This window comes from Thioalkalivibrio sp. ALE25 (assembly GCF_000377285.1).
Classification (GTDB): Bacteria; Pseudomonadota; Gammaproteobacteria; order Ectothiorhodospirales; family Ectothiorhodospiraceae; genus Thioalkalivibrio.
Map to the genome: position 1 here is coordinate 136,070 of NZ_KB897926.1, position 56,597 is coordinate 192,666.

Sequence of the window (56,597 nt, forward strand, 5' to 3'; positions counted from 1 at the left end):
AATCTCGCGTCGGGACTCATCCTCCCCCAGCCACGCAGCCATCCGCGCGACCGCCTCCTCGGCATTCCTTGAACGCCATAGCAGATCCGCGGCCTCCATGCGTTCCACCAGAAGTTCAAAGTTGTCGACATGCGGCCCCATGACGACCGGACAATTCCAAAATGCGGCCTCCAGCGGGTTGTGGCCACCAACACCGACCAGTGACCCCCCAATAAAGGCGACATCGGCCAGGCCAAAGAAACGTTTCAACTCCCCCAGCGTGTCCAGCAGCCAGAAATGCGTGGCGGCATCCGGCACACCTTCGCTGCGGCGAATGAAGCTTTGCCCGGAACGTTCCAGCAGGTCTGCCACTTCGGGAAACCGCTGCGGATGGCGTGGTGCCACGATCACCAGAAGGCGTGGATACTCGGCGCGCAGTGCGTGCAGCCCCGGCAGCAATTGGGCCTCTTCGTCGGCATGGGTACTGGCGAGAATCACCACCGGGCGCCCCTCAACCACTGGACGCAGGGACCGGACCTCCTGGCGATCGTCCTCCTCGATGTGGATGTCGAACTTGATATCGCCATTGACCGTCACGCGATCGGGCACGGCCCCAAGGGCGACGAAGCGCTCCCGGTCCAGCGCATTGCGACAGGCAATCCAGTCAAATCCGCTCATGGCCGGCGCGATCAGCCGCGGGATCCGGGCATAGCGTCGGGCCGAACGTCCGGACATCCGGGCGTTCGCCAGCACGACCGGCACCGCGGCACGCCGCGCCTCCGCCAGCATGTTCGGCCAGATCTCGGTCTCCATGACCACGATGGCGCGCGGTCGCACGGCACGCAGGAATCGGCGCTGCAGCCAGGGCAGGTCCAGTGGCAGGAAACGATGCATGACCTGACCGCCGAGCCGCTCCGTCAGCATGGCGGCACCGGTCGGCGTCGTGGTCGTCACCAGAATGCGCCGCGGGCCGGCGTCCAGCAGCCGGCGAATCAGGGCTTCCGCCGCCAGCACCTCGCCGACCGATACCGCATGAATCCAGATCTCGGCCGGCTCCGGCGCGCGCGCCCAGCCCATGACCTCGCCCAGCCGGACACGCACCGAAGCCCGACGGCTGCGCAAGCCGTGGCGGATCAGCAACAAGGGGGTCAGCAACGCAAGCAGCGCCGTGTAGACTACGCGGGTCATTCGCAGGGAGACTCCGATCCGTGACGGCACGGCCCGAACCATCGAGCGCGACCGAACGCCCACCCCGCGGTCCCACCACCTGGCCCATGTGGGCGGTCATCGGCCTGGCACGGCTGGTCATCCAGCTGCCCATCCGCTGGCAGCAGGCACTCGGCCGCGGCATCGGGCGACTGTTCTACCGCTTCGGCCGCGAGCGTCGTGCGATCGCCCGCACCAACCTCGAACTGTGCTTTCCCGACCAGTCCACCGAGCAGCGCGAACAGTGGCTGCACGAGCACTTCGAGGCGGCCGGAATGGGGGTCCTCGAGATGGCCATGGCCTGGTGGGGACGCGACACGCAACTCAAGGGACATTACACAATCCACGGGCTGGAACATCTGGACAGGGCACTGGAGCAGGGCAAAGGGGCCCTGCTGGTCAGCGCCCATTTCACCACACTCGAGCTCTGCGGGCGCCTGCTGGGCCTGCACCGGGACTTTGCCGCGATGTACCGGCCCAGCGAGCGCCCGCTGATCAATTACCTGTTCAAGGTCAACCGCGACCGGCACACGGCGGGCGTGATCGCCCGCGACGACGTGAAGGGCCTGCTGCGCACCCTGCGCAACAACATGCCCGTGTGGTACGCGCCCGACCAGGCCACCAGCGGGCGCCAGACCGAACTGGTCCCGTTCTTCGGCGAACCCGCGAACACGCAAACGGCCACCCATCGCATCGCCCGGGTCAGCGGCGCCCCGGTCCTGCCCTTCTTCGGCTACCGCCGGGACGACGGCCACTACGTCGTGACCATCCACCCCCCGGTGGAAGACTTCCCTACCGAGGACGCCTACGCCGACACCCTGCGCATCAACCACATCATCGAAGAAGCCGTGATGGACGCCCCGGGCCAGTACTTCTGGACCCACAAGCGCTTCAAGAAGCGCGCGGGCATGCCCGATCCTTACGCGGGCTGAGGCTCGCGCGCGATCAGTCTTCCAGACCCAATTCGCGGCGGATATGCGCAGCCACCTTCGGCGTATCGTTGACCGGCGCGTAGGACCACTGATCGAGCGCCCCGCTAAACGGTCGGGTCACGCCTTCCGCCTCCAGGGCAGAGTGAAAGGCCTGCAGGCGACGGCCGAGCGGCCCCAGGGCCACCGTGTATACGGGGACACCGGTCGCCGCCGCCTCCGAGACCATGGACACGGAATCGGCACTGACCACGATATGGTCGGCTGTTGCCAGCATCGCCATAAAGGGGTTCTCGCCCTGCCCGTCCCAGACAAACCCGGGAACATCCGCCAGCCCCTCGACCAGTCGTCGCGTGCTGGCCGCGCCCGTCCGCCGCGAGGGCGTGACCAGCACACTTCCCCAGGAGGCTTCTGCGGCCGAACGCAGGTCACGGATCAGGGCATCTAGTCGTTCCTGCCCCAGATCACCGCGCTGGGTAGCACCCCCGATCAGCACCGCGACCCAGGGCCGGGGAAACGCCGCCCAGGCGTCCCCCAGATCCGCGCGCGCCGACTCCAGCCGCTCGGCGGTCACCCGGTGCAGGGCGCCACGCGTCGCAATCACGTTGGGGCCGGCCAGCCCATCGTGACGCGGCGGCACCACCCAGTCGAAATGGCGCGGAGAGATCTGCGGGTCCTGCACATGCACAGTCATGATGGCGCCACGACTGGCGCGCTTGAGGGCGACGGCAACCGTGGCGCTCCGCCGCCCGCAAGAGATCAGCAGGCGTGGCCAGGGTGGCTCCAGGGCATCACTGTCAGCGGTCAGTCCCCGCAGCACGCCCGGGGCAAAGGAGCCGGGCATCCAGCGCCAGGGGCGTCGCAGCCCCACCGTCTTGTGCTCGTAGGGCAGCCCGACGGCCTCGGCCAGGCCACGGACCTGACTGGTCATCCCGGCCTCGCCGGTGGTCAGGGTCCAGCACGAGATCTCGTTCACAGCCAAGCGGCCCGCGTCCGGCTTTCGCTCAAGCGGGCACACCCCTCTGCACAGGGGTATCCGGCGAGGCCAGTTCGTGGCGATTGCGCCACTCTTCGGTGACGTAGTTGATGATCAGGGACCGGCGTACACCTTCAAGCGGGCGCCGATGATAGCCGTGCCAAGTGTTGTCGGCCGGCACAAATACCAAGGCGCTGTTATACGTACCGGGGGCGGTCTCGTAGTGCGTCTCGGCGTCCACGTACACATCCGTGCCCCAGTTCTCGTAGCCCGGATCGGTGGACAGGTACAGCAGCATGGTGAATTTCTTCACACCCAGGTCCGTATGCGGTGCCAGCCAGAAACCCTCGGTATCCAGGCAGTGCTCGATACGCAAGTAATTGCCGCTCACGTCCACGCCGCACACCTCAAAGATCGCATCCAGCACCTGCGGACTCTCGAAGGCCGCCGCAACGCTCTCGCAGACCTCGAAGGCCTTCCGATTCTCGGCGTCGAAGAAGCGGCGGGAGCTGTTGTGCGTCTCGCGCTTGCCCTCGGTATCGCCGATCGCCGGCGCCTTGAACGGCAGTGCCTCAACTGCACGCGCTGCCGCCTCGGGCAGCACCGCGTGCGGATACCACCGCCGATATGGATATGCCTCCGATGACGCCCGCCGCAGCGACGCCTCCACCTGCTCTGCCACTTCAGCGGCTGTATCCATCATCGAACGCCTTGTTTATCGACAATCTTTATAATGAGCCACCATAACAGCCCCATCGTACTGAAAACCAATCGGGCACCTACCAAACCGTCCATCGCAAACAATGCCTCAAGGGAGGTAGGCCGGAAGCACGTGAACTTTCCATCGACTTACTAGCCAGGCGTGGACTCGCTTGCCCAAGGAATCGGTCAAACGATCCATTCCACGCATCAACCCGGCGACCCCCGGCGGCCCCGAAGTACGAGGTACACGACCATCCATCATCGACTCACCACCGTCCTCCCATGCCAACGCGGGAAAGACCTGAAGGATGCACAAACGCTTTTTCCAAGCCTGCGACAACAAGGTATCGTATGGCCTCGAAAAGGCAGCCTCCCAGGAGTCCAGAACCTTTCTGGCGCCAAGCCGCGAGTACACAAAGCCCGTCGCACCAAACCCTGGGCGCAGGGACACGAAGACATCCATACCTTCAACGTGCGCCACCACTGGCCCCTTCACAGTACCAGGGCGGTTCTCCAGCTTGATCAGATCCCAGCCACTGATCCCGCTTTCCAGCCTTCGAACCTGTTCGACGAAATTCGACGCTATCTCGGCGTCATCCTCCAGAATCACGCACGACTCTTCGCCCGTTTTCAGGAACAACCTCAGAGCCCGAAAATGGCTGAGGACGCAGCCGATTTCGGATGCCTGAAGCGGCTGACGGAATCGGCTCGCCCGGTAGCCCCGCTGGCGAGCCTCGAAGTCGGACAAGCATCGCCCGTCGACCGCAGGAACAAACTCCGGTTCGACACCGCAGCTTCGAAGCCTTCGCGTGACCGCTGCACGACGTTCAACGGCGCGATCCAGGCTAATTACGAAAACCCTCATGTCATCCTGACCCTGCGAACTCAGACTCTATTTCGGCCTAGCGAATCGTCTAGAATACACGAGCTTCAAATGCCGAGGCCGCTTTGTGCCCCTTCCACGATTTACTGAAACGCTCCGCCCCATAGCGGATTCGCTGAAAAATCACCCTCTTTACTTCGCGAACTCTTTGCTCGTGTTCGCCGTACTGACAGGGATCATCGCTTACGAACATGGCCCCTTTACGGCATCGCTTCTGCTCTTGGCACTGGCGACCCTATACCCCCTCGCCAAAGAGTTCCCCGAAGCCTTCAAGCTACACTGGCCCTGGATACTCGGCCTGATGGCATATGGGGGCTCCAGCATCGCCCTAGGGCTATTGCACGGCACACCGATTGACGAACTCGGCAAGCCTCTGCGATTCATTCTCGGGGTTCTCGTATTCCTCCACCTGGCCCGCACCGGGTTCAGTACCGCCGCATTCTGGTGGGGTGCCGGGCTAGGGGCCGCGCTCGCGGGCGCCCTGGCCATTCACGAGGTCGCCATAGAAGGCGCAAGACGGGCCGCACTCGGATTCAACCCGGTACCGTTCGGCATCCTCCTCGGCACGCTTGGCACCCTTGCACTTTATCGCGCCTCCACGCACCCCCGACTGCCGGGTGTCATGGTCTTTTTCATGTTTTCCGGCCTCGCCTTTGCCGGGACCATAGCGTCCGGTACTCGCGGAGCCTGGCTGATCTGGATTGTGGGCGCAACGCTGATCGCCCTGTTCCGGCTGCGCCGTTCGGCCATTCTCACTTCGCAAAAGTGGCTTCTACTTGCGGCCGTACTTCTCGGTGTCGCTGGGCTGACCTGGTCTGCAGGACATGACCGTATCGACCGCTCGCTGGAGGAAATCCGGCTAATTCAATCCGGAGAACTCCAATCCAGCCTTGGAACACGCGTGCAACAGTGGCACATCGGGGCTGAGCTGGGGATGCGCAATCCTCAAATAGGCCTTGGGTCGGACCGAACCGAAATCCACGACGCCGCAAAGGAAGCACTCGACGCGCACGGCTACGACTCCCGAGTCATCACTGAGTTTACTCACTTCCACAACCAGTACATCGAGAATTTCGTGACATTCGGCTTACCCGGCCTGATCGCATGGCTGGCCTTGCTAACCGCATTGGTCTACAAGACTTCTCCGTCCGCCCGAGAGCCAGCGATCCTCTTGCTCAGCGCATTCGCCATCGGCTCCCTCTTCGAATCGACAATGGAGGCTGGCCGACTGATCTTCATGATCATACTGGTGGGCAGTATGGTGCGCTTGCTGCACGACCCGCTACGCGAGAAAGAGTCGACACGTACCAACGGTCAACTCAGGCCCAAGGCATAGATGAGACGCGTACTGCAAATGGTCCCCGCGCTAGAATCAGGCGGCGTGGAGCGCGGCACCCTGGAGATCGGGCAATCCTTGGTTGCCGCCGGCCACCGCTCCTTGGTGATGTCTGCGGGCGGACGGATGGTGCCAGAGCTCGAGGCGCAGGGGAGCGAACACTTTTCCTGGCCCATTGGGAAGAAGTCCCCCTGGACGTTTCGCCTGGTTCGACCACTACGCCAGTTCCTCCACGAACAGCGTGTGGACGTCATAGACGTTCGGTCGCGCATGCCGGCCTGGATAGCGTGGAAGGCTTGGTCTGGCCTGCCTTCCAGCGAACGACCGCGACTGGTCACGTCGGTCCACGGCTTCAACTCGGTCAACCGTTACAGTGCGATCCTCACGCGTGGCGAGCGCGTGGTCACGGTATCCGAAAGCCTCCGCTCGTTCCTGCTGAACCATTACCCGCACCTTGACCCCGGCCGCATCGAGGTGATCCATCGCGGAATTGATACCGGCGAATACTACCCCGAGTTTCGGCCTTCACCGGGCTGGATGGCCCTGTGGGAGAAAACGTTCCCCCAGCTTCAGGGACGCTACACAATCGCACTGCCGGGACGCATCACTCGACTGAAAGGCCACCTCGACGCACTGGACATCCTGAAAGGGCTTCGGGACCGGAATATACCGGCCCACCTGCTCATCGTCGGCGGTACTGACCCGCGGAAGCAAAACTATCACCGAGAGCTGGTACGCCGGATCTCGGAAGATGAACTGGGTCCCCACGTGACTTTCACGGGTCAACGTAGCGACCTGCGCGAAATCCTGGCCATGTCGGACGCCGCCTTGTCCATATCCACACAACCGGAGTCCTTCGGCCGCACGACTCTTGAGGCCCTGAGCCTGGGACGCCCGGTTCTCGGATACAACCACGGCGGGGTGGGCGAACAGTTGGCAACTCTGTTCCCGGAAGGCCTCGTCCCTGTGGGCGATACGCAACTGGCCGCCCAACGGCTGGCTGAATGGGCGCAAGGAGACCACCCGCTCCCCCGGTGGCCTCACACGTGGGATCTAAACACCATGTGTCAGCGGACAATCAAATTATATGAATCACTTACCAACGGAACAGACACCCACCACCGAATTACATGAGCCTCGGAGTTCTACCCACAGCACTCCTGCCAATGTTGCGGCCCCACCCGAGAGCGACCACATCCAGCCTCGAGAACGTCCCGATCTGGTTCAAGGGGTAACCTCCCAAATTTTTGACACAGCTTGACCTGACAGTCGCCTGCAGTTCGGCGACAATCCTCTGTCTAGCTAAGGCGCAGTGAACACAGCCCTAGCTGGCCAGGCCAGGTACTCGCAACTCTTCAGCGCCATCGAACAAGGAATCACCAATGGAACAGAGCGAGCAAACGCCTGCCCACGAAGTCGGCAGCAAACAAGTCATCTGCATGAAATGGGGCTCGCTCTACGGTCCGGAATATGTCAACCGGCTGTACGCTGCCGTGCGACGTCAAACGACGGGACCGGTCCGGTTCGTGTGTCTTACCGATGACCCCAACGGCTTGCGCTCGGAAGTCGAGACGCACCCATGCCCCGAAATCGACATTCCCGAACCTTGGTGCAACACCGGGTGGCGCAAGTTGACGCTCTATCTAGATCCAGCCTCGCTCTCCGGTCTCGAGGGCGACTGGCTGTTCCTGGATCTGGACGTTGTAGTGACGGATTCCCTCGACCCTTTCTTCGAGCACGAACGCGACCACCCCTTCGTCGTGATGCAGAACTGGACCCAGCCCGGGTCTGGAATCGGCAACACATCCGTGTTCCGGTTTCGCATGGGGGTGCACGGCTACCTGCTGGAAAGGCTGCTCAGCAACTTCCATCATTTCCACAAGCGGTACCGCAACTCACAGACGTTCATAAGCCGCGAGATCGACTCCTTGCGATTCTGGCCGGATGCGTGGTGCGCGCTTTTCAAGGTCCATTGCGTACCGGCCTGGCCCGCCCGTCTCTGGCGCACACCGGCGATACCCGAGGGTGCCCGCGTAGTCGCTTTCCCGGGCTCGCCCAACCCGCCGGATGCCCTGGAAGGAAAATGGCCGGAAAAACGCTGGCGCAAAAGGCTGTACAAGCAGATCCGCCCAACTCCCTGGATCGATACCTATTGGGCGCGAGCCGAAGAGGCCTTGGCAGCGGAAATAGCGAACTCCCGGGACTGACCGAGGTAACTGACAGGGACCTGATCTGGCCCGCGCCCCCCCGGTCACGCGGAAATCAGTCGTCGTCTTTCAGGATGAACTGGGTGCCGCAGTAGGGGCACTGGAAGCGGCCGTCCGGGGTCTCGTCGATCGGGAGGAAGACGCGTGGGTGCGAGGCCCACAGGGCCATCTTCGGGGTGGGGCAGTGCAGCGGCAGGTCCTTGCGCGTGACCGTGATCTCGGTCTGCGCGTTCGGTGTCTGGTACTGGTCCTGATGGTGGGCGGTATCGGGATTCACCATGATTCTTCTCGCTTCCGGTTGACGGAAAATTCGGGCGCCTCAGACGAAGGTCAGCCAGCCCTCGTGGCGGCTGTCGCGCCCCTGCACCACGTCGAAGTAGCGTGACTGCAGGCGCTCGGTGATCGGGCCGCGGGTGCCGGTGCCGATCGGGCGATCGTCGACCTCGCGGATCGGGGTCACCTCGGCGGCGGTGCCAGTGAAAAAGGCCTCGTCGGCAATGTACACCTCGTCGCGGGTGATGCGCTTCTCAATGACCTCCAGCCCCTCCTCACGCGCCAGCTCGATCACCGTGCGGCGGGTGATGCCGTCCAGCGCGGAGGTCAGGTCCGGGGTAAACAGCACGCCGTCGTGCACGATGAAGATGTTCTCGCCACTGCCCTCGGCCACGAAGCCCTCGGTATCCAGCAGCATGGCCTCGTCGTAGCCGCAGCGGGTGGCCTCCTGCAGGGCCATCATGGAGTTCATGTAGTTGCCGTTGGCCTTGGCCTTGCACATGGTCACGTTCACGTGGTGGCGGCTGTAGGAAGAGGTGCGGATGCGGATTCCCTTCTCGATCCCCTCGTCGCCCAGGTAGCTGCCCCAGTGCCAGGCCGCGACCATCGCGTGCACCAGCAGGTTGTCGGCGCGCAGCCCCATGCCCTCGGAGCCGAGAAAACACATCGGCCGCAGGTAGGCGCTTTCCAGTCCGTTGTCGCGCACGGACGCGATCTGCGCCTCGTTCAGCGCCTCGGCGGTGTAGGGGATGGTCATCCCGACGATCTTGGCCGAGTTGAACAGCCGTCGGGTGTGATCCTGCAGGCGGAAGATCGCCGGGCCCCGCGCGGTCTTGTAGGCGCGCACGCCCTCGAACACCCCCATGCCGTAGTGCAGGGTGTGGGTCAGTACGTGGGTCTGCGCCTCGCGCCAGGGCACCATCTGCCCGTCCAGCCAGATCACCCCGTCGCGGTCGGCCATCGACATCGTCTTGTTCCTCTATGCGTTCTGGTTCGCGGCCGTTTGCGGCTCGCCGAACAGGTCATTCCAGGCTTCGATCACGCGATCGCGCACGGCGCAGAGCGCGTCGTCGGGCGCCTCGACTCGGGCATCCGACCCCGCCAGCGTGAGGCGGTGGATGCGATTGCGCAGATCCCGGTAGGCATCCGCCAGCGCCGCGCTCAGGCTCGCGTCGATCACACCCTCGCGCCCGAGCGCCTCCAGCGTGCGGATCTTGTCCGGCCAGTCGCAGACGGCGGGGTGCTCGTGCGCGGATACCAAAACCCAGTATTGAACCATGAATTCAATATCAGTGATACCGCCACGGTCGCGCTTGAGATGGAAGCCCTGGCCCTTCTTCGAGGCGTGTTCCGCCAGCATGCGATCGCGCATCTCGACGACCTCGGCCCGCAGCGCCCCGGCGTCGCGCTCGCGGGTCAGGACCTCGCGGCGCAGGGCGTGAAAGCGCTCGCCCAGCTCGGCATCCCCGGTCACGAAGCGGGCCCGCACCAGCGCCTGGTGTTCCCAGGTCCAGGCGGACTCGTCCTGGTAGCGCCGGAACGCCTGCAGGCCACTGACCAGCAACCCCGCCGTGCCACTGGGCCGCAGCCGGGTATCCACCTCGTACAGGCGGCCCGCCGGGGTAAAGGCCCCCAGCAGGTGCACCACCCGCTGGGCCACCCGCGCGAAGAACTCGGTGTTGTCGATCACCTTCGGGCCCGCCGTCTGGGCTTCATCGCCTTCACTGTCGTGCAGGAACACCACGTCCAGATCCGAACCATAGCCCAGCTCGAAGCCGCCCAGCTTGCCGTAGCCAATCACCGCGAAGCGCGCCACCCGCCGCGCGTCCGACGCCCCGCACTGCGGCTCGCCGTGGCGCTCGACCATCTTCTCCCACGCCAGTTGCAGCACCCGCTCCAGCAGGACCTCGGCAAGCCAGGTCAGGTGATCGGAGACCTTCATCAGCGGCAGGAAGCCCATGATGTCGGCGGCCGCCACGCGCAGCGTCTGCACCTGCTTGAACTGCCGCAGGCGGTCCAGCATCTGTTCGTGGTCCTGCTCGGGAAACTGCGCCAGTTCGGCCTCCAGCTCCTCGCGCAGCCCGTCGCGATCCGGCGGTGCGTAGAGCGCACGCGGATCCAGCAGCTCGTCCAGCAGCACCGGATGCCGGGTCAGCTGTTCGTTGATCCACGGGCTGGCGGCCACCAGCTTCACCAGCTGGGACAGCGCCAGCGGGTTTTCCACCAGCAGCGACAGGTAGACCGAACGCCGGGCGATGGTGCGCACCATCTGCAGGGCCCGGGGCAGCACCGCATCCGGGGCCTCCATCTCCGCGATGGCCCCGATCAGCAGCGGCATCAGGCGGTCCAGCCGCTGGCGCCCGGTCACGCTCATCGCACGCACGCCCGGGCTCTCGCGTAGATCGGCGATGCCGCGCAGGGCCTCGTCCGCATGCTGGAAGTCCATCGCCTCCAGTACCGCGCGGGCATCATCCTCCGGGAGCGCCCCCTGCCAGAGACGATTCAGCTGCTGCTCGCGATCCGCCTCCGGCGAGGCCTCCATGGCCGCCCCGTCCGCGCGCTGCGGGGCGCTGAAGACCTGCTCGAAGTGGGCATGCACCCGCCGCTGCTCGCGCAGCAGCGCCATCTCGAACGCGGCCTCGTCGTCGAAACCCAGCGACAGCGCCAGGCGGTGGCGATCATCCCCGTTGGAGGGCAGGCGGTGCGTCTGCTGATCATTCAGCATCTGCAGGCGATTCTCCACGCGGCGCAGGAAGCGATAGGAACGCTCCAGCTGCTCGACCGCGTAGGCCGGCAGGAGCTCGCGCTCGCGCAGCACCCCCATCACGCCCAGCAGGTCGCGACGCTGCAGCGCCTGGTCGCGTCCGCCCCGGATCAGCTGGAACGACTGCGCGATGAACTCGATCTCACGGATCCCGCCCTCGCCGTGCTTCACGTCCTCGAACCGGCCGCGCCGCGCCGACTCGTCGTTGATCATCTGCTTCAGCTCGCGCAGGTTGGCGAGGGTGCCGTAGTCCAGGTAGCGTCGATAGATGAACGGGCGCAGCCGCCGCATCAGCCGCGCGCCGGCCTCGGGGTCGCCCGCCAGCGGGCTCGCCTTGATCAGGGCATAGCGCTCCCACTCGCGTCCGTGCGCCTGGTAGTAGTCCTCCATGGCGTCGAAGTGCATCACCAGCGGGCCGGAATCGCCGAATGGGCGCAGGCGCATGTCCACGCGATAGCAGAAGCCATCCGCGGTCACATCCGACAGCACCGCGATCAACTGCCGCCCCAGGCGCTGGAAAAACGCCTGGTTCTCGATCACCCGTTCGCCATCGGTCTCGCCCGCCTCCTCGAAGGCGAAGATCAGATCGATGTCGGAGGAGAAATTGAGCTCGCCGCCCCCCAGCTTGCCCAGCCCCAGGACCACCATGGACTGGGCCTCGCCCGCCGGCCCGCGGGGCTGGCCGTAACGCTCCTGCAAGTGCCGGTCCAGCCACTGCAGCCCGCCCTCGATCAGGGATCGGGCCAGCCGGCTCAGGTCGTGCATCACCTCGTCGAGGTCTGCCTGGCCCGACAGATCGCGCCAGGCCACGCGGATCATCTCGCGATGCCGGGTCTCGCGCAGCACATGCCGCAGCGCGGCCTCGTCGGCGGCACCCTCCAGTCGCGCCTGGAGGGTGCGTTCGAAAGCGGCATCGTCACAGGCCGCCACCCGGCCCTCCGGGTCCAGGGCCTCGAGCAGGTATTCCGGGTGCTGGCGCACCGTCTGCGCCAGGTAATGGCTGAAGGCCAGCGCCACGGGCGTCGCCGCGAGGAAGGTATCCGGCCAGGCGCATTTCTCATCCAGCTCGGCCAGCAGGTCGCGAACCTCCTGCTGCAACGACACGGGCAGGGACGCGGGGGATTCGGGCAGAGGCTTGTCCATGTGCCAAGCCTATCAGCGTTGCACCCGATTGGGTGCCCGGCCCAGCGCGCCGCCGACCCAATGGGTATTGACACGGGATGAGAACACAAATAACAATCGTTCTCGTCTACTAGATACCAACACCTGACCATTCTTCAATGAGGAACCGCACCATGACGCTTCGTCCACTTGCCTGGCTGATCGGCACCGCCGCGGCCATCGCCGTCAGCATGCCGCTGGTCGGCTGCAGCCCCGCCGATCAGGACGAGGTCAACCTCTATTCGGCGCGCCAGGAAAACCTGATCAAGCCGCTGCTCGACGACTTCACCGATCAGACGGGCATTCAGGTCAACCTGGTGACCGGCGGTGCGGACAGCCTGCTGCAGCGCCTGCGCCACGAGGGCCGCAACTCCCCGGCCGATCTCTTCATCACCGTAGATGCGGCGCGCCTGCATCAGGCCCGCGAGGCCGGCGTGCTGCAGGGAATCGAGTCCGAGGTGCTGCACGAGAACATCCCCGAACGTTATCGCGACCCCGACGGGCTGTGGTTCGGCCTGTCCTCGCGGGCCCGCCCGATCCTTTATCACGAGGATCGCGTCGACCCGTCCGAGCTGTCGACCTACGAGGCCCTGACCGATAGCCAATGGGAAGGCCGCATCTGCATCCGCTCCTCCAGCAACGTCTACAACCAGTCGCTGGTGGCCGCGATGATCGCGACCGAGGGCACCGACGCCGCCCAGGAGTGGGCCAACGGAATCGTCGCCAACATGGCGCGCCAGCCGCAGGGCGGGGATCGCGACCAGATCCGCGCGGTGGCCGACGGGGTCTGCGACATCGCGATCGCCAACACCTACTACCTGGGCCTGATGCTGGACGGCGAAGGGCGTGATCGCGAAGTCGCCGAACAGATCGGCGTCTTCTGGCCCAACCAGGACGACCGCGGCACGCACGTCAACATCAGCGGCGCCGGTGTCACCGCGCACGCCCCGAACCGGGACAACGCGATCCGCCTGCTGGAGTTCCTCTCCGCCACCGAGGCCCAGGAGTGGTACGCCGAGGTCAACCAGGAGTACCCGATCCGCGACGACGTCCCGGCGAGCGAGATCCTTCAGGGATTCGGCGACTTCAAGGCCGACAACATCGAGCTCTACCGGCTGGGCAACCACAACGCCGAGGCCGTGCGCGTGATGGATCGGGCCCGCTGGCGCTGAGCCTGAACCATCACACCATGCACCCCACTCGCCCCCGGCCCTCCGGGGGCGTTTTGTTTGCACTCCGGAAGACATCGGAGACTCGGATGCAAAGAACCCGCCATCGCGCCGGCGTCAATCCGCCAGTCCTGAAGCGGCCATAGTGGTATTCGAAACAAGAACCTTTACTATTCGCACTCCATGAGCGCACAGACGACCAGTACGGCCGCCCCAGCGGCACCCCACGCGACCCGCCGGCGCCTGCCGTCGAGTCCGTGGACGGCGATTGCCCTCGTCGTGGCGCTGACCCTCGCCCTGCCGATCCTGGTCATCTTCGGGCACGTATTCATCCCCGCCGGGGAGGTCTGGACCCATCTGCGCGAGACTGTCCTCGCGGATTACGTGTTCAATTCCCTGGCGCTGCTGATCGGGGTCGGTATCGGGGTCCTGCTGATCGGGGTGCCGGTGGCCTGGCTGGTCAGCGTCTGCGACTTCCCCGGGCGCGGCATCTTCCAGTGGGCGCTGATGCTGCCGCTGGCCATGCCGGCCTACATCATTGCCTATACCTATACCGGCATGCTGGATTTCAGCGGCCCGGTCCAGGTGCTGATCCGTGACCTGACCGGCCTGGGCTACGGCGAATACTGGTTCCCCGAGATCCGCTCGCTCGGCGGCGCCATGGCCATGCTCACACTGGTGCTGTACCCCTATGTCTACCTGCTCAGCCGGGCCGCCTTCCTGGAACAGTCGGTGTGCGTTCTGGAGGTCTCCCGCACCCTGGGCGCCGGCCCGTTCGGCGGTTTTCGCCGGGTCGCCCTGCCGCTCGCGCGCCCGGCCATCATCGCCGGACTGACCCTCGCCCTGATGGAGGTCCTGGCCGACTACGGCACGGTCGCCTACTTCGGCGTCAGCACCTTCACCACCGGGATCTTCCGCACCTGGTACGGCCTGGGCGACCCGGCCGCCGCCGCCCAGCTGTCGGCCGTGCTGCTGACCTTCGTCTTCGTCCTGATCGTACTGGAACGCTGGTCCCGGGCCCGGGCACGCTTCCATCACACCAGCCGCCGCTACTCCACCCTTCCGCGCTATCAACTGCGCGGCTGGAAGGGGGCCGCGGCCTTCGTCGGCTGCCTGCTGCCAGTGCTGCTGGGCTTCCTGCTGCCGGCCCTCCAGCTCGGCCTGTGGACCATGCAGACCACCGACCACTGGATGAACCCGGCCTTCGGGCGCCTGGTCTTCAACAGCTTCTGGCTGGCGATCGCGGCTGCCGTGATCGCCGTCGCCCTGGCCCTGCTCCTTGCCTATGCCCGGCGCATGGAAGGCGGTCGTTTCACGAACGCCGCTGTACGCGTCGCCGGGATGGGCTATGCGGTGCCCGGCATCGTGATCGCGATCGGGGTGATGATCCCGTTCGCCGCGTTCGACAACGCCCTGGACGGCTTCATGCGCGACACCTTCGGGCTGTCCACCGGATTGCTGCTGTCGGGTACCGTCTTCGCCCTGCTGTTCGCCTACACCGTGCGCTTCCTGGCGGTCTCGCTGCAGACGGTCGAGGCGGGGCTGGGCAAGATCCAGCCGAGCATGGATGACGCCGCCCGCTCGCTCGGGATGCGCCCCCTGCAGACCCTGACGCGGGTGCACCTGCCGATCATGCGCGGCACCCTGCTGACCGCGCTGCTGCTAGTGTTCGTCGACGTACTCAAGGAGCTGCCCGCCACGCTGATCCTGCGCCCGTTCGACTTCAACACCCTCGCGGTGCGCGCCTTCGAGCTGGCCGGCGACGAACGCCTGGCCGAATCCTCCTCCGCCGCACTGGCGATCGTGCTGGTGGGCCTGGTTCCCGTTATCCTGCTGTCCGTGACCATCGGCCGCTCGCGCCCCGGCCAGCAGGGCCCGACCCGCGCGGCGGACGAACAGCCGCCGCAGAAACCCCTCGCCATGCCCGCAGGCACGACGAATTCCCCATGACCCAGCCCGCCATGACCCAGCCCATCGACACCAGCCTGCAGGTGCCTCACACGCCGCTGATCGCCCTCGATCAGGTCGACATCGGCTACGACGGCACCGCCGTGGTCCACCAGGTATCGCTGGCCCTGTCCAAGGGCCAGATCGGCTGCCTGCTGGGCCCCTCCGGCTGCGGCAAGACCACGCTGCTGCGCGCCATCGCCGGGTTCGAGCCGCTGATGGCCGGCAGCATCCAGCTGGACGGACGCAGCGTCAGCGACGCCCGGGGCACGGTGCCGCCGGAGAAGCGCGGGGTCGGCATGGTGTTCCAGGACTTCGCCCTGTTCCCGCACTTGAGCGTGGCCGACAACATCGCCTTCGGCATTCGCCACTGGGGCCGCGAGGATCGCGACGAGCGCATCCGCTCGCTGCTCAAGCTGGTGGGCCTGTCGGGCTATGGCGAGTCCTTCCCGCATGCCCTGTCCGGCGGCCAGCAGCAGCGCATCGCGCTGGCCCGGGCCCTGGCCCCGCGGCCCAAACTGCTGTTGCTGGACGAGCCCTTCTCCAGCATGGACGTGGAGCTGCGCAGCGAGCTCGCGCGCGAAGTGCGGCGTATCCTGCGCGCGGAGAACACCACCGCCATCCTGGTCACCCATGACCAGCACGAGGCCTTCGCCTTCGCCGACCGCATCGCGGTCATCCACCAGGGCCGCGTGGCCCAGTGGGATACCGCCTACAACCTCTACCACCGCCCGGCGGATCGCTTCGTCGCCGACTTCGTCGGCGAGGGCACGCTGATCCCCGGCATGGTCTGCGCCGAGCATGTGGTGGATACCGCCTTCGGCGAGATCGAGGGCACTCTGTCGGAGCAGCTGCCGCCCGGCACGGCCGTGGATGTCCTGGTCCGCCCGGACGACATCGCGATCGACAACGAGGCCGGCACCATCCGCACCGAGATCCTCGACAAGGCCTTCCGCGGAGCGGACTTCCTCTACACCCTGCGTCTGCCGGACGGGCTCAGCGTGCTGTGCATGGCCCCGTCCCACGACAACTTCGTGATCGGCGAACACGTACGCCTGCGTCTCGATTTCACCCACCTGGTGGTGTTCTCGCGGGGCAGCGGGGTGGACTGCCCGGCGACCTGATCCGCCGCCGGCGTAACGCAACGGCCGGTCGGGCGGGAACTCGCGTGAGTTGGCGCGTTCCGATCCTCACACGCGCCCCGCTTCGCAACCGCTATCATCGTTCCATGACCCGTCTCCGCGCCCTGTTCATTCGCCGGTTAGCCCTGTCGCGCGTCGGCGGGGTCGCACTGGTAATGCTGGCGCTCGCGGGCCTGGCAAGCCCGGCCGCCGCCGAGAATGGCGCCACCCCGGGTCTGCAGATCGAGGGCGGAACCGACGCCCAGCGCGAGAACATCCGCAACAGCATCAACCTGGCGCGGCACCCCTGCGACCTGCCGGGGTTTCGCGAACGCCGGGTCCTGCGCGACACCGAGGAACGCGCCCGCAACGCCCTGCGCGCCATCGGCTTCTACGACGCCGAGCTGGAGCTGGACTTCGAGCGCGGCGAGGACTGCTGGGACGTCCGTATCACCCTGGACCCCGGGCCACCCACCACGGTCGAGCGGATCGATATCCAGATCACTGGCGAGGGGGCCGACGACCTGGGCTTCGAGGCCGTGCGCAGCCAGACCGAGATCCGCGTGGGTGACACCCTGCGCCACGACCGCTACGAGGCCCTGCGTAACCGCATGACGCGGATCGCCGCCGATCGCGGCTACTTCGACGCCGATCTCCACACCCGGCGCCTCGAGGTAGACCGCGACGCGCGCGCCGCCACCATCCGCCTGCACATGGAGACCGGGGATCGCTACCGCATGGGCCAGGTCCGTATCGACCAGGACATCCTCGCCGACGACTTCGTCCAGCGCATGGTGCCCTTCGAGGCCGGCGACCCGTACAGCTCGGCGCAGATCATCGCACTGCAACGCAACCTGAACGACAGCGGCTACTTCGGCGGCGTCCGCGTGCGCCCGCAGCGCGATGCGGCGGACGGGCTGGAAGTCCCGATCCTCGCGGAGCTGGAACCACGCAAACGCCACAGCTACGAGGCCGGCATCGGCTACTCCACCGATATCGGACCGCGCATCCGCCTGCGCTACGAACATCGCTACGCCAACACCCGGGGCCACCGCTACCAGGCCGAGATCGAGGCGTCCCCGGTGCGATCCGGCATCGGCTACAACTACGAGATCCCGCTGCGCGACCCGCTGCGTGAACGCCTGAACCTGTTCACCACCTACCGCACGGAAAAGACGGACACCCAGGAATCCGACCGCTTCCAGATCGGGGCCAACCGTATCCTGCAGCGCCGCAGTGGCTGGCAGACCACCGAGGGGCTGCGCTACGAATACGAGGACTACACCGCCGGCGAGGACGACAGCGGCCGCAGCCAGCTGCTGATCCCGTCCTACCGCATCAGCCGCATGGATGCGGACGATCCGATGACCCCGCGGCGCGGCTACCGCTTCGAGGCCACCGTGCAGGGCGCGCGCGAGGAGATCCTGTCCAGTACCTCGTTTGCGCAGGTACTGGCCAGCGGCAAGATCGTGCGCGGCCTCGGCCCCGGACGGGTACTGGCGCGCGCGGACGCCGGTTTCACCGAGGTCGACGCGGTGCAGGAGCTCCCCAGCTCCCTGCGCTTCTACGCCGGCGGTGACGCCAGTATCCGCGGCTACGGCTATCAGCGGGTCGGCCCGCGCAACGAGGACGGCGATGTGATCGGCGGGCGCCACAAGGTGGTTGGAAGCCTGGAGTACGACTACCCGGTCGTCGGCAACTGGAGCGCCGCGGCCTTCGTGGACGCCGGCAACGTGGTCAACGAGTGGGACGAATTCGACCCGGTCTACGGGGTCGGGATCGGCGTGCGCTGGCGCTCCCCGGTCGGTCCCATCCGCGTGGACCTGGCCCACGGCCCGGATTCGGAAGACGACTTCCGCATCCACTTCTCCATGGGGCCGGACCTGTGAAGTCCGTTTTGCGCGCCAGCCTGTGGGGGCTGTCCACGCTCCTGACCCTGGTGATCGTCCTGCTGGGGACCCTCGGCGCCCTGCTCGCCACCGAGTCCGGTACCCGCTGGCTGGCCGCCCAGGGCGAGCGCCTGGCCCCGGTCGAGTTGCGCATCGACCGGGTCGAGGGAACGCTGTTTACCGAACTGCGGCTGCACGGCCTGTACCTGGCGCTCCCCGACGGGCCGGAGATCGATCTGCCCGCGGGCCGCATCGGCGTCAGTGCCCGCAGCCTGCTGCGCGGGGAACTGAACATCCGGCTGCTGGCCGCCACGGGCATGCGCGTCGATCTACCGTCGCCCGACCCGGAGGCGGCCTCCGACGATGAACCCTTCGCACTGCCCGAATCCATCCAGCTACCGCTGGCAGTGCGCCTGGGCCAGCTACTCGTCGAGGATCTGGAGATCCTTCAGACCGGCGAGCCACTGGCTACCATCACCCGCCTGACGGCCGGCGCCCGGGCGCGCGGTTCGCGGGTCGAGCTGCAGGCGCTGGAACTGGATATGCCGGAGATCCGCGCCCGACTGACCGGGGAGATCGAGACCGACGGGGACTATCCGCTCGAGCTGCGCGGCCAGTGGCAGGCCCCCCTGCCCGAGACGGCTGCCGAGGGCCTGGGAACCGACGAGGCAGACGGCGAGCTGCGGGTCACCGGGGCCCTGCGGGAACGCGTACAGGTGGACCATGACCTGCGCGCCGGCATCGAGCTGAGCCTGCATGCCAGCGCCCGCGAACTGTTCGCCACGCCAGAGCTGGAACTGACCGCGCAGTGGCAGCCCTTCGCCTACCACCTCGATCCGGAACAGCACGTCGACATAGAGGCCGGGCGCCTTGAGGTGCACGGCACACCGGAGGCCTGGGCCCTGGAGATCGACACGGCCGCCACCCTCGCACCCTGGCCGCGCATCGCCGTGAGCACCCGTGCACGGGGAGACCTCGAATCGCTGCAGCTTGAAGGCCTCGAGATCGCTTCCGAAGCCGGTCGGATCGCCCTGTCCGGCCCGGTCCGCTTCGACGACGCCCTGGACTGGGACCTGGCCCTGGAGGCCCATCAGCTGACGCCGACGCCGCTGGGTCTGGACGTGGATGCCGGGATCGAGCATCTCAAGGCGGAGCTGCAGGGTCACCTGCCGCTGGGGACCGACGCCCCGCCCCTGGCCGCCCTGGAGGCACGCGCGAGCGTCACCGAACTGGAAGGACATTTCGAGGATCAGCCGCTCAGCGGGCGCCTGAACGCGTGGGTGGCCGATGGCGAGGCCGGCATCGAGGACACCCGCCTGGCCATCCGCGACCTCGCGCGGCTGGATCTGGCGGGTGCGGCCACGGGCCTGGCCGGCGACCTGACCGATCCCGATCACCGCATCGCCTTCGACCTCGGGCTGGACCTCGCGGCCCCGGAACTGGCACGCCTGCACCCAGAGCTGGACGGCCACATCGAACAACTGCGCGTGGCACTGGACGGCGACTACGCACCCGCCAGCGGTGGCCTCGCCGCGCAGCTCAAGCTGGCCCCGCTGCAGGCCCGCCTGCGCGGGATCGACATCACGGGTGACGCCCGGGTCGCGCTGAGCGAGACCGGTGGCCAGATCGAACGGCTGCAGCTCGCTACCGACACGGGTGCCCGGCTGGCCCTGAGCGGCGACCTCGACTGGACCGAAGGCCTGGCGTGGGATCTCGCGCTGGACGGCGAGAGGCTGGACCCGTCACTGGTGGCCGCCGAGCTCCCCGGCCAGCTCGCGCTGGCCCTGACCAGCGAGGGACACCTGGACGCCGACGGCCGCCCGCGCCTCCAGGCCCGACTACAGCGCCTGGAGGGCCGCCTGCGCGAACAGCCCGTTTCCGCTCAGGCGGAACTCGCGCTGGAGGGCGAACACCTGCGCGTGGACCGCCTGGACCTGGCGCTGGGTCGGAACACGCTGAGCGCCCGCGGCGAGTGGACCAACGCCCTCGACTTCGAACTGCAACTGGATGCACCGGAGCTGGACCGGGCCTGGCCCGACCTTGGCGGCCGACTGGAACTGGATGCGCGTATCGCGGGGGACCCCGAGCGTCCGCGCGTCGCGGCGCGCGGCAGCGGCGCCGGCCTGCGACTGGCGGACATCACCCTGGAACGGCTGGAATTGCAGGCTGATGCGGGCCTCGAGGTGGCCGCACCCGCCGAGATCGAGCTGCGCCTGACCGGGCTCGAACCGGGCGACGGTACGCGGGTGGAGTCTTTGCGGCTGGACGCCTCTGGCCGCGTGGATGAACACCGCGCCACCCTCGCCGCAGATGCGACAGACCTGGGTTCACTGGAACTGGCGCTGCGCGGCGGCCTGGACCCCGAGACCCTGCACTGGCGCGGACAGCTCGAACGACTGGACCTGGACCAGCCCGCCGCCGGGGCCTGGAGCCTGGCCGAGCCGGTCGCGCTGGAGGGCGGGCCCGAGCAGGCGCGGCTGGAGCGCCTGTGCCTGGCGCGGGACGACGCACGCCTGTGTACCGAGGCCCGCTGGAGCGCCACCGCAGGGGCGGAATTCGATGCCGACATCCGGGCCCTGGACCTGGCGTGGCTGGAACCCTTCCTGCCGCCGGAACTGGCCATCGCCGGCGAGCTGAACGCCGACGCCAGCGGCCGCCTCGACCCCGACGGCACCCTGGCGGCCGACCTGGCCGTGACGCCGACCGACGGCCACCTGATCGTGCGGGACGAGGACGGGGATCTCGAGGAAGTCCCCTACCGCGACGTACGCCTGAGCGCCCGGGTACGCGACCGCGACGTGGACGCCGCCCTGCGCCTCGACTTCCTGGAGGGCGGAACCGCCCGCAGCGACATCCGCCTGCGCCCGGACGGCGAGGACCTGCGCCTGGACGGTGACTTTGTCGCGCGCCTCGAGGACCTGGCGTGGCTGGCCGCCCTGAGCCCCGAGATCCAGCACCTGAGAGGGTCGCTGGACGCCCGCCTGGACTTTGGTGGCCGCCTCGACGCACCGCTGGTGGAGGGTGAGGTGGCCTTCCGCGACGGGGGCGTGCTGATCCCGGAGGCGGGTATCGACGTGGTGATCCCCGAGATCACGGCCCGCGTTGTGTCGGCCGAGGAGCTGACGCTCGCCGGGCGGCTGGAGTCCGGCGATGGCGGCATCGACCTCGACGGCCGGGTCGATCTCGGGGGCGACGGCCCGCGCGCCGAACTGAATCTGGCCGGCACGGACTTCCTGGTGGTCAATCGGGTGGACGCGGAGGCCCGCATCACACCGGACCTGCAGCTGGTCTTCACCCCCGCCGACGGCATTCGCGTGCGCGGCGAGGTATTCCTGCCCTGGGCGCGCATCCGCCCGCCGGACCTGCCGCCGGGCGCGATCCGGGTCTCCGGCGACGAGATCATCCTCGGCGAGGAGATCCAGGAGGCCCAGGGGCTGAAGACCGACATCCGGATCCGGATCCGGCTGGGCGACGACGTGCGCTTCGACGGCTTCGGCCTGACCGCGCGCTTCGCCGGCGAGGTGGATGTCGAGGAGATCACCGGGCAGCCTACCCAGCTCTTTGGCGAGATCACCATCCCCGAGGGGCAGTACAGCGACTACGGCCAGGATCTGCGGGTGGAACGCGGCAGCCTCGTCTTCCAGGGGCCGGCGGAAACCCCGGAACTGGACCTGCGCGCGGTGCGCACCGTGCGCGAATACAACGTGACAGTCGGGCTGGAGATCCGCGGCACGCCGGACAACCTGCGCTCGCGGGTGATCTCGGACCCGCCGATGGACGAGACCGAGGCAATGTCGTTCCTGCTGACCGGTCGCCCCCTGTCGGGCGCGTCACAATCGGACGGCAACATGATCGCCGCCGCCGCGGCGGCCTACGGCCTGGAACAGGGTGCGGTCATCACCGAGCGCATCGGCCGCGAACTGGGCCTGGACGAGGTGGAACTGGATACCGAGGGCGGGCTGGACGAGAGCGCGCTGACGCTGGGTCTGTACCTCTCGCCAAGGCTCCTGCTGCGCTACTCCATCGGGTTGTTCGACAACACCTCGAAGGTTTTGCTGCGCTATGAGCTGACCCGCAACCTGAGCGTGGAAACCGCCTCCGGCACCACGGAACAGTCCGTCGACCTGATCTACCGCATCGAACGCTAGGGCACTGTGGATTGGGAACCCGAGGTGTTGTTCACCACGAAGCACACGAAGGCACGAAGAAAAAGCGGTTCGGATGCAGGCATTAGTACACCAAGCTCACCGAAACACCGCGCTTTCTCGCAACGGCTGACCGACACTCGAATCACGACTACTCCCCGAGAATCTTCTCGAGGCCGGCGCTGACCGCCGGTCATCGCGAGGAGCGAAGCGACGTGGCGATCGGTGAGGCATCCACTCCAACGCGCCCACGTCACGACGCCGAACCGACACGGTGGGCGTCCAGAGTTCTCTGTTAGCCCGAGGCGTCGCGGGCCCCGTTGCGCGCCGCCTCGATGCGGGTGCGGATCTGGCTACGGTAGAGCTGCTCGTTGGGGATGCCCACCAGCGGCGTGCCGGCCGGACGACCCTCGGCATCGAAGGCCATGATGGTCGGCACGACGCGCACCCCGTAGTTCCGGCCGAGGCGATTCCCGGGCAGCGTCTCGCCATCAAAGTCGCGGACCTCGTCCCGGTCCAGCATCACCTTACGGATATGCACTCCGGCAAAGGCCGGATCCTCGGCCATCGGGCCCAGGTGCTGTTGTTCCGCCCGGTCACAGTAGGGGCAGCTACTGGAGGCGAACATGATCACGGTCGGCCGACCATCACCGTTACCGGCCAGGGCCCGCAGATCGGTCGCGCGCTCCACGCCGCCGGCGGCCGCGGGGGTCGTCAGCAGCAAGCCCGCCATCAGGGTAACGCCCCCCAGCAGGGCCGCGAACGGATTGCGTCTCGGGATTCGATGGATCGTCATGATGATCGGCCTCTCCAGATATCTGGACCCAGTCTAGGGGCACAAGATTAACGCAGACTGAAGGGCGTTTCGCGCCAACCCGGTCAACCCGGGAGCGGAGAGGGATTCATCGGCGACCTGGCGGGGGAACACGCACAAAAAAGCCCCGCCGAAGCGGGGCCTTGCACCGGCTCGCCGGCGAACCGGCGGCCGGGGTATTGCGAGCGACCTTAGTTTGCGCGCTGGCGCACGTCGGAGGTCACTTCCACGCGGCGGTTGGCCTCGCGGCCGGCCTGGGTGGAGTTGTCGGCGGTCGGGCGGTCTTCGCCGTAGCCGACGGTGCGGATGTCGCTTTCACGCACGCCTTCGCTGGCCAGGAAGTCGGCGACGGCCTGGGCACGACGCTCGGACAGACCCTGGTTGTAGTCGGCCGGGCCGATGGTGCAGGTGTGACCTTCGACCAGCACCGAGCTGTACTCGGCGTCGTCGGCGGTCAGGCTGCGGGCCAGGTCACGCAGGGCGGAACGGCCTTCGGAGCGCAGCTCGGCGCTGTCGAAGTCGAACAGCGCCTGGGCGCTCAGCGTGGTAGTGGTGAATTCCGGCTCCGGCTCCGGCTGCGGGGCAGCAGCGGGCTCGGGCTCGGGGGCTTCGGCGGTTTCCTGGATGTAGCCCGCGCACTGTTCGAACTTCACGTTTTCCGGGGCCCAGGAACGCGTGCGCACGCACTCGCCAGAGCGATCGACCACGACCTTGCCGCTGCGGTCGGTGACGTTCGCGGCCGGCGGTTCCTGCGCAACGACCTGCCCGGCGGCGCCCAGCACCAGCGAAGCCACGGACGCGGCCAGAAGATTCTTAACGAGCTTATGATTCATTGCATAGCCTCCTTGTAAAAACAATCGACGTCGGACCCCGTTTGCGGTCGTACGGAAATCAGTAGTCGCACGCGCATCCGCAATCCAAAGCAGCGAGCTCCTTGCGCCAAGCCCTCTACAGTACCCTGATACTGGCACACAAGTTCTGGTTTTGCACGCAACGAGACGCAATTTTTGTGTCGGCATCACAACGCCGTCACATTCCGCAAACTGGCCGGGATCCAGCCACTTTCGGCAGGACTGTCACGTCATTGCAACAGCCCCTGCGGGGATCCCGCGTATCTCAAGGGACACACAGTCGCATTAAGGGTTCCCTGACGCGGCGCCGACCCACGAGACCACACTGGGGCCGATCGTCTCGCCAGACAAAAAGACCCCGCCGAAGCGGGGTCCCGGGTACATCGGCGATGTACGGAGAAGGCGCGGCTTACATCATGCCGCCCATGCCTCCCATACCGCCCATGCCTCCCATACCGCCCATGTCGTCGCCACCGGCGCCGCCACCGTCATCCTTCTTCGGGATGTCGGCGATCATGGCCTCGGTGGTGATCAGCAGGGCTGCCACGGACGCGGCGTTCTGCAGTGCGGAACGGGTCACCTTGGTCGGATCCAGGATGCCCATGTCGATCATGTCGCCGAACTCGCCAGTGGCGGCGTTGTAGCCGTAGTTGCCCTTGCCTTCCAGGACCTGGTTCAGGACCACGGACGGCTCGTCACCGGAGTTGTAGACGATCTGGCGCAGCGGCTCTTCCATCGCACGGCGGCAGATATTGATACCCGCGGTCTGCTCTTCGTTGTCGCCCTTGAGCTTGGTGATCGCGGCGCAGGCACGCAGCAGGGCCACGCCACCGCCGGGGACCACGCCTTCTTCCACCGCCGCACGCGTGGCGTGCAGGGCGTCCTCGACGCGGGCCTTCTTCTCTTTCATCTCGACCTCGGTGGCGGCACCGACCTTGATCACCGCAACACCGCCGGCCAGCTTGGCCACGCGTTCCTGCAGCTTCTCCTTGTCGTAGTCGGAGGTCGCTTCCTCGATCTGCGCACGGATCTGGTCAACACGGCCCTTGATGTCCTTGTTGGTGCCCATGCCGTCGATGATCGTGGTGTTTTCCTTGGTCACCTGCACCTTCTTGGCGCGGCCCAGGTCTTCCACCGTGGTCTTCTCCAGCGACAGGCCGACCTCTTCCGAGATCACCTGGCCACCGGTCAGCACGGCGATGTCCTGCAGCATGGCCTTGCGGCGATCGCCGAAGCCCGGGGCCTTCACGGCGGCGACCTTCACGATGCCGCGCATGGAGTTCACCACCAGCGTGGCCAGGGCCTCGCCCTCGATGTCCTCGGCGATGATCAGCAGCGGCTTGTTGGCCTTGGCGACGCCTTCCAGGATCGGCAGCAGATCACGGATGTTCGAGATCTTCTTGTCGAACAGCAGGATGTAGGCATCCTCCAGCTCGGCGCTCATGTTCTGCTGGTTGTTGATGAAGTAGGGCGACAGGTAGCCGCGATCGAACTGCATGCCTTCCACGACATCCAGCTCGTTTTCCAGCGAGGAACCTTCCTCGACGGTGATCACGCCTTCCTTGCCGACCTTGTCCATCGCATCGGCAATGATCTCGCCGATGGCGGTATCGGAGTTCGCGGAGATCGAACCGACCTGCGCGATCGCCTTGTGCTCGGTGCACGGCTTGGACAGCTTCTTCAGCTCTTCGGTCGCGGACTTGACGGCCTTGTCGATACCGCGCTTGAGGTCCATCGGGTTCATGCCGGCGGTGACCGCCTTCATGCCTTCGCGGACGATGGACTGGGCCAGCACGGTCGCGGTGGTGGTGCCGTCACCGGCGGCGTCGGAGGTCTGCGAGGAGACTTCCTTGACCAGCTGCGCGCCCATGTTCTCGAACTTGTCTTCCAGTTCGATCTCCTTGGCCACGGACACACCGTCCTTGGTCACGGTCGGGGCGCCGAAGGCCTTGTCCAGTACCACGTTGCGGCCCTTGGGACCGAGGGTGACCTTCACGGCGTTGGCCAGGGTGTTCACGCCCTTGGCCATGCGGGTACGGGCGTCGGTACCAAAGCGTACTTCTTTAGCGCTCATGATTCGTTCTACTCCTGAAAATTCGTGTTAGACGGACGCGGGACGGGGCCTCAGCCCTCGATGACGGCCATGATGTCGTCTTCGCGCATCACCAGGACGTCTTCGCCCTCGACCTTGACCTCGGTGCCGGAGTACTTGCCGAACAGGACCTTGTCACCGGCCTTCACGTCCAGCGGACGGGACTCGCCGTTATCCAGGATCTTGCCGTTGCCCACCGCCAGGACCTCGCCGCGGATCGGCTTTTCGGCCGCGGAATCCGGGATCACGATGCCGCCGGGGGTGGTGCGCTCTTCTTCCATACGCTTCACGATGACTCGATCGTGCAAAGGCCGCAGGTTCATGGTGCGAACTCCTTATAAAGTGTCTGCAACAGGAAAGTTGGGGTGTCGGACGGGCACCCTGTTAGCACCCGCCCCTGACGAGTGCTAATAATAGGGGCACACAAAGGCGAGTCAAGGGCGCGCGTTACAAATCCGGAGACCGCGGGGAGATCAGCGACGGTCGTCGTGATCGAGCCGGTCGTCAGGCGGCTCGCCACCGTCCTCGTGACGGCGGAACTCGCCCTCGATGGTGTCGCTGCCCTGTGCGCCGCCAGGGCCAGCCCCACGTGCGCGGACCATGCCGCGACGCAGGATGCCGTCCGCCGCCCAGCGCCGCAGCGGCGGGATCAACAGCACGAAGCCGGCGGCATCGGTGAAAAAACCCGGCAGCAACAGCAACACGGCGGCGCTCATCAGCAGCCAGCCTTCGACCAGACCCCGCGCCGGCACCTCCCCGCGCGCCAGGCTCTGCTGCAGACGGCGCCAGTGGTAGAAACCCTGCAACCGGAACAGCAGCAGCCCGGCCGCGGCCGTGATAATCACCAGCGCCACCGTCATCAGGGCGCCCACGGCGTCGCCCACCCAGGCAAAGCCGAAGATCTCGAGCAGTACCAGACCGAGAAAGACGAACAGGGGAAAGAGGGGGTTGCGCATCGAGGGGGTTCCGCAGATCAGGCCCGATTATTGGAACATGCCCCCCGGGTGCTGTCGATTGGAACCCCGGTGCGACGCGGATACTCCAAAAACCATTGACACCGGGACGCGCTGGCCGCGACCCGTTTTGTCCTTGCAAGGGGAAGGGAATTAAGCCAGTCTTCCGCACGTCTTTGGTGCATACGCCTGACGAGATATTCCGGAGAGCAAACGAACCATGCTGCGCACACCGATCCTGATGCTGGCCCTGCTGGCCTTCCTAGTCCCGGCCCTGACGACCGCCGCCGTGGAAGACCCGCGCGATCCGGAACACCACTTCTTCGACCCGACCTTCGGCGAGTTCCCCGAGGAGCTGGAGGAGGCGCGCGCGGCCGGCAAGAAGGGCATCCTGATCTTCTTCGAGATGGCCGACTGCCCGTTCTGCCACCGCATGAAGAACCAGGTGCTGAACCAGCCCGAGGTTCAGGAATACTTCAGCGAGCACTTTCTCGTATTCAGCGTCGACGTCGAGGGCGCCATCGAGATCGTCACCTTCGAGGGCGAGACCAAGACCCAAATGGACTGGGCCACCCGTGACTACCGGGTGCGCGCCACGCCCGTGTTCCAGTTCTTCAACCTCGAGGGCGAACCCATCGCCCGGTTCACCGGGGCCACGCGCGACGTCCGCGAGTTCCTCCAGCTGGGCGAGTTCGTAGCCGAGGGGCATTACAAGGACCAGAACTTCACGCGCTTCAAGCGCGAACAAGACGGCCGCTGAGCCCCATCCGCTCAACCCGCGAGGATCGACGCCTGATGTCGCCGATGCACCCCCGCTCGTCCGGCCCCCACCACCGGCGCCGACTGGCCCGCCTGCTGCTGGCCGGCCTGCTCCTGTGGCCGCTGGCCGGAGCGGTAATGGCACAGGACAGCGTCGGCGCGGCCGATGCCGGGCCCTTGCCCAACCCCATGCGGGTCGGTGACGCACTGGAACGCGTCGACGCCCTGCACCCACGGGTGCGCGCAGCACGCGCCGAACGCGAGCAGGCCCGCGCGGAGCTGGAAGCGACCCGTGCCGAACGCGACGTCAGCGTAAACGCCCGGCTCGAGGCCCGCTGGATCGAACCCAACGACCAGATCGAGGACCGCAGCCGCAACGACTCACGCGCCGCCATCGTGGCGCGCAAGCTGCTGAGCGACTTCGGCCAGTCCCACGCGCGCGAATCGGCCAGCGAGCAGCGTCTGGTTGCCGCCCGCCAGCACGAGGAACTGGCCCACGCCCGCCACCGCATCCACGTCCTCGAGCGCTACTTCGATGTGCTGCTGGCCGATCTGGCCTTTGCCCGCGACACCGAGGCAATGGCCGCGGCCTACGTCTCCAAGGAACGCGCCGAGGAGCGCAACCAGCGCGGTCAGGTGTCGGATATCGAGGTCTTTCGCCTTGAATCCGAATATCAGACCCTGCGCGTTCAGCGCACCCGCGCCCTGCAGAACCAGGCCCGCACCCGCGCCGCCCTGGCCGAGGCCCTGAACCGCCCGGACCGGCGTGTGCGCACCGTGCTCGCTCCCATGCTGCCGCTGGACCTGCCGGAACTGCCGGATCTGGACACCCTGCTGGCCGAGCTCGACAACACCAGCCCGCGCCTGCTGGCCGAACGCCGCCAGGTCGAGGCCGCCAGCCGCGAGGTGGCCGCCTCGCGCGCCCAGCGCCGTCCGCGCCTATATGCGGAGGCCGAATCCGGCTGGTGGAACCGCGACCTCGGCGGCGGAGACCGCAACCCGTTCGCCGCCGGCCTGGTGCTGGAGATCCCGCTGTACGAAGGCCGTCGCCACGACAGCCGCGTCGGCCAGGCCGTCGCCGCCCGTCACCGCGCCGAGGCCGAACTGGGCCAGGCACGCATCGAGGCCCGCAACCGCCTGCGCGAACTGCACGACGAGATCCGCGCCCTGCGCACCCAGCGCGACGAGGCCGCCTGGCGCATGGACTACCGCGAGCTCTACATCGACCGCGCGCGCTACCTCTACGACATCGAGGACCAGGCCGATCTGGGCGACTCGATGGTGCAGCAAAGCGCCGCGGCGCATTTCAATGCCAGCACCGAATACCAACTGGCCCTGGCCTACGAGCGCCTGGCCCTGCTAAGCGGCCGTGACGAGTTGAGCCCGTTCCGCGCCACCCAGGAAACCCCTTGAGCCGCCGGCCCACTGGCGACCGGACGGGAGAACTGCCCATGTCCCGCGTATTCACGAGCCCATCCCTGCTGACCACGGCCAGCCTGCTGGCCCTGCTCGCCGTCACCCCTGCGCCCTTGCTGGCCGAGGACGGCTTCGCGGCCCAGCTCGACTGGGGCGAGCGCTACCGCATCACCGCCCCGGTTGCCGGCCGCATCGAGTCGATCGAGGCCCGCGCCGGCGATCAGGTCGAAGCCGATGCCGTGCTGTTCCGCCTGGACACTCGACGCACCGATGCCGACCTGCGGGCCGCCCGGGCCACGCTGGAGCGCCTGCAGATGGAACTGGACGAGGCCGAACGCGAACGCGACAAGGCCGAGGACCTCTACGACCAGACCCTGATCGCCGCGCGCGAGCTGGAACTGGCCCGCATCGACTACGCGACGGTCGCCGCGCGCCTGGCCGAGGCCCGCGCCCAGCGTGACCGCATCCGCGCCGATCTTGACGACGCCACCATCCGCGCCCCGGCCAGCGGGCGCCTGGTGCGCGTCGAGGCCAACCCCGGCCAGTACGTGAACCCGGCCCTGCTGCCGCCGGTGCTCGCGATCCTCGGCACCACCGACCCGATGCGTGCCACGGCGACCGTCCCGGCCGACACGGCCACAACCCTGGAACCCGGGACCGAGGTTACGGTCGTAGTCGGCGACCAGCGCCTGCCCGGCACCATCGCGCGTGTGGGCTGGGAGCCGACCGGCGAGGAGCCCGAACGCGGCTACCGCGTCGAGGTCGAGTTCTCCCCGGCGGACGGTGTGCCGCTGCGGCCGGGCCAGACGGCGCGCATCGAACGGGATTCCTGAACCATGAGTACCACCCGGCAAGCCACCGAAGCCCGCGCCTGGCTGGTGATCACCACCCTGGATGACACGGCCGCGGCCGAGACCCTGGCCGGCACCCTGGTGGAACAGGGCCTGGCGGCCTGCGTGCACATCCTGCCGCCCGGACGCTCGGTCTACCTGTGGAAAGGGAATATCGAGAGCGATGCGGAAGTCACTCTACTGATCAAGACCTCGCCCGCACGTCTGGACGAACTCCAGACGCGCCTGGCGGACCAACACCCCTACGAGACACCCGAGATCATCGCCCTGCCGATCGAACACGGGCTGCCCGATTACCTGGACTGGATTACACAATGCACCTCCTGAACCCGCGCACCTGGCTGGCGAGCCTGCTCCTCGCCCTGACGCTGCTGCCCGCCCTGGCCCAGGCCGTCTTCGAGGACGACCTGCTGGACCCGGACGACGCCTTTGCCCTCAGTGCCGAGGCGATCGACGCCGACACTGTGCGCCTCACCTGGGACATCGCGGACGAGTACTACATGTACCGCGAGCAATTCGAGTTCACGCCGGAGAGCGACGGACTCGAACTGGGCGAAGCCCGGATCCCGGACGGCGAGGTCAAGGAAGACGAGTTCTTCGGCCGGGTCGAGACCTATCGTGGCCAGGTGCAGGTCGAGCTGCCGATCGTGGCGGCCGAGAGCACAACCATCGAACTGACCGCGCGCTCGCAGGGCTGCGCGGATCTCGGCGTGTGCTATCCGCCGCATTTCCAGACCGTCTCCATCGAGCTGCCCGGCCTGCCGGGCGGGAACGGCGAGGCCGACGCGGACGAAGAACCCCGCGACGAGCCCGCGGAGGAACGCAGCGCGCTGGGCGACCTTGGCGAACTGTCCGGTGATCTGGGCGCCGCCGATGACCTGCTGGAACCGGAAAAGGCCTTCGCCGCATCGCTGGAGGCCATCAGCCAGAACGCGGTGATCCTGCGCTTCGATATCGCCGAGGGCTACTACCTCTACCGCGAACAGCTGGATGTGCGCATCGCCGAGGGCGACGGCATCGAACTGGGCCCGGTCAACCCGCCGGACGGCGAGCTGCAGGAAGACGAATTCTTCGGCGAGAGCCAGGTGTTTCGCGACCAGGTCGAGATCCTCGTCCCGGTGCTGCGTGACGCGGACGACGTCGCCGACATCACCCTGGCGATCGATTACCAGGGCTGCGCCGACGCCGGCGTGTGCTACCCGCCGCTGACCCAGGAGGTGTCGGTCACCTTCGCCTCCGACCTGGCCGCCGAGGCCGACACCGATGCCCTGCCGGAGACCGGCGACGAGCCGCGCGAGGACGACGAGGCCGCCGCGCCCGTCACCCAGCAGGACCGCATCGCGGCCCAGCTGGCCGACGGCCAGATCTGGCTGGTGGCGCTGGCGTTCTTCGGCTTCGGGCTGCTGCTGACGTTCACGCCCTGCGTGTTCCCGATGATCCCGATCCTGTCGAACATCATCATCGGGCAGAAGAACCTGACCACGCGCAAGGCGTTCCTGATCTCGCTGGTGTTCGTGCTGGCGATGGCGGTGACCTACACCGTGGCCGGGGTGTTCGCGGGCCTGGCGGGTGCCAACCTGCAGGCCGCGTTCCAGAACCCCTGGATCATCGGCACCTTCGTCGCCATCTTCATCGCGCTGGCGATGTCGATGTTCGGCTTCTACGACCTGCAGATGCCGGCCGGGGTACAGAGCAAGCTGTCGCAGATCAGCAACAAGCAGGAAGGCGGCACCTACGTCGGCGCCGGGATCATGGGCTTCCTCTCCGCCCTGATCGTCGGCCCCTGCGTGACCGCGCCGCTGATCGGTGCCCTGCTCTACATCAGCCACACCGGCGACGCGCTGCTGGGCGGTATCGCCCTGTTCTCGCTGAGCATGGGCATGGGTGCCCCGCTGCTGGCCATCGGCACCTCCGCCGGGCGCCTGCTGCCGAAGGCCGGCCCGTGGATGGACACCATCAAGGCGGCCTTCGGCGTCGGCCTGCTGGCCATTGGCATCTGGCTGCTCGAACGGGTCGTCCCGGGCGAGATCGCGATGTTCCTGTGGGCCATCCTGCTGATCGTGACGGCGGTCTATATGGGTGCACTCAAGACCCTGCCGGAGGGCACCTCCGGCTGGCACACCCTGTGGAAGGGCCTGGGCGTGGTGCTCCTGATCTACGGCGTGCTGCTGATGCTGGGCGCGGCCACCGGCGGCAAGGACATCTTCCGCCCGCTGGCCACGCTCAACCAGCCCGCGGTGACCGCCAGCGGCGAACAGGCCGGGCCGACGGAGATGCAGTTCACCTACATCGACAGCCTCGAAGACCTCGAACGCGAGCTGGAGCAGGCACAGGGCAATAACCAGCCGGTGTTCCTGGACTTCTACGCCGACTGGTGCGTGGACTGCGTGCGCCTGGACCGCACCACCTTCCAGGACCAGCGCGTCATCAACGCGATGGCGGACGTGCACCTGCTCAAGGCCGATGTCACCGACAACACCTCGGAGCACCGCAACCTGATGCGCGAGTTCAACCTGTTCGGGCCCCCGGCCATGATCTTCTGGGACGCCGACGGCAATGAACTGCGCAACTACCGCAACGTCGGGTACCTGAATGCCGACCGTTTCCTGGCGCATGTGGAAAGCGCCATCGGGGTGACACCATGAGGCATCACACGCACGCGCTCCCCGGGCTGGCACTCGCCACGGCCGGCGCCTTCATGCTGGCCGCCTGCGGCGATCCGGAACCGGAGATGGATACCGCTGGCGCCACCACCGACGCGGCCCCCGAGGTCGCAGCCGAGGAGGCCTCGGGTAACCAGCGCATCGACTTCACCCTGCCCGATCTCGCGGGGGACGAACGCCAGCTCAGCGAATGGGACGGCGACCTGATCGTGCTGAACTTCTGGGCCACCTGGTGTCCGCCCTGCAAGAAGGAAATGCCGCTGTTCCAGGACACCTACGAGGCGCACCGGGACGACGGCTTCACCATCGTCGCGGTGGCGGTGGACGAACAGACAGCCACCCAGCACTTCGTGGACGACTTCGGGATCGAATTCCCGGTCCTGATCGGTCAGGACGAGGCGGTCGCCGTGGGCCGCGAATACGGCAACCGCATTGGCGCCCTGCCCTACACCGTGCTGATCGCCCGCGATGGCACCATCCTCGACACCCATCGCGGCGAGGTGGAACCGGAAGACCTGGACGGGTGGCTGGAGGCGCACCTGTAGCATCCCCATGTGCCGGAGTGGCGCGCCCGGCGCCCTTGCGCCACAAGGCTGGTAAGCTTGGCCGCCATGACCGAGCGCGAACGCCTGTGGGAACTCGCCCGCCTGATCCGACTGGATCGCCCGGTGGGCATCTACCTGCTACTGTGGCCCACCTTCTGGGCCCTGTGGGTAGCGGCCGACGGCTGGCCGCCCGCCTATCTGATCTTCATCTTCACCGCCGGCGTGGTCCTGATGCGCTCGGCCGGCTGCGCGATCAACGACTACGCCGACCGTGACTTCGACGCCCACGTGGCCCGTACCCGCGACCGTCCGCTGGCGATCGGCACGATCACCCCGCGCGAGGCCCTCGGCACCTTCGTGGCGCTCAGCGTGGTCGCCTTCGTGCTGGTGCTGTTCACCAATGTGCTGACCATCCTGTATTCCCTGGTGGCCGTTGCGCTGGCCGGCACCTATCCGTTCTCCAAGCGCTTCCACCACTTCCCGCAGGTCCATCTGGGCGCGGCCTTTGCCTGGGCCGTGCCAATGGCTTTCACCGCGGTCACCGGCGAGCATCCACCGCCCGTCGCCTGGCTGCTGTTCGTGACGGTTCTGGCCTGGACCGTGGTGTACGACACCTTCTACGGCATGGTGGATCGCGAGGACGATCTGAAGATCGGCGTGAAGTCCACCGCGATCGCCTTCGGCGAGCTGGACCGCCTGATCACCGCCGGGCTGCAGGTCCTGGTCTGGTACGGGCTCTACCTGGTCGGCCAGCACGCCGGGTTCGGGGGCTACTACACGGCCGGGCTGGTGATCGTCGCGATGCTGATGTTCTACCAGCAGTTCCTGATCTTCGAGCGCGAGCCTGCCGACTGCCTGCGGGCCTTCAAGAACAACCACTACCTGGGCGCCGTGGTCCTGCTAGCGATGATCGCCGACCATCACCTCGGCGCCTGACGCGCCCCCTGGGCGGCTCAGGCACGCGCCAGTACCAGCCCCTCCACTCGCTCGGCACCCGCCCGCCGCAGCACGCCGGCCAGCGCCGACAGCGTCGCCCCGGTGGTGGCCACATCATCCACCAGCAGCACATGCCGCCCCGCGAGATCCTCGCCGCGCCAGGCAAAGGCCCCCTTCACATTGCTCCGGCGGGCCTTGCGGCCCAGCGCCTGTTGCGACGCGGTGGCCCGAATGCGCCGCAACGCCCGGGTCTCCAGCGCCGCCCCCAGTTCCGCCGCCACGCGCCGGGCCAGGACATCCGACTGATTGAAACCGCGCTCGCGCAGCCGCCGCCCGTGCAGCGGCACCGGCAGCACCGTATCGGGCGAGGACCGCCCCCTCTGGCCCTCACCGTCAAAGGCCACCCGGGCGACATGGCCCGCCAGCGCCGCCAGGGCGCGCTCGGCCCGAACGTTGCCGCCATGCTTGTAGGCGAGGATCAACTGGTCCAGCGGCCAGGCATAGGCCCATCCGGCGTGCAGCGCGTCCAGCGCCGGGGGCTGGCGCACGCAGGCCGGGCACACCCCGGCCGTCGGCAAGGGGAGCGCACAGGAGGGACACGGGCGCTCCAGTGGTGGCAGATCGCCCCGGCAGCCCGTGCAGACCGCCGGTCCGGGCGCCAGGCACAGGCCGCAATGGGACGGGTACAGGGCGTCCGCCAGCCACTCGGCGCAGACAGCGGACCAGGCCGTCCAGCGCGCGGCCACGGCATGCACAGGGCCCGGTTGCGATGAAGGGGTCAGGGGCATGATGGTATGCTCTGCGTTTTGCATGCAGGGTAGACCATGGCCACCAGGACCGTCTCCGGGCGCAGCTCTCGGCGCGCCGCGTCGATGTTCGACATCGGCAACCTGATCAGCGTGTCGATCGCCGGCATCCCGCTGTTCGTGGTCAGCAGCGAGGGCGTCGGGGTGGGTTTCATCATCGCCGCGATCATGGGGATCGTCCCGCTGGTCCTGTGGTTCGGCGGCTCCATGCTGGTCTACGCCCTGAACAAGCACCACCCCGATCCGCGCGTCGGCCATCACACCCAGTGGGCCGCGTACCGCTACTACGCCCTGATGGGCGCGCTGATCGTGGTCGCCACCTTCTTCCCGCCGGATCTCGACTACTACCGCGCCTACTGGGCGATCGCCGCGGCCATCCTGCTGCCCTGGACGATCTACGCGCTGTTCACCATCTACCGCGAGCCCTGGGCGGATGTCGAGATCCCCGCCGAATCCGACGAGGACCACCACCTATGAGCACGCCCCGCCACGACTGGAATACCGACGAGGTCGAGGCCCTGCTCGACCTGCCGCTGAACGACCTGATCTTCCGTGCACAGACGGTGCACCGCGAGCACTTCGACCCGAACGCGGTGCAGGTGAGCACGCTGCTGTCGATCAAGACCGGGGCCTGCCCGGAGGACTGCGCCTACTGCCCGCAGAGCGCGCACCATGACGTGGAACTGGAGCGCGAGCGCCTGCTGCCGCTGGAGGAAGTGCTCGAGGCCGCGCGCAACGCCCGCGCCCAGGGCGCGACCCGCTTCTGCATGGGGGCCGCCTGGCGCAACCCCACCGACAAGAACCTGGAGCGCGTGATCGAGATGGTACGCGCCGTCAAGGACGAGGGGCTGGAGACCTGCATGACCCTCGGCATGCTGAAGGCCGAACAGGCGAAGCGCCTGTCCGAGGCGGGGCTGGACTACTACAACCACAACCTCGACACCTCGCCGGAGTTCTACGGCCACATCATCTCCACGCGCACCTACGAGGACCGCCTGGAGACCCTGGAGCACGTGCGCGAGGCCGGCATGAACGTCTGCTGCGGCGGCATCCTCGGCATGGGCGAGTCGCGGCGCGACCGCGCGCGCCTGCTGCAGCAGATGGCCAACCTGCCGAAGCACCCGGAATCGGTCCCGATCAACCAGCTGATCCAGGTCGAGGGCACGCCGCTGCACGGGATCGAGGACCTCGACCCGCTGGAGTTCGTGCGCACCATCGCCGCGACCCGCATCCTGATGCCGGCCTCCTACGTGCGCCTCTCCGCCGGGCGCACCGAGATGTCCGACGAGATGCAGGCCCTGTGCTTCCTGGCCGGCGCCAACTCGCTGTTCTACGGCGACACCCTGCTGACCACGCCGAACCCCGGCGAGAACCACGACCTCGCGCTGTTCGAACGCCTGGGCCTGCGCCCGGAGACCGGGCCGGAAGCCCCTGCGGAATCGGACCGGCCCGCCTCCGCATCGGCCTGAGCCAAGCGGCCTGTGGCGGGCGACTTTCCCGATCATTTTTCGGCAGTGGCGGCGGCGTATGCCCGCCACCGCCCGGACTACCCCGCCGAGCTGTTTGACTGGCTGGCCGCGCACACCCCGCGCCACGAACGGGCCTGGGACTGCGCCAGCGGCAACGGCCAGGCCGCGCAGGGCCTGCAGCCGCACTTCCCGCAGGTCGTGGCGACAGACGCCGCCCCGGCCCTGCTGGCCGCCCTGCCGGCGACCACCGGGATCGACCGCATCGCCTGCGCCGCCGAGGCCTGCGCGCTGGCCGACGCCTCGGTAGATCTCGCCTGTGTCGCCCAGGCCGCACACTGGTTTCGCCACTCCGAGTTCCATGACGAGGTTGCACGCGTCCTGCGCCCGGGCGGCCTGCTGGCGATCTGGGGCTACGGCATCCTGCGCGCCGAGGATCCGGCGCTGGACCGCCTGCTGACCGACTTCCACGACACCACCTTAGCGCCCTGGTGGCCGGAAGAGCGCAGCCACATCCGCAGCCACTACCGCGACCTGCCCTTCCCCTGGCCGGAGATCGAGACGCCCGAGTTTCGGATCGGCCGCGACTGGGACCGCGACACCCTGCTCGGCTATCTCGGCACCTGGTCGGCCATCCGCCGCGCGCAGGCCGCCGGGCAGGATCCACTGGCCGCACTGGAGCCGGCCCTGCGCGCGCTGTGGCCGAACGCGGACATCACCGCCCGCGTGCACTGGCCGATCTTCCTGCGTGCCGGGCTGCGGCCGTGAGCGACTCACCATGAGCAAGTCACTGCAGGCCTTCCTGCAGGCCCACCTCGACGGGGTACGGGCGGACGCACGCTGGCGCCGTCTGCGCACGCTGGACGGTCCGCAGCAGCCGGAACAGGTCATCGACGGCCAGCCGGTTGTCGCCTTCTGCTCCAACGACTACCTGGGCCTGGCGGCCGATCCGGCCGTCGCTGCCGCCGCCCGCGAAGCCCTCGACCGCTACGGGGTCGGGGCCGGGGCCGCCCATCTGATCAACGGCCACACCCGCGCGCATGTGGAACTGGAGCAGGCGCTGGCGCGCTTTACCGGGCGCGAGCGCGCGCTGCTGTTCTCCACCGGCTACATGGCCAACCTGGCGCTGGTACAGACGCTGGCCGGCCGCCACGACACGGTGTTCGAGGACCGCTGGAACCATGCCTCGCTGATCGACGCCGTGCGCCTGGCCAGCGCGCGCAGCCAGCGCTATCACCATGCCGATCCCGGGCACCTGCGCGAACGTCTGGAGCAGGCCCCCGATCGCGGTCACCGTCTGATCGTGACCGACGGGGTGTTCTCCATGGACGGCGACATCGCCCCGCTGCCGGAACTGGCCGCGCTGGCGCGCGAGTTCGACGCCTGGCTGATGGTGGATGATGCCCACGGCCTGTCGGTGCTGGGCGCGACCGGCGGCGGCAGCTGCCAGCACCACGGCCTCGACGCGGACGACGTGCCGATCCTGATGGGCACGCTGGGCAAGGGATTCGGCACCGCCGGGGCCTTCGTCGCCGGCTCCGAGGCCCTGATCGAGGCCCTGATCCAGACCGCTCGGCCCTACATCTACACCACCGCGATGCCGGCCGCCCTGGCCGCCGCCACGCTCGCCTCCGTGCGCATAGCCGAGGCCGCCGAGGATCGCCGTGCGCACCTGCAGGGCCTGCTGCAGCGCCTGGGGGCAGGCCTGGACCGGCTCGGCCTGCAGCACCCGCCGCCCCTGACCCCGATCCAGCCGGTCCACATCGGTGACGCCCGCCGCGCGAGCGCCGTGGCCGAGAGGCTGCTGGCCGCCGGCTTCCTGGTCCCGGCCATCCGCCCGCCGACGGTACCCGAGGGCCAGGCGCGGCTGCGCATCACCCTGTCCGCCAGCCACACCGAGTCTCAAGTGGATACGCTGCTACGGGCGCTGGAGCACGCGCTCGCCGCCACCACCACGTGAAACCGCGCACAGTCCCGACACGCAGCCGTTCACGCTTCCACAAAACACCCGCCACGTTAAAGAACCGTTCAGCAAAACAACGCCAAGCTGGGCCCGTATCCGATCAAAAGGAGACGGACCATGGCACGGAAACGCACCCAATCCCGTCGCGGCCTGCCCGCGCACCTGAAGGTACTGGCCGCCGCACTGCTGTTCGGATTTGCCGCCGATACCCTGGCCTCGCCACCGCCCTGGGCACCGGCCCACGGCTGGCGCGCGCAGAACGACCCGGGCTATCACGGCTACCACGGTCACAGTTATGACCGCTGGGAGCGGGACTACGGCGTGATGGACGGGCGCTGCAACCGCGACGCGATCGGGGCCGCCATCGGTGGCGGCGCGGGGGCCGTGATCGGCCATCGGGTCGGCGATGGCGACCCGGTCGCGATCCTGATCGGCGCGGCCGGGGGCGCGGTGCTGGGCGGCATGATCGGCCGCCAGATGGATCGCAACGACCAGGCCTGCATGGGACACGCCCTGGAACTGGCCGAGACCGGCCAGACCGTGCACTGGCGCAATGCCCATGACCAGCCGGTACAGCTGACCCCGCGCCGCAACCGCGACAGTGGCTGCCGCGACTTCGAGATGACCATTGACGGCCAGCGTCACACCGGCACCGCCTGTCCGTCGGAGCCCGGGCACTGGGAGATCCGCGGCTGACCGGCGGGGCCCGCCAGGGACAAGGCGCTACAACTCGCCGCGCTCGGCCAGGGACACGCTCTCGTCGGCGACGATCAGATGATCGAGGACCCGGACGTCCACGAGCCCAAGGGCATCGGCCAGGCGGCGGGTGATGGCGACATCCGAGCGCGACGGCTCGGCCACGCCCGAGGGGTGGTTGTGCGCCAGGATCACCGCCGCCGCGTTGTGCCGCAGGGCACGCCGCACCACCTCGCGCGGGTGTACGGAGGCGCCGTCGATGGTGCCGCGAAAGAGCTCCTCGAAGGCGATCACCCGATGGCGGTTGTCCAGGAACAGGACCGCAAAGACCTCGAAGGGATAGTCGCGCAGGCGCGCCGCGAGGAACTGGCGGGTCGCGGTTGGCGAGGTCAGTGCATCGCCACGCTCCAGGTCGGCGGCCAGGTGCCGCCGCCCCATCTCGAGTACCGCCTGGAGCTGGGCGTACTTGGCATCGCCCAGCCCCGGCGCCGCGCAGAACCCCGCCTGATCGGCCTGCAGCAGCGGCCGCAGCCCGCCGAAACGGTTAAGCAAATCGCGGGCGACATCGACCGCGCTCTTGCCGGCCACGCCGGTGCGCAGAAAGATCGCCAGCAGCTCCGCATCGGAAAGCGCGGCCGCGCCGCGCTCGATCAGCTTCTCCCGCGGGCGTTCGGCCGCGGGCCAGTCGGTAATCGCCATCCCCACCTCCCTGTGGTTCGGTCGTTTGGTTTTTCGGTCCAGGGCGCCGCTCAAGACATCCTGCAAGCCCGCCTGTTGCCCTCGGTCAGTCCTCGAAGCGGGAGATGTCGCGCACCGCGCCGAAGGCGGCGGAGGTCGTCATCAGGGCGTAGGCGCGCAGGGCCTGGGTGACCGGACGGGTCCGCGACTCGGGCTTCCAGGCCTTCGCGCCGCGGGCCTCCATCGCCTCGCGCCGGGCCGCCAGGATGGCGTCGTCGACGTCGATGCGGATCTCGCGCCCGGGGATGTCGATCACGATGGTGTCGCCCTCCTCGATCAGGCCGATCGCGCCGCCCTGCGCGGCCTCCGGCGAGACGTGGCCGATGGACAGCCCGGAGGTGCCGCCGGAGAAGCGCCCGTCGGTGATCAGCGCGCATTCCTTGCCCAGCCCCTTGGACTTCAGATACGACGTCGGGTAGAGCATCTCCTGCATGCCGGGGCCGCCCTTCGGGCCCTCGTAGCGGATGATCACGACGTCACCCGCCTGGATGCGGTCGCCGAGAATCGCCTCGACGGCCGCGTCCTGGCTCTCGAACACCCGCGCGGGACCCGAGAATTTCAGGATGCTCTCGTCGACCCCCGCGGTCTTCACGATGCAGCCGTCCGGGGCCATGTTGCCGTAGAGCACGGCCAGGCCGCCGTCGGTCGAGTAGGCGTGTTCGATGTCGCGGATACAGCCGTTCTCGCGGTCGATATCCAGGCTGTCCCAGGTCTTGTCCTGGCTGAACGCGACCTGGGTGGGCACGCCGCCCGGCGCCGCCTTGTACAGGGTCTCGGATTCGGCGGCGTGGCGCATCACGTCCCACTGTTCCAGGGCCTGGCCCATAGTATCGGCGTGGACCGTCGGGATGTCGCGGTGGATCAGCCCGCCACGATCCAGCTCGGCGAGGATGCCGACCACGCCACCGGCGCGATGCACGTCCTCCATGTGGTAGAGCTGGGTGGCCGGGGCCACCTTGCACAGGTTCGGGACCTTGCGCGAAAGGCGGTCGATATCGGCCATGGTGAAGTCGACCTCGCCCTCGCGCGCGGCCGCCAGCAGATGCAGCACGGTGTTGGTGGAGCCGCCCATGGCGATGTCCAGGCTCATCGCGTTCTCGAAGGCCTCGAAGGTGGCGATCGAGCGCGGCAGCACGGATGCGTCGTCCTGCTCGTAGTAGCGCTTCGCGAGTTCGACCACGCGCCGACCGGCCTGTTCGAACAGCGACTTGCGCCCGGCGTGGGTGGCCAGCAGCGAGCCGTTGCCCGGCAGCGACAGGCCCAGAGCCTCGGTCAGGCAGTTCATCGAGTTGGCGGTGAACATGCCGGAGCAGGAGCCGCAGGTCGGGCAGGCGGAGCGCTCGATGGACTCCACCTCCTCGTCGCTGGCGCTGGAGTCGGCGGCCTTGACCATCGCGTCCACCAGGTCCAGATGGATGACCTTGTCGCTACCCGGCGCCTGCACCTTGCCGGCCTCCATCGGGCCGCCGGAGACGAACACCACCGGGATGTTCAGGCGCATCGCGGCCATCAGCATCCCGGGGGTGATCTTGTCGCAGTTGGAGATGCACACCAGCGCGTCGGCGCAGTGGGCATTGACCATGTACTCGACCGAGTCGGCGATGATCTCGCGCGAGGGCAGCGAATAGAGCATCCCGCCGTGACCCATCGCGATGCCGTCATCCACCGCAATGGTGTTGAACTCCTTGGCCACACCACCGGCCTTCTCCACCTCGCCGGCGACCAGCTGCCCCAGATCCTTCAGGTGCACGTGCCCGGGCACGAACTGGGTGAAGGAGTTGGCAATGGCGATGATCGGCTTGCCGAAGTCACCATCCTTCATGCCGGTGGCGCGCCACAGGGCGCGGGCGCCGGCCATGTTGCGGCCGTGGGTGGTGGTGCGGGAGCGATAGGCGGGCATGGTCGGGTCTCGTGAACGTTTACGCAGAAGCGGAATCGTACATAATGAGTCGTACAAACCCCAGTATCCCGAGGTCCCGGCAATGAAAATCGAGGTCGAGAACATCAAGTGCGGCGGCTGCGCCAGCTCCATCCGCAAGGGCCTGCTGCAGGTCGAAGGCGTCACTGAGGCCGAGGTCGACGTGGAAGGCGGCGCCGTCGAGGTCCAGGCCCCGGACAGCGCCCGCGAAGCGGTCGCCGCCAAGCTCGCCAGCATGGGCTACCCCGAGGTGGGATCGGTCTCCGGCTGGCGTTCCACCAGTGCCAAGGCCAAGTCCTTCGCCAGCTGCGCTGTGGGGCGCATGAGCGGCGATTAGGCCGTGCCACTCCGATCGCCGGGCCGGGCCTGGGCCGGGCTGGCCTGGCTGATCCTGTTCGTCGGCTTTGGCGCGGGGTGCGCGCAGGCCGAAAACGGGCTCCCGACGGCCGACCTGGACATCGGTGAACAGACCCTTACCGTCGAGATCGCCGCGACGGACCGCGCCCGCCGGATCGGCCTGATGCACCGCGACCACCTGCCGGACGACCACGGCATGCTGTTCATATGGCCGCGTCCGGCGCAGTACGGCATGTGGATGCATAACACCCGCATCCCGCTGGATGTGGCCTTTATCGATGCCGATTTCACCATCACCAACATCGCATCCATGACACCCCACTCCACCCGCATCCATGAGGCGAAACGCCCCGTGCGCTACGCGCTGGAGGTCAATGCCGGCTGGTTCGAGCGGCACGGCGTCGCGGCCGGCGATCGCGTACCCGACCTGGAGCGAATCGTCGGCGGGAACGACTGACACCTTTCCAGCACAACGCGGCCCGGGCTGCCGACGCGCAAATTGATCCGTGTTTCCCTAGACTGTCGGCTCAGGACATCCGAAGGAAACGGAACGCGCCGTGGCTACCGCCCCCCCAACACCCGCAGGCCAGCACACACCGTCGCGGCGAGCCCCGCAGCCCGGGGAACTCGCGTGGTTCCGCGATGCCGTGCCCTATATCGCGGCCCACCGCGGACGCACCATGGTGATCGCGCTGGCGGGCGAGGCGGCCCTGGCGCCGGAGTTTCCGGCGCTGATGCGCGACATCGCCAAGCTCAATGCCCTCGGCATCCGGGTGGTGCTGGTCTATGGCGCGCGCCCGCAGATCGAGGCCCGCATGACCGAGCGCGGGCTGACCCCGGCCTATGCCAATGGCCTGCGCGTGACCGACGCCCCGGCGCTGGAGGCCGTGCTGGATGCGGTCGGCCGACTGCGCCTGCAGATCGAGGGGCTGCTGTCCCGCAGCCTGGGCCAGCCGGGTACCGGCAACGCGCGGCTGCGTGTGGCCAGCGGCAACTTCGTCACCGCCCGCCCGCTGGGCGTGCGCGACGGGGTGGACTTCCATTACACCGGCGAGGTCCGCGGGGTGGACACCAACGCGCTCGCGGCCTTGCTGGAGCGCGAGCAGGTCGCCCTGGTGTCACCGCTGGGCTACTCCCCCACCGGCGAGGTCTTCAATCTCTCCGGGGAAGACGTCGCCACCCAGGTGGCGATCGCGCTGAATGCCGACAAGCTGATCTTCCTGACCGAGGCCGGCGTGCTGCGTGACCCGGAACACGGCGTGCTCGACCAGCTCACCGTACCGGCCGCGCAGGAGTTGCTGGAGACCAGCCCCGACCTGCCGGAGGAACTGGCGAACCATTTGAGGAGCGCAATCGATGCCTGCCACCAGCGCGCGATGCGGGTGCACCTGGTGGATCGGCACGACGACGGCGGGCTGCTGACCGAACTCTTTACCCGTCAGGGGATCGGGACCCTGGTTTCGCGCGAGCCGCTGGAACGCCTGCGCCCGGCGACGCTCGACGACGTGGGTGGCATCCACGCGCTGCTGGAACCGCTGGAGGCCGAAGGCATCCTGGTGCATCGCGCGCGTGAACACCTGGAGCTGGAGATCGACCGCTTTCAGGTGCTGGAGGCGGACGGCCTGATCATTGGCACGGCCGCGCTGTATCCGTTCGAGGCGGATGCGGCGGAGATCGCCTGCCTGGCCCTTCACGGCGACTACCGCGGCAGCGGCCGCGGCGACCGACTACTGCAGGCGATGGAACAGCTGGCGCGGGAGCAGGGGATCCGGCGGGTGTTCGTGCTGACTACACGCACCGCGCAGTGGTTCCAGGAGCGTGGCTACACCCCGGGCAAGGTGGATGACCTTCCCGCGAGCCGCCAGACCCGGTACAACCAGGCACGCAACTCGCGGGTCTTCACCCGCAACCTGACCGAAGCATAGCCAGAGACTACTGCGCGTAGCGGGCCTCGTCGCGCTCGTGGGCCTCCTGGGCGGCAACGCTCAGGGTGGCGATGGGCCGCGCCTCCAGTCGGGCAATCCCGATCGGCTCGCCGGTCTCCTCGCAGTAGCCGTATTCGCCGCGGTCGATGCGCGCCAGCGCCGCGTCGATCTTGTTCAGCAGCTTGCGGTAGCGATCCCGCGTACGCAGCTCCAAGCCGGCATCCGTTTCGTGACTGGCCCGGTCGTTGGGATCGGGCTCCTGCCAGCTCTCGCTGCGCAGGTGCTCCAGAGTCTGTTCCGATTCCTCGATCAGCTCGGCACGCCAGGCCTCGAGCTTGGCGCGAAAGTAGTCCAGCTGACGCGGATTCATGTAGGGTTCGTCCTCGGACGGGCGGTACCCGGAATCCGGGCGGGTCTTGGCATCTTGGCTCATCTCGGGCCCCTCGCCAGGCCCCTTTCCGCCCCATGCGGAAAGGCCCCGGCGCGATACGCGGTACACCCGATCGAGTATAGGGCAATCCCCCCGTCGGGCGGCAAACAGAAAAACCCGCCCCGATGCACATCCCTGGAACCACGGACACCGACACAGCCCGCATGCAGCGCATCCTCCAGATCAGCGACACCCACCTGGGACGGGAGCCAGGCCCGATCCGGGCCGGCTACCCCGACAGCGACCGCCAGCTCGCACGGGTCCTCGAGACACTGTCCCGGAACGAGGATCGCCCGGGCCTGCTCTGGCTGACCGGCGACCTGGCCGAGGATCCGGCGCCGGCCGCCTATGCGCGTCTGCTGCACCTGCTCGACCAGCACGTAAAGGGCTGGCCCGTCGCCGGGCTGGCCGGCAATCACGACGACTGGCACACCCTGCACCGCGCGTTCGACGCGGCCGGGTACCCCCTGGACGGCCATCGCATACTGGGCGGCTGGCTCCTGATCGGCGTCAATTCGGCGGTCGCGGGCCAGGCGGCCGGCCGTATCGAACCCGCCGAGCTGGATCGACTGGATCAGGTGCTGACCACCCATCCGGACCACTGGGGCCTGATCGCGATTCATCACCCGGTCGTCCCGATTGGCAGCGCATGGATGGACCGGATCGGCCTGTCGAATCCGGACGACCTGTTCGCGGTGCTGGATCGCCACCCGCGTGTGCGGGCCTGCCTGTTCGGCCACATCCACCAGGACTTCCGCGGCAAACGCCAGGGCATCGAGCTGCTCGGCTGCCCCTCCACCTGTATCCAGTTCGCCCCCGGATCCGAACGCTTCGCGCTGGATACCGAGGCCGCCGGCTATCGGGTGCTGGACCTGCACCCGGACGGGCGGATCGACACCCGCATCCAGCGCGTGAGCGAGGAGGCTCGCACATGATCCCGGATGACGCCCGCAGCCATCAGCTCCAGGCCTGGCTCGCGCGCCAGCCAGGCGATTTCACGGACCTTGCCCTGTTGCGTGCGGATGCCAGTTTCCGCCGTTATTTCCGCCTGCACCGCGATGGCGAGCCGGTGGTGCTGATGGACGCCCCGCCGGAGCGCGAGGCCACCGAACCGTTCGTGCAGATCGCGGGGCTGCTGGAGTCGCTGGGTCTGCGCCCGCCGCGCGTGCTGACGCACGACCCGGCAGCCGGATTCGTCCTGCTCGAGGATCTGGGTGACCGGACCTTTACCCGGGCACTGGCCGAGGGGTCCACAGAAGGCCCGCTGTACGACCGCGCCATCGACACCCTGCTCCAGCTCCACAGCGCCTGGCCGTCCAGGGCCGCGACGGCCCCGGCCCTGCCCGCCTACGACATGCCGCGTCTGCTCGACGAGGCTGCCCTGTTTGCCGACTGGTACTGGCCGGAACAACACGGTACCGCGATGGAACCGACGCAGCGCGACATGTTCCTGGAAGCCTGGCGCGAGACCCTCGAAGGTCTCCCCGCCCTCGACGACACGCTGGTGCTGCGCGACTTCCACGTCGACAACCTGATGCTGCCCCCCGGCGAGGACCGGGCCTGCGCCGTGCTGGATTTTCAGGACGCAGTCATCGGCAGCCCGGCCTACGATGTCGTCTCGCTGCTGGAGGATGCCCGCCGCGAGGTGTCCCCGGACACCGTGGCGCAGGGCCTGGAGCGCTACCTCGCGGCTGCATCCTGGGACCGCGCGGCATTCATGCACCACTACCGGGTCCTCGGCGTCCAGCGCACCACCAAGATCCTCGGGATCTTCGTGCGCCTCGCGCGGCGCGATGCCAAGCCCCGCTACCTGGAGCACCTGCCCCGCCTGCACCGCTTGCTGGCGCAGGGGCTGATGCATCCGGAGGTGGAGCCGGTCGCTGCCTGGTTCCGTACCGACATGCCCGAACGCTTGCAGGACAACTAGACCATGGGGACACACGGATCCATGCGCGCGATGATCCTGGCCGCCGGCCGCGGCGAACGCATGCGCCCGCTGACCGACCACTGCCCGAAACCCCTGCTGCCAGTCGGCGGGCGCCCACTGATCACCTACACCCTGGACCGCCTGGCGGCCGCGGGCTACCGCGAGGTGGTGATCAACCTGGCGCACCTGGGCGAGCAGATCCGCACGACGCTGGGCGCGCAGCACGCCGGTCTGGCGATCCACTACTCACCAGAGCCCGAGGGGGCCCTGGAGACCGCGGGCGGCATCCGCAAGGCGCTGCCGCTGCTGGGCGACGCGCCGTTCCTGGTCGTCAACGGCGATGTCTGGTGCGACCATCCGCTGACCCCGCCGGAGACCCTGCGCCGGTCCACCAACCGGCCCCTCGCGCACCTTGTGCTGGTGGACAACCCGGAGCATCACCCGCGGGGCGACTTCACCCTGAAGGACGCACAGATCGGACTCGACGACGGCGAGGCCCTGACCTTCAGCGGCATCGGCTGGTACGACCCGGCCCTTTTCCGCGATCTGCCGCCCGGCCGCCATGCGCTCGGCCCCCTGATGCGCCCGGCCATCGCCGCCGGCCGCATCACCGGGGAGCACCACACCGGAGACTGGCGCGACATCGGTACCCCGGAGCGCCTGGCGGCACTGGACGCCGAGCTGGGGAAACGCTGAGCGCCCGCCGTCACGAAGTGAACGGCACCCGCGCCATCGCCCCGATCAGGGCTTGATGTAGGTATACCCGGCGCGCTGCAACCGGGTCAGTTCCACGATGCCGCTGGGCACCACATCCTGCTCCGCCACCTCGTGCAGATCCTCGCGCTCCAGCCCGCGCGAGGCCATCGTGTTGCCGCACACCAGAAAACGGACATCCTGCAGTTTCAGGGTATTCACCGTACTGCGCAGATCCGGATCGCTGCGCGCGTGCTGCAGCAGGGTGATGCCACTGCCATGCATCAGCACCTTGATCTCCAGCGGTGAGCCATCAGGGCTGCCATCAATGTGATTCTGCAGATTACGCAGGGCATTCAGGTGGAGCTCCGGGTCATCGGAATTGATGTGATAAACCACCCGGAGCGGCTCGTCGGCGGCCGGGGCGTCGGCGACCGTGCCAAACAACAATGCCGTCGCGCCGCCCGCGATCAGCATCAACAGAAACGCCCCGGCCAGAAACCAGCCGGGGCGTCTTGTGCGGTTCGCGGGCGACATGCGGGGTGCCGGCAAGGCCGGATCAGACCTTGATGTAGATCCAGCCCTCGGCCTGACGGCGGGCCGCCTCGGCGACGCCAGAATCGATCAGCTCGGCCTGCGGCAGGATGTCGACCGTCTTGCCCTCCTCGCGCGCCAGGCGGTTCAGGGTCTGGGCACAGGCGGTGAAGCGCAGCGTGGGGTAATCCTGCGCCATGCTGGCAACCCGCTCCGGATACGGGGCGCTGTCGGTACGCAGCAGGTCCATCGCATTGTTGTGCACCACGACCTGCACGTTCAGATCGCGCCCGACGGCGGCCGCCTCGCGGTACATGCTCTCGATGTCATCCAGGAGCTCCGCCATCGCGCGGCGATCGGCTTCATTGATATGCAGCAGGATCTGGTCGGTCTCGGTGGCGGAAAACACCTGCTGTGGCGCCGCCGCGCCGCCCGCGACGTCATCGCTGGCGGCCATCTGCGCCATGGCCCCGGCGTCCTGATCGATCGCGGCCGACGGCTCGCCGCCGAAGAAACCGGCATCCCGGGTGATCTCGTAGCCGCCCAGCGAACCCACGACCAGCGCGAGCACCCCGGCGGCGACCGAAGGGAACCAGGCCGAACGACCGCCGCGCGACAACCGGCAGCGCCCGCCGGGGGCCCCGGTGCGACCAGCCGGCACATCCTCGTACGCCATGTTCACCAGCTCCTTGAGCTGGTGCATGTCGCAGACTTCGCGGCTCAGGTGCTCGCTGGAGGCAATCGTCTTCAGGGTGTAGAGACGATCCTCGGGCGAAAACTCGCCATCCACGAAGGCGTTGAGGATCTCCTCGCTGGGGCGGTTCCTTGCACTCAGTCGTTCATTCGACATGCCGATTCCTCACTACCTTGAGATAGGGTGTATCGGCCGCTTTCCCCGTGTCGGCCTGCTGCTCCAGCAGCACCTTCTTCAACTGTGCCCGAGCCCGGCTCAGGCGACTCATCACGGTGCCGATGGGTACATCCAGCACCTCCGAGACCTCGGAGTAGGCAAAGCCTTCGAGGTCCACCAGCGCGACCACCTGCCGGTGATCGGTGCTCAGTTCGGCCATCGCCCGGTGAACGTCCGCCACCATGCGGTTGCGTTCGGTCTGCTGCTCCGGGCAGTCCTCGCAGGGCAGCTCCATGCTGTCCACGTCCACCGTGTCCTTCTGCCGCCGTCCCCAGTCGCGGTAGCAGTTGGTCATGATCCGGAACACCCACGCCTTCAGGGCGCTCTCGTCCTGCAGCGACTTCAGCCGGGTCAGGGCCTTCATCATCGCCTCCTGCACCAGATCATCCGCCAGCGCGGCATCGTGACACCACGCAAAGGCCATGCGGTACATCTGGGGCCGCAGGTCGCATACCTTCTGGCGCAGCCTACGCTGCGCGAACCAGGTTGCCATGTTGTGTTTCCTCCATCCGCAGGCCGTACATGCGGCCTTGCTTGTTCTTGTACCCTGTAGGACGCTACCGGGCGCGGGGCTATTCCGATACTCCGGCCTTGCGACCGCACAAATCGCGCACCCCCGATTCCGTCGATCAGGATACCCAATGCCATTCGATCCGCAACAACTGGAGCGCGCGTTCGCGTTCGACCCCGACACCGTGCAGGACCTGCGCGAGCGCTGGTCACGGCTGATCACCGACGCGGTCTGGGGCGAACTCAAGACCGGCACCATCGGGGCCGTCCCGCGCCTGCGCAAGCGCCTGCTGGAGCTGGGCGAGAACCTGCGCTCCATGCTGTCGGACCGCGCCTGGATCCCGCACGAACGCGAACGCGTGAAGGGCGCGATGGCCGCCAGCCTCAACCTGCGCGACAGCCTGCAGCAGACCGACCGCGCCGCCAAGCTGCTGAACGGTGGTGCCGATTTCGAGACCTTCGAGGCCGACTACCTCGCCTTCCGCAAGCACCTGCTGGCCTTCATCGAGCACCACGAACAGATCTGGGGCGACCTCCTGGAGAGCCTCTACGACGAGGCCCCGGACACCGACGGCCGGGACGAGGACTAGTGGGCCGGGAAATCCGCGAGGAGCACTTCGGCGCGGCGGATTTCGACCGTTTTCACCAGGCTCTGGCCGACGAGACGGCCCGGCTGCTGGACTGGCTGCGCACACAGGCGGCCGCCGACCCCGCGCCGCCGCGACTCGGCTTCGAGATCGAGGCCTGGCTGTGCGACGCACAAGGGCGCCCGCTGCCGGTCAACGAGGCCTTTCTCGCGGCGATGGCCAGCCCGCTGGCCACCCGGGAGCTGGCCCAGTTCAATGTCGAACTGAACAGTAGCGTCTTCCGCGCCGGCCCCGGCTGCTTCGGCGCGATCCTCGAGGAGCTGCGCGAGACCCTGCGCCAGGCGCGGCGAGCCGCCCGTCATGCCGGAGCCGACCTGCTGATGGCCGGGAGCCTGCCGACCCTGGAGCCAGCCGATCTCGGGCTCCACCACATGTCCCGGCAGGCCCGCTACCGGGCGCTGAACAGCGCCATCCTGGAACAGCGCGCCCAGCGCCCGCTGGAGGTGGATATCGTCGGCCACGAACACCTGCGGCACGGCCACGCGGATGTGATGCTGGAGGCCGCGGCGACCTCCTTCCAGGTGCATATCGAGACCCGGCCCGATCGCGCCCATCGGGCCTACAACGCCTCGCTGGTGGCGGCCGCTCCGGTCCTCGCCACCGCCGGGAACACGCCCTACATCTTCGGCCACGACCTGTGGGCCGAGAGCCGCATCCCGCTGTTCGAGCAGTCCGTGGAGGTAGGCGGATTCGCCAACTCGGCACGCGGCCCGATCCGGCGCGTGACCTTCGGCACCGGCTATCTGCATGACTCGATCGGCGAGCTGTTCACCGAGAACCTGGAGCACTTTCCGGTCCTGTTACCGGTGGCACTGGACGAACCGGCCGACCAGCTGGCTCACCTCGCCTTCCACAACGGGACCATCTGGCGCTGGAACCGCCCCATCGTCGGCTGCGACGCCGATGGCCACCGCAGTCTGCGCCTGGAGTTCCGCTGCCTGCCCGCAGGCCCCTCACTGATCGACATGCTGGCCAACACGGCCTTCGCCCTGGGCCTGATCGAGCACCTGGTCGCCGAATCGCCGGACGGCACGCTGGAGACCCCGTTTTCCGAGGCCCGCGACAACTTCTACAATGCAGCCCGGCACGGACTGGACGCTCGCCTGCGCTGGGGCCACCGCGAACCGGCCCCGGCGCCCCGCCTGATCACCCGCGACCTGCTGCCCCGAGCAGCCGAAGGCCTGGAGCGCCTGGGCATCGAGCGCAGCGAACGCGACGCCCTGCTCGGGATCATCGCCGCGCGCGTGGCCAGCCGCCAGACCGGCGCACGCTGGCAGCGGGACTGGGTCGCACGCCACGGGCGCGACTGGCCCGGGCTGGTTCGCGCCTATCGTGGCTGGCAGAACACCGGCGCGCCGGTCCACACCTGGGGACTCTGAGGAAACCCGTGACGCAATCCATCATCGAACACTTCGAACTACCCGACGGCTTCCTCGAGGCCACGCCCGAGACGTTGCACCAGTGCGTGCCCGGCCCGGCCCTGATCCACCTGGAAGGCCAGCGCGAACCCGCGGTGGCCGTGGTCCTGTTGCTGCACGGCAACGAACCGGTGGGCCTGCATGCGGTACAGCAGCTCCTGCGTCATTACACCGGGCGGCCGCTGCCACGCGCCCTGACGCTGATCGTGGGCAACCCGCAGGCGGCGGCCGTCAATCAGCGCCACCTGGACGACCAGCCGGACTTCAATCGCATCTGGCCGGGCACCGAACAGGCCGGTTCGCGCGAGGCCGATGTCTTTGCCGAGCTCTGCCGCCGCCTGGAGGGACGCGGCCTGTTCGCCGCGATCGACCTGCACAACAACACCGGGCGCAACCCCCATTACGCCTGCATCAATCGCCTGGAGTCCCCGTTTCTGAACCTGGCCGCGCTGTTCGGGCGCACCGTGGTCTACTTCACCCGGCCGCGCGGGGTTGCCTCCATGGCCCTGGCACGCATCGCGCCGGCCGTCACTCTGGAGTGCGGCCACCCCGGTGACGCCGCCGGCGTGGACCACGCCCGGGAGATGATCGACGCGGTGCTGCACCTGGACCACTTCGTGCCCGAGCCGCCACGCGAGGGCGCCATCGAGCTCTTCCACACCGTCGCGCAGGTCCGGGTGCGCCCCGGCTTGCAGGCCGGGCTGGAGGCACAGCACGACGTGCGCCTGGAACCCGATCTCGACGGCCTGAACTTCCAGCTGCTGCCCGCCGGTTCCCGTCTGGTACAGGTGCACGAAGATGCCGACGAGCCGCTGGTCGCGATCGCCGAGGACGGCTCCGAGGTCACCGGGGATTATCTGGAGCGCGCCGGCCAGGAGATCCGGCTCAAGCGCCCGGCCATGCCGTCCATGCTCACACTGGACACCCGGGTCATCGCCCAGGACTGCCTGTGCTACCTGATGGAGCCGCTGTCCCTTCCCTGACGCGCCCCAGCGGCTGCCGTTGCGGCGGCCGCCACCCTACTTCTTGCTGCTGGCGCGGCGCTTCGACGCCGCCGTAGCCGCCTTGCCGCCGTCGTTCAGGCTGATGATCTGCGTCTTGCTCGTGCGGTGACGGTAGATCTCGCGCAGGTAACGGATCGCCTGCTTGACGTTCTCGCGGCTCAGACGGATGTCGTTGATCGAGACAAAGCTCTTCTCGTTGCTGCACATCTCGCGGTATTTCTTCTCGTACATCGGCTTGATCGCGTACCAGTTGGTATCGAGGATGCGCGTGGGGTTCTCGTGTTCGTTCAGCATCTCGTCGATGCGCGCCTCGTCGAACTCCTCGGCCCGGATGAGATCCAGCACCGCATGGTCCAGGGTGTCGTCGAAGCGCGTCTTGTCGTTGGCAAAGCAGCGCTTGATGTAGGCGACGAACAGGGTCAGGAAGTCGTCCGACAGGCACGGGCTCTTCACCACCAGGGTGGTCAGCGACAGATTGGCCGAGGCGCCAATAACCAGGGCGTAGCGCTTGAGTGTGGTATTCGGGAACAGGCCGTTCAGGTGGGACTTCAGGCGATTCAGGTCCATGTAGGACAGCTTGTAGTCCTTCGGCAGGGACAGAATCGTGACAATGGACGAGCAGTTCTTGAAGAAATGCAGATCGCGCAGGTGCGTCGCGTCCATGTCCGATTCCTTGTACCCCTTCAGTGCCTCGCGGTAGCGCGGGGCGTCGATCGGCAGCAGGCTGATCCCTTCGATGGCCTCGGTCTGCTTGTTGAAGTGGGGCAGGTCGATCGAGCGGAAGAACAAGTCGTCGATATCCAGCGCAGAGCTCTTGGAGGAAGCCTCCTCGCCAGTAGTCACCTCCGATTCCGCGTAGGCGACCGCAACCGGACCGGCCAGACTCATGAACAGGTCGTTGGCATCCAGGCGAATGGTTTCGCCGATATCCACCCCGGCACGCCGGAAGTAGTCCTCGTCGTAGTCGGTGGTCACCGCCTGCGCGGTCAGGATGTTGAAGATCTGCTGGGAGATGTACTGGTTGGCGTAACGCTCCATCGCGTTCACGTCGACGTGGCGGATGTTGCCGTCGTCGGTCTCCTCCGCGTAGCGCATGATGTCGTTGGATATCAGCATCATCGCGTTCCACGGCCGGATGCGATGCATCATGTCCTCGTCACGCGTCTCTTCGGCCTCGAAGTTGTAGGAGAAGTCCCATTCCTCCGCCAGGTACTTGCACAGCAGACGCCCCGCGTTGATGTGCAGCGCCTCGGACATCTCGACGCGGTTGTCCTGGATGTTCGGCAGGATGCAGATCCCCGCCGCGAAGATCGGCTCGAACACGAAGGAATGGTCGCGATTCGCGGCCTCGCGCTTCTCCAGCTTGGGATCGAAGGTCTTGCGCATATAGGAGTACTGCTGCGCGAGGCCGAATTCGGAGGCCATCCCGGAGCCGGTGCCGCCGCCGGCACTGAAGATATAGAAGTACAGTCGTGACTGATTCGCCTTGATACCGCAGGAATCGATCAGATAGGAATGGATGAACTTCCAGTCCTCGTTGGCGAACTGGTCGGTGTCCTTGTTCAGAATGATGCGCGCAAGGTACTGGCCCAGGATGGGGGCATTGCCCGCGCCACCCGCGTGCACCTCGGACAGGTCCATGATCTTCATCTTGTTGTAGTTGTCGATGAAGTTGTTCTGCCCCGCCCGGTTGGAGAAGCGGATGCGGCCCTCGATGTCCTTGTCGAGGTCGCCCAGCATCACCATCGGCTCGATCAGGAAGACGGGCTTCACCGCGTTGGCTGGCGGCAGATTCAGGCTCTTGCGAATCCAGCGCAGCGGACGGCCTTCCTTCTCGCGCCCACCGGCCTCCTCGTTATCCAGTTCGCGCAGATAGTTGGAGCGCGCACTGTGCACCAGCGCCGCCACGTCCAGCGCGATGTTCGAACCGCAGCGGCCAACGCCAATAAGACACACCGACGGGAAGAACTGCTGCTTTTGTTCCTCGGTCGGGCTGCCCTTGGTCAGGCGCGGGAAGACCGAATTGCGCAGGTGGTCCAGATTCTCGAGGATCCGGTCCAGATCGCGTTCGGTGAAGTAGTGGGGCTCGCCGCCGCGCTCGACCTGACCCTCCAGAACATTCGACCGCGCCGCGTTGCGCGGCTGGGTCGCCCGGGCCGCCCGCGATGGATTGCGGATCGAGGTCTCGGTATCGGCAGTCCGGGGCGACTCCGGCTCGGTCTGCACTGCGTGGTCCATGTTCTCGTTGGTGTCTTCTGTCGGCATGGTCAACGACTCCTGCAGTCCGAGCGGCCGGAATAGGCCCCAAAAATGTGATGCAATTCCGTTTGTGCCCCGCACTAAAGCACGCAGGGGGGCATGTTTCAACCACGAGGAGACACAAAGATGCGAAGGACGCCGTTCGCGGCATCCAGTCGGTCAGGATGACGTGATCATGCGAGCGCCGGCCGGGCGACCGGCGGAAAGACGGAGGCGGTCAGGCGTCGCGTTCGACGCGCTCGAGGACCTGGGCGACGTGATCACCCTTGCGGTAGTTGGGGAGGTCGCGCTGCATGTCGGCCAGCGCCTTCTCGCGCGCCTGTTCGCTGTCGTACCAGCGATAGGATTCCCAGTCCGGCCCCAGCAGGTGCGGCATGGCCATGGTGCTGCCTTCCGGCAGGCGGATGCGGATTCCGTAGCGTTTCATGGATTCGTCCGAGGTTGCTCCCTTGAGGGGCCGCCCGCGCGCAGGCACGCGACCCGGCGCGCAGTCTATCCGAGCCCCTGCATACCGGCAATACAACACCGCCCCACCCGGGGCCCCAAACAAAACAGGGGCTGTCATGTCGCTGACAGCCCCTGTCCGGGATTCGATGGTGGCTACGCCCTGATTCGAACAGGGGACCCCATCATTATGAGTGATGTGCTCTAACCAGCTGAGCTACGTAGCCACGCGGGCTGCGAATTCTCCGGAGGCCGGCGCATAAAGTCAAGCCAGCGCGGCGCCGGGCAGCGTTCAGATCTGCAGGCGCTCGACCACGCGTCCGTTCTTGAGGTGTTCTTCCAGGATCTCGTCGATGTCGCGCTCGTCCTGGTAGGTGTACCAGACGCCCTCCGGGTAGACCACCGCGACCGGACCCTCGTTGCAGCGATCCAGGCAACCGGCGGTGTTCACGCGCACCTGGCCCTTGCCGTGGATGCCCATGGCCTTGGCCTGGGTCTTGGCGTAGGCGCGCATCTCGGTCGCCCCGTGGTCCTCGCAGCAGTTGCCGTCCTCGCGGCAATTGGTGCAGAAGAAGATATGGCGCTGGTAGTAGCCCATGGAAGTCTCCAGTGATCCCTGCGGCTTATGATAACCCTGCCGCCCGCAACACGACGGATGGCAACGTTCGCGTCGGTGCCTTCAGCGCGCCGACGCTTCAGCGAAAGCGATAAACCAGACTGACGTCCGTGATGGTGTCGGTATTTTCCACGCCGGGCTCGACGTCGGTGTTGTGCTTGACGGTAAAGCTGGTGCGCAGGGACATCCGACTGGTGACATCCGCGGTCAGGGCGAGGATGTTCTCGATCTCGGTGTTGTCGCTGCCGGTCAGGATCAGCAACTCGTCGGTGAGACGGGCGTTCTCGCTGATCTCCCAGCGGAAGTTGCCGGCCAGGCGGCCGACCGGCTCGCTCTCGGTCTCGCCGGTGGTGCGGATGCGCACCTGGCGCATACCGGCACCGATCTCGCCGTCCAGCCGCACGCGTTCGCCGTCGATCAGGCGACGACCGTAACCGGCCGTGGCCGAGCCCTGGTAGTCGTAGTTGCTGAAGCGATCCCGCTCGTAGCGCAGCGCCCCGAACAGATAGTCGTGTTCGCCCAGCTTGCGGTCCGCCTGGTAGCCGGCGACGTAACGCTCGCCGGTGGTCTCGTCATCCTCCTCGTGGAAGTAGGCATCCAGCCGGATGCGATTCCGCCAGTCGATGGTGGTGTGCTCGGCGCGGAAGCGGCCCGTGGCCGTGGTGGATTCGGTGTTCCCCGTGGTCTTGGAAGCCCCCAGCTCGATGGTCGACTGCCAGCCTTCGGCCTCCCAGGCCAGGCCCTGCGAGACTGGTATGCTCAGCAGGAT

Annotated in this window: 53 protein-coding genes and 1 tRNA gene (2 of these 54 running past the window's edge); 30 read left to right on the forward strand and 24 right to left on the reverse strand. The window is 67.5% G+C overall.

What is annotated here, in order from left to right:
• A protein-coding gene (locus C996_RS0102370) for a 3-deoxy-D-manno-octulosonic acid transferase (RefSeq protein ID WP_018865868.1) crosses the window boundary here: on the reverse strand, positions 1-1,167 show its 5' portion. Its footprint begins 96 nt before the window's first position; the window shows 1,167 of its 1,263 coding nt (coding positions 1-1,167); the start codon lies at positions 1,165-1,167; the stop codon falls past the left edge of the window.
• A gap of 20 nt (positions 1,168-1,187) precedes the next feature.
• Here C996_RS0102370 and lpxL point away from each other — a divergent pair, with 20 nt between their 5' ends.
• The gene (gene lpxL, locus C996_RS0102375; protein ID WP_255349354.1) at positions 1,188-2,117 is read left to right on the forward strand and encodes an LpxL/LpxP family Kdo(2)-lipid IV(A) lauroyl/palmitoleoyl acyltransferase; all 930 of its coding nucleotides are present in this window, start codon (positions 1,188-1,190) and stop codon (positions 2,115-2,117) included.
• Between the two features lie 13 nt (positions 2,118-2,130).
• Here lpxL and C996_RS0102380 read toward each other — a convergent pair whose 3' ends face one another.
• The 3 genes from C996_RS0102380 to C996_RS0102390 all read right to left on the reverse strand — a co-directional run bounded on the left by C996_RS0102380 (position 2,131) and on the right by C996_RS0102390 (position 4,657).
• Positions 2,131-3,090 (reverse strand): mitochondrial fission ELM1 family protein, encoded by a 960-nt coding sequence (locus C996_RS0102380; protein ID WP_018865870.1) that lies wholly within the window; start codon positions 3,088-3,090, stop codon positions 2,131-2,133.
• A 28-nt stretch (positions 3,091-3,118) separates the two neighbouring features.
• Positions 3,119-3,790 (reverse strand): 2OG-Fe(II) oxygenase, encoded by a 672-nt coding sequence (locus tag C996_RS0102385; protein WP_026279167.1) that lies wholly within the window; start codon positions 3,788-3,790, stop codon positions 3,119-3,121.
• 108 nt (positions 3,791-3,898) lie between these two features.
• Positions 3,899-4,657 carry a glycosyltransferase family 25 protein gene (locus C996_RS0102390; protein WP_026279168.1) on the reverse strand — a complete coding sequence of 253 codons (759 nt, stop codon included), beginning with the start codon at positions 4,655-4,657 and terminating at the stop codon, positions 3,899-3,901.
• Between the two features lie 172 nt (positions 4,658-4,829).
• Between C996_RS0102390 and C996_RS0102395 the strand changes: the two genes are divergently transcribed.
• The 3 genes from C996_RS0102395 to C996_RS0102405 all read left to right on the forward strand — a co-directional run bounded on the left by C996_RS0102395 (position 4,830) and on the right by C996_RS0102405 (position 8,218).
• Positions 4,830-6,011, forward strand: a complete 1,182-nt coding sequence (locus C996_RS0102395) for an O-antigen ligase (protein WP_231367124.1) — start codon at positions 4,830-4,832, stop codon at positions 6,009-6,011.
• Entirely contained in the window at positions 6,012-7,145 is a 1,134-nt protein-coding gene (locus C996_RS0102400; protein ID WP_018865874.1) for a glycosyltransferase, read from the forward strand.
• 248 nt (positions 7,146-7,393) lie between these two features.
• Positions 7,394-8,218 carry a hypothetical protein gene (locus C996_RS0102405; protein ID WP_018865875.1) on the forward strand — a complete coding sequence of 275 codons (825 nt, stop codon included), beginning with the start codon at positions 7,394-7,396 and terminating at the stop codon, positions 8,216-8,218.
• 55 nt (positions 8,219-8,273) lie between these two features.
• Here C996_RS0102405 and C996_RS0102410 read toward each other — a convergent pair whose 3' ends face one another.
• Genes C996_RS0102410 through glnE form a run of 3 tightly spaced genes read right to left on the reverse strand, consistent with a single transcriptional unit; the run spans position 8,274 to position 12,398 of the window.
• A complete protein-coding gene (locus C996_RS0102410) occupies positions 8,274-8,498 on the reverse strand; it encodes a zinc-finger domain-containing protein (RefSeq protein ID WP_018865876.1) in 225 nt (74 codons plus the stop codon).
• A 39-nt stretch (positions 8,499-8,537) separates the two neighbouring features.
• Positions 8,538-9,458 (reverse strand): branched-chain amino acid transaminase, encoded by a 921-nt coding sequence (locus tag C996_RS0102415; protein ID WP_018865877.1) that lies wholly within the window; start codon positions 9,456-9,458, stop codon positions 8,538-8,540.
• 12 nt (positions 9,459-9,470) lie between these two features.
• Positions 9,471-12,398: a bifunctional [glutamate--ammonia ligase]-adenylyl-L-tyrosine phosphorylase/[glutamate--ammonia-ligase] adenylyltransferase gene (gene glnE / locus C996_RS0102420; RefSeq protein WP_018865878.1), complete on the reverse strand. Its 2,928-nt coding sequence runs from the start codon at positions 12,396-12,398 to the stop codon at positions 9,471-9,473.
• Positions 12,399-12,550: 152 nt separating this feature from the next.
• Here glnE and C996_RS0102425 point away from each other — a divergent pair, with 152 nt between their 5' ends.
• From C996_RS0102425 to C996_RS0102445, 5 genes are all read left to right on the forward strand, one after another.
• Positions 12,551-13,588 carry a Fe(3+) ABC transporter substrate-binding protein gene (locus C996_RS0102425; protein WP_018865879.1) on the forward strand — a complete coding sequence of 346 codons (1,038 nt, stop codon included), beginning with the start codon at positions 12,551-12,553 and terminating at the stop codon, positions 13,586-13,588.
• 180 nt (positions 13,589-13,768) lie between these two features.
• Positions 13,769-15,535 (forward strand): iron ABC transporter permease, encoded by a 1,767-nt coding sequence (locus C996_RS0102430; RefSeq protein ID WP_038028299.1) that lies wholly within the window; start codon positions 13,769-13,771, stop codon positions 15,533-15,535.
• Between the two features lie 11 nt (positions 15,536-15,546).
• Complete coding sequence (locus C996_RS0102435) at positions 15,547-16,656, forward strand: ABC transporter ATP-binding protein (protein WP_038035574.1); 1,110 nt, start codon at positions 15,547-15,549, stop codon at positions 16,654-16,656.
• A 62-nt stretch (positions 16,657-16,718) separates the two neighbouring features.
• Complete coding sequence (locus tag C996_RS0102440; protein ID WP_038035577.1) at positions 16,719-18,542, forward strand: autotransporter assembly complex family protein; 1,824 nt, start codon at positions 16,719-16,721, stop codon at positions 18,540-18,542.
• An 8-nt stretch (positions 18,543-18,550) separates the two neighbouring features.
• The gene (locus tag C996_RS0102445; RefSeq protein ID WP_018865883.1) at positions 18,551-22,690 is read left to right on the forward strand and encodes a translocation/assembly module TamB domain-containing protein; all 4,140 of its coding nucleotides are present in this window, start codon (positions 18,551-18,553) and stop codon (positions 22,688-22,690) included.
• Between the two features lie 292 nt (positions 22,691-22,982).
• On the opposite strand, the gene C996_RS0102450 is transcribed toward C996_RS0102445, so the two are convergent.
• The 5 genes from C996_RS0102450 to C996_RS0102470 all read right to left on the reverse strand — a co-directional run bounded on the left by C996_RS0102450 (position 22,983) and on the right by C996_RS0102470 (position 27,400).
• A complete protein-coding gene (locus C996_RS0102450) occupies positions 22,983-23,483 on the reverse strand; it encodes a thioredoxin fold domain-containing protein (protein WP_018865884.1) in 501 nt (166 codons plus the stop codon).
• 209 nt (positions 23,484-23,692) lie between these two features.
• Positions 23,693-24,334, reverse strand: coding sequence for an OmpA family protein (locus C996_RS0102455; RefSeq protein WP_018865885.1), 642 nt, complete (start codon positions 24,332-24,334; stop codon positions 23,693-23,695).
• A gap of 427 nt (positions 24,335-24,761) precedes the next feature.
• On the reverse strand, positions 24,762-26,426 hold the full coding sequence (gene groL, locus C996_RS0102460) for a chaperonin GroEL (protein WP_018865886.1): 1,665 nt from the start codon (positions 26,424-26,426) through the stop codon (positions 24,762-24,764).
• Between the two features lie 50 nt (positions 26,427-26,476).
• Positions 26,477-26,767, reverse strand: coding sequence for a co-chaperone GroES (groES, locus tag C996_RS0102465; protein ID WP_017942807.1), 291 nt, complete (start codon positions 26,765-26,767; stop codon positions 26,477-26,479).
• Between the two features lie 150 nt (positions 26,768-26,917).
• Entirely contained in the window at positions 26,918-27,400 is a 483-nt protein-coding gene (locus C996_RS0102470; RefSeq protein ID WP_018865887.1) for an FxsA family protein, read from the reverse strand.
• A gap of 217 nt (positions 27,401-27,617) precedes the next feature.
• On the opposite strand from C996_RS0102470, the gene C996_RS0102475 reads away from it, so the two are divergent.
• The 7 genes from C996_RS0102475 (at position 27,618) to ubiA (ending at position 34,567) form a co-directional block, all read left to right on the forward strand.
• Positions 27,618-28,157 (forward strand): thioredoxin family protein, encoded by a 540-nt coding sequence (locus C996_RS0102475; protein WP_018865888.1) that lies wholly within the window; start codon positions 27,618-27,620, stop codon positions 28,155-28,157.
• Positions 28,158-28,192: 35 nt separating this feature from the next.
• The gene (locus C996_RS0102480) at positions 28,193-29,569 is read left to right on the forward strand and encodes a TolC family protein (RefSeq protein WP_018865889.1); all 1,377 of its coding nucleotides are present in this window, start codon (positions 28,193-28,195) and stop codon (positions 29,567-29,569) included.
• 38 nt (positions 29,570-29,607) lie between these two features.
• On the forward strand, positions 29,608-30,405 hold the full coding sequence (locus C996_RS0102485; RefSeq protein WP_018865890.1) for an efflux RND transporter periplasmic adaptor subunit: 798 nt from the start codon (positions 29,608-29,610) through the stop codon (positions 30,403-30,405).
• 3 nt (positions 30,406-30,408) lie between these two features.
• Positions 30,409-30,750 carry a divalent-cation tolerance protein CutA gene (cutA, locus tag C996_RS0102490; RefSeq protein ID WP_018865891.1) on the forward strand — a complete coding sequence of 114 codons (342 nt, stop codon included), beginning with the start codon at positions 30,409-30,411 and terminating at the stop codon, positions 30,748-30,750.
• Entirely contained in the window at positions 30,738-33,068 is a 2,331-nt protein-coding gene (dsbD, locus tag C996_RS0102495; protein WP_018865892.1) for a protein-disulfide reductase DsbD, read from the forward strand. The genes cutA and dsbD overlap by 13 nt, the downstream gene beginning before the upstream one ends.
• Positions 33,065-33,631 (forward strand): peroxiredoxin, encoded by a 567-nt coding sequence (locus C996_RS0102500; protein ID WP_018865893.1) that lies wholly within the window; start codon positions 33,065-33,067, stop codon positions 33,629-33,631. The genes dsbD and C996_RS0102500 overlap by 4 nt, the downstream gene beginning before the upstream one ends.
• 66 nt (positions 33,632-33,697) lie before the next feature.
• Positions 33,698-34,567 carry a 4-hydroxybenzoate octaprenyltransferase gene (gene ubiA, locus C996_RS0102505; RefSeq protein WP_018865894.1) on the forward strand — a complete coding sequence of 290 codons (870 nt, stop codon included), beginning with the start codon at positions 33,698-33,700 and terminating at the stop codon, positions 34,565-34,567.
• Between the two features lie 17 nt (positions 34,568-34,584).
• Here the strand turns inward: ubiA and C996_RS0102510 are convergent, their stop codons facing one another.
• Positions 34,585-35,313, reverse strand: coding sequence for a ComF family protein (locus C996_RS0102510; RefSeq protein WP_369772430.1), 729 nt, complete (start codon positions 35,311-35,313; stop codon positions 34,585-34,587).
• Between the two features lie 78 nt (positions 35,314-35,391).
• On the opposite strand from C996_RS0102510, the gene C996_RS0102515 reads away from it, so the two are divergent.
• The 5 genes from C996_RS0102515 to C996_RS0102535 all read left to right on the forward strand — a co-directional run bounded on the left by C996_RS0102515 (position 35,392) and on the right by C996_RS0102535 (position 39,498).
• A complete protein-coding gene (locus tag C996_RS0102515; RefSeq protein WP_026279170.1) occupies positions 35,392-35,850 on the forward strand; it encodes a hypothetical protein in 459 nt (152 codons plus the stop codon).
• The gene (gene bioB, locus C996_RS0102520; protein ID WP_018865897.1) at positions 35,847-36,842 is read left to right on the forward strand and encodes a biotin synthase BioB; all 996 of its coding nucleotides are present in this window, start codon (positions 35,847-35,849) and stop codon (positions 36,840-36,842) included. The genes C996_RS0102515 and bioB overlap by 4 nt, the downstream gene beginning before the upstream one ends.
• A gap of 12 nt (positions 36,843-36,854) precedes the next feature.
• Positions 36,855-37,607 (forward strand): methyltransferase domain-containing protein, encoded by a 753-nt coding sequence (locus C996_RS0102525; RefSeq protein WP_018865898.1) that lies wholly within the window; start codon positions 36,855-36,857, stop codon positions 37,605-37,607.
• Positions 37,608-37,617: 10 nt separating this feature from the next.
• Positions 37,618-38,799: an 8-amino-7-oxononanoate synthase gene (bioF, locus tag C996_RS0102530; protein WP_018865899.1), complete on the forward strand. Its 1,182-nt coding sequence runs from the start codon at positions 37,618-37,620 to the stop codon at positions 38,797-38,799.
• A gap of 120 nt (positions 38,800-38,919) precedes the next feature.
• Positions 38,920-39,498, forward strand: a complete 579-nt coding sequence (locus tag C996_RS0102535) for a glycine zipper domain-containing protein (protein WP_018865900.1) — start codon at positions 38,920-38,922, stop codon at positions 39,496-39,498.
• A gap of 27 nt (positions 39,499-39,525) precedes the next feature.
• Here C996_RS0102535 and radC read toward each other — a convergent pair whose 3' ends face one another.
• Together radC and ilvD are read right to left on the reverse strand one after the other, a co-directional pair.
• Positions 39,526-40,197 (reverse strand): DNA repair protein RadC, encoded by a 672-nt coding sequence (gene radC / locus C996_RS0102540; protein ID WP_018865901.1) that lies wholly within the window; start codon positions 40,195-40,197, stop codon positions 39,526-39,528.
• A gap of 85 nt (positions 40,198-40,282) precedes the next feature.
• A complete protein-coding gene (gene ilvD / locus C996_RS0102545; protein ID WP_018865902.1) occupies positions 40,283-42,136 on the reverse strand; it encodes a dihydroxy-acid dehydratase in 1,854 nt (617 codons plus the stop codon).
• 82 nt (positions 42,137-42,218) lie between these two features.
• Between ilvD and C996_RS0102550 the strand changes: the two genes are divergently transcribed.
• From C996_RS0102550 to argA, 3 genes are all read left to right on the forward strand, one after another.
• Positions 42,219-42,491, forward strand: coding sequence for a heavy-metal-associated domain-containing protein (locus C996_RS0102550; RefSeq protein ID WP_018865903.1), 273 nt, complete (start codon positions 42,219-42,221; stop codon positions 42,489-42,491).
• Between the two features lie 3 nt (positions 42,492-42,494).
• Positions 42,495-42,968, forward strand: a complete 474-nt coding sequence (locus C996_RS0102555; RefSeq protein WP_018865904.1) for a DUF192 domain-containing protein — start codon at positions 42,495-42,497, stop codon at positions 42,966-42,968.
• A 100-nt stretch (positions 42,969-43,068) separates the two neighbouring features.
• Positions 43,069-44,436, forward strand: a complete 1,368-nt coding sequence (gene argA / locus C996_RS0102560; protein ID WP_081623662.1) for an amino-acid N-acetyltransferase — start codon at positions 43,069-43,071, stop codon at positions 44,434-44,436.
• A 7-nt stretch (positions 44,437-44,443) separates the two neighbouring features.
• Here argA and dksA read toward each other — a convergent pair whose 3' ends face one another.
• On the reverse strand, positions 44,444-44,869 hold the full coding sequence (gene dksA / locus C996_RS0102565) for an RNA polymerase-binding protein DksA (protein WP_018865906.1): 426 nt from the start codon (positions 44,867-44,869) through the stop codon (positions 44,444-44,446).
• A gap of 161 nt (positions 44,870-45,030) precedes the next feature.
• Between dksA and C996_RS0102570 the strand changes: the two genes are divergently transcribed.
• The 3 genes from C996_RS0102570 to murU are packed head-to-tail and all read left to right on the forward strand — an operon-like array spanning position 45,031 to position 47,489.
• Positions 45,031-45,801 (forward strand): phosphodiesterase, encoded by a 771-nt coding sequence (locus tag C996_RS0102570; protein ID WP_018865907.1) that lies wholly within the window; start codon positions 45,031-45,033, stop codon positions 45,799-45,801.
• Positions 45,798-46,793 (forward strand): aminoglycoside phosphotransferase family protein, encoded by a 996-nt coding sequence (locus C996_RS0102575; RefSeq protein ID WP_018865908.1) that lies wholly within the window; start codon positions 45,798-45,800, stop codon positions 46,791-46,793. Before C996_RS0102570 ends, C996_RS0102575 begins: the two co-directional genes overlap by 4 nt.
• A gap of 21 nt (positions 46,794-46,814) precedes the next feature.
• The gene (gene murU / locus C996_RS0102580; protein WP_018865909.1) at positions 46,815-47,489 is read left to right on the forward strand and encodes an N-acetylmuramate alpha-1-phosphate uridylyltransferase MurU; all 675 of its coding nucleotides are present in this window, start codon (positions 46,815-46,817) and stop codon (positions 47,487-47,489) included.
• Between the two features lie 45 nt (positions 47,490-47,534).
• Here murU and C996_RS0102585 read toward each other — a convergent pair whose 3' ends face one another.
• From C996_RS0102585 to C996_RS0102595, 3 genes are read right to left on the reverse strand one after another with little or no spacing between them, the layout of a single operon-like run.
• On the reverse strand, positions 47,535-48,023 hold the full coding sequence (locus C996_RS0102585) for a DsrE family protein (protein ID WP_018865910.1): 489 nt from the start codon (positions 48,021-48,023) through the stop codon (positions 47,535-47,537).
• A 22-nt stretch (positions 48,024-48,045) separates the two neighbouring features.
• The gene (locus C996_RS0102590) at positions 48,046-48,870 is read right to left on the reverse strand and encodes a hypothetical protein (protein WP_018865911.1); all 825 of its coding nucleotides are present in this window, start codon (positions 48,868-48,870) and stop codon (positions 48,046-48,048) included.
• Positions 48,860-49,423 (reverse strand): RNA polymerase sigma factor, encoded by a 564-nt coding sequence (locus C996_RS0102595; protein WP_017942834.1) that lies wholly within the window; start codon positions 49,421-49,423, stop codon positions 48,860-48,862. Before C996_RS0102595 ends, C996_RS0102590 begins: the two co-directional genes overlap by 11 nt.
• A 148-nt stretch (positions 49,424-49,571) precedes the next feature.
• Here C996_RS0102595 and C996_RS0102600 point away from each other — a divergent pair, with 148 nt between their 5' ends.
• Genes C996_RS0102600 through C996_RS0102610 form a run of 3 tightly spaced genes read left to right on the forward strand, consistent with a single transcriptional unit; the run spans position 49,572 to position 52,488 of the window.
• Positions 49,572-50,030, forward strand: a complete 459-nt coding sequence (locus tag C996_RS0102600; protein ID WP_018865912.1) for a hypothetical protein — start codon at positions 49,572-49,574, stop codon at positions 50,028-50,030.
• Complete coding sequence (locus C996_RS0102605) at positions 50,030-51,466, forward strand: glutamate-cysteine ligase family protein (RefSeq protein ID WP_018865913.1); 1,437 nt, start codon at positions 50,030-50,032, stop codon at positions 51,464-51,466. Before C996_RS0102600 ends, C996_RS0102605 begins: the two co-directional genes overlap by 1 nt.
• An 8-nt stretch (positions 51,467-51,474) precedes the next feature.
• Positions 51,475-52,488 carry a M14 family metallopeptidase gene (locus C996_RS0102610; RefSeq protein WP_018865914.1) on the forward strand — a complete coding sequence of 338 codons (1,014 nt, stop codon included), beginning with the start codon at positions 51,475-51,477 and terminating at the stop codon, positions 52,486-52,488.
• Between the two features lie 36 nt (positions 52,489-52,524).
• Here C996_RS0102610 and C996_RS0102615 read toward each other — a convergent pair whose 3' ends face one another.
• The 5 genes from C996_RS0102615 to C996_RS0102635 form a co-directional block, all read right to left on the reverse strand.
• On the reverse strand, positions 52,525-54,774 hold the full coding sequence (locus C996_RS0102615) for a hypothetical protein (RefSeq protein WP_018865915.1): 2,250 nt from the start codon (positions 54,772-54,774) through the stop codon (positions 52,525-52,527).
• 211 nt (positions 54,775-54,985) lie between these two features.
• The gene (locus C996_RS0102620) at positions 54,986-55,195 is read right to left on the reverse strand and encodes a hypothetical protein (protein ID WP_018865916.1); all 210 of its coding nucleotides are present in this window, start codon (positions 55,193-55,195) and stop codon (positions 54,986-54,988) included.
• Between the two features lie 167 nt (positions 55,196-55,362).
• A tRNA-Met gene (locus tag C996_RS0102625) sits at positions 55,363-55,439 on the reverse strand.
• Positions 55,440-55,504: 65 nt separating this feature from the next.
• Complete coding sequence (locus C996_RS0102630; RefSeq protein ID WP_018865917.1) at positions 55,505-55,810, reverse strand: ferredoxin; 306 nt, start codon at positions 55,808-55,810, stop codon at positions 55,505-55,507.
• Between the two features lie 97 nt (positions 55,811-55,907).
• Positions 55,908-56,597, reverse strand: partial view of a YdiY family protein gene (locus C996_RS0102635; protein ID WP_018865918.1) — the 3' portion only. It continues 48 nt past the right edge of the window; 690 of the gene's 738 nt are visible here — the last part of the coding sequence; the start codon falls outside the window, past its right edge; the stop codon is at positions 55,908-55,910.

What these genes read in the sequence shown, in the direction of transcription:
- C996_RS0102385 (WP_026279167.1), bottom strand. Translation starts at nt 3,790, where the DNA reads ATGGATACAGCCGCTGAAGTGGCAGAGCAGGTGGAGGCGTCGCTGCGG.
- C996_RS0102390 (WP_026279168.1), bottom strand. Translation starts at nt 4,657, where the DNA reads ATGAGGGTTTTCGTAATTAGCCTGGATCGCGCCGTTGAACGTCGTGCA.
- C996_RS0102400 (WP_018865874.1), top strand. Translation starts at nt 6,012, where the DNA reads ATGAGACGCGTACTGCAAATGGTCCCCGCGCTAGAATCAGGCGGCGTG.
- C996_RS0102405 (WP_018865875.1), top strand. Translation starts at nt 7,394, where the DNA reads ATGGAACAGAGCGAGCAAACGCCTGCCCACGAAGTCGGCAGCAAACAA.
- C996_RS0102410 (WP_018865876.1), bottom strand. Translation starts at nt 8,498, where the DNA reads ATGGTGAATCCCGATACCGCCCACCATCAGGACCAGTACCAGACACCG.
- C996_RS0102415 (WP_018865877.1), bottom strand. Translation starts at nt 9,458, where the DNA reads ATGTCGATGGCCGACCGCGACGGGGTGATCTGGCTGGACGGGCAGATG.
- glnE (WP_018865878.1), bottom strand. Translation starts at nt 12,398, where the DNA reads ATGGACAAGCCTCTGCCCGAATCCCCCGCGTCCCTGCCCGTGTCGTTG.
- C996_RS0102425 (WP_018865879.1), top strand. Translation starts at nt 12,551, where the DNA reads ATGACGCTTCGTCCACTTGCCTGGCTGATCGGCACCGCCGCGGCCATC.
- C996_RS0102430 (WP_038028299.1), top strand. Translation starts at nt 13,769, where the DNA reads ATGAGCGCACAGACGACCAGTACGGCCGCCCCAGCGGCACCCCACGCG.
- C996_RS0102435 (WP_038035574.1), top strand. Translation starts at nt 15,547, where the DNA reads ATGACCCAGCCCATCGACACCAGCCTGCAGGTGCCTCACACGCCGCTG.
- C996_RS0102450 (WP_018865884.1), bottom strand. Translation starts at nt 23,483, where the DNA reads ATGACGATCCATCGAATCCCGAGACGCAATCCGTTCGCGGCCCTGCTG.
- C996_RS0102455 (WP_018865885.1), bottom strand. Translation starts at nt 24,334, where the DNA reads ATGAATCATAAGCTCGTTAAGAATCTTCTGGCCGCGTCCGTGGCTTCG.
- groL (WP_018865886.1), bottom strand. Translation starts at nt 26,426, where the DNA reads ATGAGCGCTAAAGAAGTACGCTTTGGTACCGACGCCCGTACCCGCATG.
- groES (WP_017942807.1), bottom strand. Translation starts at nt 26,767, where the DNA reads ATGAACCTGCGGCCTTTGCACGATCGAGTCATCGTGAAGCGTATGGAA.
- C996_RS0102470 (WP_018865887.1), bottom strand. Translation starts at nt 27,400, where the DNA reads ATGCGCAACCCCCTCTTTCCCCTGTTCGTCTTTCTCGGTCTGGTACTG.
- C996_RS0102475 (WP_018865888.1), top strand. Translation starts at nt 27,618, where the DNA reads ATGCTGCGCACACCGATCCTGATGCTGGCCCTGCTGGCCTTCCTAGTC.
- C996_RS0102480 (WP_018865889.1), top strand. Translation starts at nt 28,193, where the DNA reads ATGTCGCCGATGCACCCCCGCTCGTCCGGCCCCCACCACCGGCGCCGA.
- C996_RS0102485 (WP_018865890.1), top strand. Translation starts at nt 29,608, where the DNA reads ATGTCCCGCGTATTCACGAGCCCATCCCTGCTGACCACGGCCAGCCTG.
- cutA (WP_018865891.1), top strand. Translation starts at nt 30,409, where the DNA reads ATGAGTACCACCCGGCAAGCCACCGAAGCCCGCGCCTGGCTGGTGATC.
- dsbD (WP_018865892.1), top strand. Translation starts at nt 30,738, where the DNA reads ATGCACCTCCTGAACCCGCGCACCTGGCTGGCGAGCCTGCTCCTCGCC.
- C996_RS0102500 (WP_018865893.1), top strand. Translation starts at nt 33,065, where the DNA reads ATGAGGCATCACACGCACGCGCTCCCCGGGCTGGCACTCGCCACGGCC.
- ubiA (WP_018865894.1), top strand. Translation starts at nt 33,698, where the DNA reads ATGACCGAGCGCGAACGCCTGTGGGAACTCGCCCGCCTGATCCGACTG.
- C996_RS0102515 (WP_026279170.1), top strand. Translation starts at nt 35,392, where the DNA reads ATGGCCACCAGGACCGTCTCCGGGCGCAGCTCTCGGCGCGCCGCGTCG.
- bioB (WP_018865897.1), top strand. Translation starts at nt 35,847, where the DNA reads ATGAGCACGCCCCGCCACGACTGGAATACCGACGAGGTCGAGGCCCTG.
- bioF (WP_018865899.1), top strand. Translation starts at nt 37,618, where the DNA reads ATGAGCAAGTCACTGCAGGCCTTCCTGCAGGCCCACCTCGACGGGGTA.
- C996_RS0102535 (WP_018865900.1), top strand. Translation starts at nt 38,920, where the DNA reads ATGGCACGGAAACGCACCCAATCCCGTCGCGGCCTGCCCGCGCACCTG.
- radC (WP_018865901.1), bottom strand. Translation starts at nt 40,197, where the DNA reads ATGGCGATTACCGACTGGCCCGCGGCCGAACGCCCGCGGGAGAAGCTG.
- ilvD (WP_018865902.1), bottom strand. Translation starts at nt 42,136, where the DNA reads ATGCCCGCCTATCGCTCCCGCACCACCACCCACGGCCGCAACATGGCC.
- C996_RS0102550 (WP_018865903.1), top strand. Translation starts at nt 42,219, where the DNA reads ATGAAAATCGAGGTCGAGAACATCAAGTGCGGCGGCTGCGCCAGCTCC.
- dksA (WP_018865906.1), bottom strand. Translation starts at nt 44,869, where the DNA reads ATGAGCCAAGATGCCAAGACCCGCCCGGATTCCGGGTACCGCCCGTCC.
- C996_RS0102570 (WP_018865907.1), top strand. Translation starts at nt 45,031, where the DNA reads ATGCAGCGCATCCTCCAGATCAGCGACACCCACCTGGGACGGGAGCCA.
- C996_RS0102575 (WP_018865908.1), top strand. Translation starts at nt 45,798, where the DNA reads ATGATCCCGGATGACGCCCGCAGCCATCAGCTCCAGGCCTGGCTCGCG.
- murU (WP_018865909.1), top strand. Translation starts at nt 46,815, where the DNA reads ATGCGCGCGATGATCCTGGCCGCCGGCCGCGGCGAACGCATGCGCCCG.
- C996_RS0102585 (WP_018865910.1), bottom strand. Translation starts at nt 48,023, where the DNA reads ATGTCGCCCGCGAACCGCACAAGACGCCCCGGCTGGTTTCTGGCCGGG.
- C996_RS0102590 (WP_018865911.1), bottom strand. Translation starts at nt 48,870, where the DNA reads ATGTCGAATGAACGACTGAGTGCAAGGAACCGCCCCAGCGAGGAGATC.
- C996_RS0102595 (WP_017942834.1), bottom strand. Translation starts at nt 49,423, where the DNA reads ATGGCAACCTGGTTCGCGCAGCGTAGGCTGCGCCAGAAGGTATGCGAC.
- C996_RS0102600 (WP_018865912.1), top strand. Translation starts at nt 49,572, where the DNA reads ATGCCATTCGATCCGCAACAACTGGAGCGCGCGTTCGCGTTCGACCCC.
- C996_RS0102615 (WP_018865915.1), bottom strand. Translation starts at nt 54,774, where the DNA reads ATGCCGACAGAAGACACCAACGAGAACATGGACCACGCAGTGCAGACC.
- C996_RS0102620 (WP_018865916.1), bottom strand. Translation starts at nt 55,195, where the DNA reads ATGAAACGCTACGGAATCCGCATCCGCCTGCCGGAAGGCAGCACCATG.
- C996_RS0102630 (WP_018865917.1), bottom strand. Translation starts at nt 55,810, where the DNA reads ATGGGCTACTACCAGCGCCATATCTTCTTCTGCACCAATTGCCGCGAG.